General features: G+C 71.5%; 46 protein-coding genes and 1 pseudogene (2 of these 47 running past the window's edge). 20 read left to right on the top strand and 27 right to left on the bottom strand.

Annotated features, from left to right (window positions below; genetic code table 11):
- From CP973_RS12660 to CP973_RS12650, 3 genes are all read left to right on the top strand, one after another.
- Positions 1-498: the 3' portion of a sporulation protein gene (locus CP973_RS12660; protein WP_150240257.1), read on the top strand. The gene continues 285 nt to the left of window position 1, outside the view; 498 of the gene's 783 nt are visible here — the last part of the coding sequence; its start codon lies beyond the left edge, outside the window; it ends in the stop codon at positions 496-498.
- Positions 499-596: 98 nt separating this feature from the next.
- Positions 597-1,136, top strand: coding sequence for a YbhB/YbcL family Raf kinase inhibitor-like protein (locus tag CP973_RS12655; protein WP_030372180.1), 540 nt, complete (start codon positions 597-599; stop codon positions 1,134-1,136).
- Positions 1,137-1,676: 540 nt separating this feature from the next.
- Positions 1,677-2,180: an HNH endonuclease gene (locus CP973_RS12650; RefSeq protein WP_150240255.1), complete on the top strand. Its 504-nt coding sequence runs from the start codon at positions 1,677-1,679 to the stop codon at positions 2,178-2,180.
- A 37-nt stretch (positions 2,181-2,217) separates the two neighbouring features.
- On the opposite strand, the gene CP973_RS12645 is transcribed toward CP973_RS12650, so the two are convergent.
- From CP973_RS12645 to CP973_RS12630, 4 genes are all read right to left on the bottom strand, one after another.
- Positions 2,218-2,985 (bottom strand): sulfite exporter TauE/SafE family protein, encoded by a 768-nt coding sequence (locus tag CP973_RS12645; RefSeq protein WP_150240253.1) that lies wholly within the window; start codon positions 2,983-2,985, stop codon positions 2,218-2,220.
- 99 nt (positions 2,986-3,084) lie between these two features.
- The gene (locus tag CP973_RS12640; RefSeq protein ID WP_150240251.1) at positions 3,085-4,035 is read right to left on the bottom strand and encodes an SPFH domain-containing protein; all 951 of its coding nucleotides are present in this window, start codon (positions 4,033-4,035) and stop codon (positions 3,085-3,087) included.
- A gap of 139 nt (positions 4,036-4,174) precedes the next feature.
- Positions 4,175-4,585, bottom strand: coding sequence for an NfeD family protein (locus CP973_RS12635; protein ID WP_150243494.1), 411 nt, complete (start codon positions 4,583-4,585; stop codon positions 4,175-4,177).
- A gap of 79 nt (positions 4,586-4,664) precedes the next feature.
- Complete coding sequence (locus CP973_RS12630) at positions 4,665-5,474, bottom strand: ABC transporter ATP-binding protein (protein ID WP_150240249.1); 810 nt, start codon at positions 5,472-5,474, stop codon at positions 4,665-4,667.
- Positions 5,475-5,564: 90 nt separating this feature from the next.
- Between CP973_RS12630 and CP973_RS12625 the strand changes: the two genes are divergently transcribed.
- Positions 5,565-6,386, top strand: coding sequence for a hypothetical protein (locus tag CP973_RS12625; protein WP_150240247.1), 822 nt, complete (start codon positions 5,565-5,567; stop codon positions 6,384-6,386).
- A 177-nt stretch (positions 6,387-6,563) separates the two neighbouring features.
- Here the strand turns inward: CP973_RS12625 and CP973_RS12620 are convergent, their stop codons facing one another.
- The 4 genes from CP973_RS12620 to CP973_RS12605 form a co-directional block, all read right to left on the bottom strand.
- Positions 6,564-6,809 (bottom strand): chaplin, encoded by a 246-nt coding sequence (locus tag CP973_RS12620; RefSeq protein ID WP_150240245.1) that lies wholly within the window; start codon positions 6,807-6,809, stop codon positions 6,564-6,566.
- Positions 6,810-6,915: 106 nt separating this feature from the next.
- Positions 6,916-7,155, bottom strand: coding sequence for a chaplin (locus CP973_RS12615; protein WP_150240243.1), 240 nt, complete (start codon positions 7,153-7,155; stop codon positions 6,916-6,918).
- Positions 7,156-7,328: 173 nt separating this feature from the next.
- Positions 7,329-7,979 (bottom strand): response regulator, encoded by a 651-nt coding sequence (locus CP973_RS12610; protein ID WP_150243492.1) that lies wholly within the window; start codon positions 7,977-7,979, stop codon positions 7,329-7,331.
- Positions 7,980-7,998: 19 nt separating this feature from the next.
- Complete coding sequence (locus CP973_RS12605) at positions 7,999-9,174, bottom strand: GAF domain-containing sensor histidine kinase (protein WP_150240241.1); 1,176 nt, start codon at positions 9,172-9,174, stop codon at positions 7,999-8,001.
- A gap of 182 nt (positions 9,175-9,356) precedes the next feature.
- On the opposite strand from CP973_RS12605, the gene CP973_RS12600 reads away from it, so the two are divergent.
- The 4 genes from CP973_RS12600 (at position 9,357) to CP973_RS12585 (ending at position 13,063) form a co-directional block, all read left to right on the top strand.
- Entirely contained in the window at positions 9,357-10,136 is a 780-nt protein-coding gene (locus CP973_RS12600; RefSeq protein ID WP_150240239.1) for an SDR family NAD(P)-dependent oxidoreductase, read from the top strand.
- Positions 10,133-11,248, top strand: a complete 1,116-nt coding sequence (locus CP973_RS12595) for an S-adenosylmethionine:tRNA ribosyltransferase-isomerase (RefSeq protein WP_150240237.1) — start codon at positions 10,133-10,135, stop codon at positions 11,246-11,248. Before CP973_RS12600 ends, CP973_RS12595 begins: the two co-directional genes overlap by 4 nt.
- Before the next feature lie 16 nt (positions 11,249-11,264).
- Positions 11,265-11,966: a nitroreductase family protein gene (locus tag CP973_RS12590; RefSeq protein WP_208853172.1), complete on the top strand. Its 702-nt coding sequence runs from the start codon at positions 11,265-11,267 to the stop codon at positions 11,964-11,966.
- A gap of 362 nt (positions 11,967-12,328) precedes the next feature.
- Positions 12,329-13,063, top strand: coding sequence for a transglycosylase SLT domain-containing protein (locus CP973_RS12585; protein ID WP_150240235.1), 735 nt, complete (start codon positions 12,329-12,331; stop codon positions 13,061-13,063).
- A 73-nt stretch (positions 13,064-13,136) separates the two neighbouring features.
- On the opposite strand, the gene CP973_RS12580 is transcribed toward CP973_RS12585, so the two are convergent.
- A complete protein-coding gene (locus CP973_RS12580; protein WP_150240233.1) occupies positions 13,137-15,734 on the bottom strand; it encodes an ABC transporter ATP-binding protein/permease in 2,598 nt (865 codons plus the stop codon).
- Between the two features lie 229 nt (positions 15,735-15,963).
- On the opposite strand from CP973_RS12580, the gene CP973_RS12575 reads away from it, so the two are divergent.
- Both CP973_RS12575 and serB read left to right on the top strand, forming a co-directional pair.
- Positions 15,964-18,045, top strand: coding sequence for a streptophobe family protein (locus tag CP973_RS12575; protein WP_150240231.1), 2,082 nt, complete (start codon positions 15,964-15,966; stop codon positions 18,043-18,045).
- A gap of 103 nt (positions 18,046-18,148) precedes the next feature.
- Entirely contained in the window at positions 18,149-19,396 is a 1,248-nt protein-coding gene (serB, locus tag CP973_RS12570) for a phosphoserine phosphatase SerB (RefSeq protein ID WP_150240229.1), read from the top strand.
- 200 nt (positions 19,397-19,596) lie between these two features.
- Here serB and CP973_RS12565 read toward each other — a convergent pair whose 3' ends face one another.
- The 4 genes from CP973_RS12565 to CP973_RS12555 all read right to left on the bottom strand — a co-directional run bounded on the left by CP973_RS12565 (position 19,597) and on the right by CP973_RS12555 (position 22,113).
- Entirely contained in the window at positions 19,597-20,115 is a 519-nt protein-coding gene (locus CP973_RS12565; protein WP_150240227.1) for a SixA phosphatase family protein, read from the bottom strand.
- Positions 20,116-20,214: 99 nt separating this feature from the next.
- The gene (locus CP973_RS12560; protein ID WP_150240225.1) at positions 20,215-20,424 is read right to left on the bottom strand and encodes a hypothetical protein; all 210 of its coding nucleotides are present in this window, start codon (positions 20,422-20,424) and stop codon (positions 20,215-20,217) included.
- A 200-nt stretch (positions 20,425-20,624) separates the two neighbouring features.
- Positions 20,625-20,741 (bottom strand): SGM_5486 family transporter-associated protein, encoded by a 117-nt coding sequence (locus CP973_RS41390; protein ID WP_254379843.1) that lies wholly within the window; start codon positions 20,739-20,741, stop codon positions 20,625-20,627.
- Positions 20,742-20,745: 4 nt separating this feature from the next.
- Positions 20,746-22,113 (bottom strand): CynX/NimT family MFS transporter, encoded by a 1,368-nt coding sequence (locus CP973_RS12555; protein WP_150240223.1) that lies wholly within the window; start codon positions 22,111-22,113, stop codon positions 20,746-20,748.
- Between the two features lie 193 nt (positions 22,114-22,306).
- Here CP973_RS12555 and CP973_RS12550 point away from each other — a divergent pair, with 193 nt between their 5' ends.
- A complete protein-coding gene (locus CP973_RS12550) occupies positions 22,307-22,990 on the top strand; it encodes a FadR/GntR family transcriptional regulator (protein WP_150240221.1) in 684 nt (227 codons plus the stop codon).
- Positions 22,991-23,117: 127 nt separating this feature from the next.
- Here CP973_RS12550 and fabI read toward each other — a convergent pair whose 3' ends face one another.
- Positions 23,118-23,888 carry an enoyl-ACP reductase FabI gene (fabI, locus tag CP973_RS12545; RefSeq protein ID WP_150240219.1) on the bottom strand — a complete coding sequence of 257 codons (771 nt, stop codon included), beginning with the start codon at positions 23,886-23,888 and terminating at the stop codon, positions 23,118-23,120.
- 5 nt (positions 23,889-23,893) lie between these two features.
- Positions 23,894-24,598, bottom strand: coding sequence for a 3-oxoacyl-[acyl-carrier-protein] reductase (gene fabG / locus CP973_RS12540; RefSeq protein ID WP_003985790.1), 705 nt, complete (start codon positions 24,596-24,598; stop codon positions 23,894-23,896).
- 216 nt (positions 24,599-24,814) lie between these two features.
- On the opposite strand from fabG, the gene CP973_RS12535 reads away from it, so the two are divergent.
- The gene (locus CP973_RS12535) at positions 24,815-26,341 is read left to right on the top strand and encodes a TldD/PmbA family protein (protein WP_150240217.1); all 1,527 of its coding nucleotides are present in this window, start codon (positions 24,815-24,817) and stop codon (positions 26,339-26,341) included.
- Positions 26,342-28,177: 1,836 nt separating this feature from the next.
- Here CP973_RS12535 and CP973_RS12530 read toward each other — a convergent pair.
- The 4 genes from CP973_RS12530 to CP973_RS12515 form a co-directional block, all read right to left on the bottom strand.
- The gene (locus tag CP973_RS12530; protein ID WP_150240215.1) at positions 28,178-28,450 is read right to left on the bottom strand and encodes a hypothetical protein; all 273 of its coding nucleotides are present in this window, start codon (positions 28,448-28,450) and stop codon (positions 28,178-28,180) included.
- 562 nt (positions 28,451-29,012) lie between these two features.
- Positions 29,013-29,249 carry a DUF7848 domain-containing protein gene (locus tag CP973_RS12525; RefSeq protein ID WP_150240213.1) on the bottom strand — a complete coding sequence of 79 codons (237 nt, stop codon included), beginning with the start codon at positions 29,247-29,249 and terminating at the stop codon, positions 29,013-29,015.
- A complete protein-coding gene (locus tag CP973_RS12520; protein WP_150240211.1) occupies positions 29,249-29,452 on the bottom strand; it encodes a hypothetical protein in 204 nt (67 codons plus the stop codon). The genes CP973_RS12525 and CP973_RS12520 overlap by 1 nt, the downstream gene beginning before the upstream one ends.
- Positions 29,453-29,457: 5 nt before the next feature.
- Positions 29,458-29,913, bottom strand: a complete 456-nt coding sequence (locus CP973_RS12515; protein ID WP_244409426.1) for an ATP-binding protein — start codon at positions 29,911-29,913, stop codon at positions 29,458-29,460.
- 79 nt (positions 29,914-29,992) lie between these two features.
- Between CP973_RS12515 and CP973_RS12510 the strand changes: the two genes are divergently transcribed.
- The 5 genes and pseudogenes from CP973_RS12510 (at position 29,993) to tyrS (ending at position 35,431) form a co-directional block, all read left to right on the top strand.
- Positions 29,993-31,291, top strand: coding sequence for an NsdA family TPR-like regulatory protein (locus tag CP973_RS12510; protein ID WP_167538320.1), 1,299 nt, complete (start codon positions 29,993-29,995; stop codon positions 31,289-31,291).
- A gap of 32 nt (positions 31,292-31,323) precedes the next feature.
- Entirely contained in the window at positions 31,324-32,058 is a 735-nt protein-coding gene (locus CP973_RS12505) for a creatininase family protein (RefSeq protein WP_150240207.1), read from the top strand.
- 184 nt (positions 32,059-32,242) lie between these two features.
- A pseudogene (locus tag CP973_RS12500) lies at positions 32,243-32,509 on the top strand (TldD/PmbA family protein); the annotation flags it as partial.
- Positions 32,506-33,906, top strand: a complete 1,401-nt coding sequence (locus tag CP973_RS12495) for a metallopeptidase TldD-related protein (protein ID WP_150240205.1) — start codon at positions 32,506-32,508, stop codon at positions 33,904-33,906. The pseudogene CP973_RS12500 and the gene CP973_RS12495, both read left to right, overlap by 4 nt.
- Positions 33,907-34,027: 121 nt before the next feature.
- Positions 34,028-35,431: a tyrosine--tRNA ligase gene (tyrS, locus tag CP973_RS12490; protein ID WP_150240203.1), complete on the top strand. Its 1,404-nt coding sequence runs from the start codon at positions 34,028-34,030 to the stop codon at positions 35,429-35,431.
- A gap of 100 nt (positions 35,432-35,531) precedes the next feature.
- Here the strand turns inward: tyrS and CP973_RS12485 are convergent, their stop codons facing one another.
- Complete coding sequence (locus CP973_RS12485) at positions 35,532-35,810, bottom strand: GlsB/YeaQ/YmgE family stress response membrane protein (RefSeq protein ID WP_030596753.1); 279 nt, start codon at positions 35,808-35,810, stop codon at positions 35,532-35,534.
- A 217-nt stretch (positions 35,811-36,027) separates the two neighbouring features.
- Here CP973_RS12485 and CP973_RS12480 point away from each other — a divergent pair, with 217 nt between their 5' ends.
- Both CP973_RS12480 and CP973_RS12475 read left to right on the top strand, forming a co-directional pair.
- Entirely contained in the window at positions 36,028-36,402 is a 375-nt protein-coding gene (locus tag CP973_RS12480) for a DUF3099 domain-containing protein (RefSeq protein WP_150240201.1), read from the top strand.
- A gap of 290 nt (positions 36,403-36,692) precedes the next feature.
- A complete protein-coding gene (locus CP973_RS12475; RefSeq protein ID WP_150243486.1) occupies positions 36,693-36,947 on the top strand; it encodes a hypothetical protein in 255 nt (84 codons plus the stop codon).
- Between the two features lie 363 nt (positions 36,948-37,310).
- Here the strand turns inward: CP973_RS12475 and moaA are convergent, their stop codons facing one another.
- From moaA to CP973_RS12460, 3 genes are all read right to left on the bottom strand, one after another.
- A complete protein-coding gene (gene moaA, locus CP973_RS12470) occupies positions 37,311-38,300 on the bottom strand; it encodes a GTP 3',8-cyclase MoaA (protein WP_150240199.1) in 990 nt (329 codons plus the stop codon).
- Positions 38,301-38,494: 194 nt separating this feature from the next.
- Entirely contained in the window at positions 38,495-40,159 is a 1,665-nt protein-coding gene (locus tag CP973_RS12465) for a solute symporter family protein (protein ID WP_150240197.1), read from the bottom strand.
- A complete protein-coding gene (locus tag CP973_RS12460) occupies positions 40,156-40,503 on the bottom strand; it encodes a DUF485 domain-containing protein (protein ID WP_150240195.1) in 348 nt (115 codons plus the stop codon). The genes CP973_RS12465 and CP973_RS12460 overlap by 4 nt, the downstream gene beginning before the upstream one ends.
- A gap of 510 nt (positions 40,504-41,013) precedes the next feature.
- Between CP973_RS12460 and CP973_RS12455 the strand changes: the two genes are divergently transcribed.
- Positions 41,014-42,537 carry a S8 family peptidase gene (locus CP973_RS12455; protein ID WP_150240193.1) on the top strand — a complete coding sequence of 508 codons (1,524 nt, stop codon included), beginning with the start codon at positions 41,014-41,016 and terminating at the stop codon, positions 42,535-42,537.
- Positions 42,538-42,657: 120 nt separating this feature from the next.
- Here CP973_RS12455 and CP973_RS12450 read toward each other — a convergent pair whose 3' ends face one another.
- The 4 genes in view from CP973_RS12450 to CP973_RS12435 are tightly spaced (at most 59 nt apart) and all read right to left on the bottom strand, a layout consistent with a single transcriptional unit that may run on beyond the window.
- Entirely contained in the window at positions 42,658-44,205 is a 1,548-nt protein-coding gene (locus CP973_RS12450; protein ID WP_244409423.1) for a TIGR03086 family metal-binding protein, read from the bottom strand.
- A gap of 59 nt (positions 44,206-44,264) precedes the next feature.
- Positions 44,265-45,311 carry a zinc-dependent alcohol dehydrogenase family protein gene (locus tag CP973_RS12445; RefSeq protein ID WP_150240189.1) on the bottom strand — a complete coding sequence of 349 codons (1,047 nt, stop codon included), beginning with the start codon at positions 45,309-45,311 and terminating at the stop codon, positions 44,265-44,267.
- Between the two features lie 18 nt (positions 45,312-45,329).
- Positions 45,330-46,037 (bottom strand): lysoplasmalogenase, encoded by a 708-nt coding sequence (locus CP973_RS12440; protein ID WP_150240187.1) that lies wholly within the window; start codon positions 46,035-46,037, stop codon positions 45,330-45,332.
- Positions 46,034-46,893 carry the 3' portion of a sterol desaturase family protein gene (locus tag CP973_RS12435; protein ID WP_150240185.1) on the bottom strand. It continues 127 nt past the right edge of the window, so the window shows 860 of its 987 coding nt (coding positions 128-987); its start codon lies beyond the right edge, outside the window; it ends in the stop codon at positions 46,034-46,036. The genes CP973_RS12440 and CP973_RS12435 overlap by 4 nt, the downstream gene beginning before the upstream one ends.

Genomic DNA, 46,893 nt, shown 5'->3' with positions numbered 1-46,893 from the left:
CTGGAGATCCCGTGGGAGACGCCGGTGACGACGTTCCTGGGCCAGCAGCTGCACGGCATGCACGTCGGGGTGACGACGGAGCTGGCGATCGCCCGCGCGGTGGACTCCGGTGACCTCGATCCGGTCAACGTCCATCCGCTGCCGGCGCAGCAGGCCATCCTGGACGCCTTCGGCCGGCTCGGGTTCCGGTTCAAGAGCGCGGACCTGGAGCAGGGGCACATCCGGGACACCCGGCAGCGGCTGCCGTTCTACCAGGAGATCGAGTTCTACGCGCCGCAGCAGTACCGGGGCCTGAACCAGGTCGAGCTGTCCTTCGTCGCGGACGACCGCGAGATGGACGTGGTGCTGGAGATGGACAAGAAGCCGGGGCTCTTCAGCGAGGGCAGCGACACGTACCGCTCGTTCGTGGTGCCGCTGGACGGCTATCAGGCCACCGACTGGGCGGCGTACCTCAACCAGTGGCTGGCCGAGGTCGGCGGCAAGCGGAACTGGTTCTGAGGGGCGGCACCGCCTCCGGCCGGGCGCCCGGCCGGAGCTTCGGCACAGGCTCTAACCTGGCCCGACAGTTGTCCATTCGCGACTCAGGAGGTGCCCAGGTGTCCGAGCTCAAGCGCCGGCCGCTCCCGCACGATTTCCATCCGCCGGTGGCCGGGTTCACCGTGGTGAGCGACGGGCTGACCGACGGCGGCCCGCTTCCGTCGGCGCAGGTGCAGGCGGAGGGCAACACCTCGCCGCACCTGCGGTGGGAGGGCGCGCCCGAGGGGACCCGCAGTTACGCCGTCACCTGCTTCGACCCGGACGCGCCGACCGGCAGCGGCTTCTGGCACTGGTCGGTCTTCGACATCCCCGCCTCCGTCACCGAGCTGCCCGCGGGCGCCGGTACGGGTGACATGAAGGGGCTGCCGGAGGGGGCCGTCCACGTGCGCAACGACGCGGGTTCGCGGGACTTCACGGGCGCGGCGCCGCCGCCCGGTGACGGCCCGCACCGCTATGTCTTCACCGTGTACGCGGTGGACCAGGAGAAGCTCGGCCCGGACGCGGACGCGACGCCGGCCGTGGTCGGCTTCAACCTCCGCTTCCACACGATCGGCCGGGCGCAGCTGATCGGCGAGTACGAGGTGCCGGCCGGGAGCTGAGCGAGGGGCCGGTGCGGGTGCCGGCCGGGAGGTGAACCGTGGGCCGGTGTCCGGGCCGCGGCCGCGTGCGGCCGTGCGGGCACCGGCCCGCTTCGTGTGCGCACCGGCCCCGTTCGGACGGGAATCAGCCTTAATTCCGTTGCGTCCCGGCGCCCGTGCTCGCACAGTGGTGCATGACCGGCGAACGGCTCGCGGTTCGGCCGTCGGGCAGCCGGCACCGCAGTGGCGGAGGCGGCGGGGCGCAGGTGTGTCGCCGGCCGCCTGCCGGAGTCCGCGTCGTGTCGGACGTCCGCGTCGGCTGCCATACGCTCCGGGGTCCCGGTGTACGCACGGGGGCGGGGCCCCGGAGCGTGCCGCCGAGCGCTCCTTCGCGCCGCCGGGCGCTTCCCGTCGCCCCCTCCTGCGCATCCGTACCTTCACCTCCCCGTCACCTCCCATCTCCCTTGTGGCGTGCGGAAATTGCGTTGTCCAGGGGATCACTGGAGCTGCACAGTGGACCCGCTTCGCCGAGCGGCGAACGGGGACCGGGAGGTGGACGGGATGCGCGAGACGCTGGTGCTCAATGCCAGTTTCGAGCCGCTGGCGACGGTGTCGCTGCGGCGTGCGGTGGTGCTGGTGATGCAGGACAAGGCCGTGGTCGAGCAGGCGCATCCGGGGCTGCGGGTCCGGGCCGCCGCGGTGGAGGTGCCGGTGCCGCAGGTGATCCGGCTCAGCAGGTACGTACGGGTGCCGTTCCGAAGACAGGCGGCGTGGTCGCGGCGGGGCGTTCTCGTACGGGACCGGCACCGGTGCGCGTACTGCGGCCGGCGGGCGACGACCGTGGACCACATCGTGCCGCGCTCGCGCGGCGGCGGCGACAACTGGCTGAACACGGTCGCCTCCTGCGCCGAGGACAACCACCGCAAGGCGGATCGGACGCCGGAGCAGGCCGGGATGCGGCTGCTGACCCGGCCGTTCGAGCCGACGCCCGCGGACGCGCTGGTGGCGGCGCTGGCCGGGGCCGTGCGGGAGGAGCTGCCGGAGTGGCTGGGGCTGCCCGCGTAGCGCCGTGGCGTCCGTACGGGTCAAGTGCCCGTACGGGTCAGTCGAGCAGCAGCTGGGTGATCGCCGCGACGCCGACGGCGACGATCACCCCGCGCAGCACGGCGGGCGGCAGCCGGCGGCCGATCCGCGCGCCGATCAGGCCGCCGAGGGCCGAGCCGGCGGCGATGAGGACGACGGCGAGCCAGTCGATGTGCGCGGCGAAGAGGAAGAAGAGCGCGGCGACGCCGTTGACGAGCAGGGTCAGGACGTTCTTGACGGCGTTGAGGCGTTGCAGGTCCTCGCTGAGCAGCAGGCCCATCAGGGAGAGGTAGATGACTCCCTGGGCGGCGCCGAAGTAGCCGCCGTACATGCTCGCGCAGAGGATTCCGGTCAGCAGCAGGGCACCACCGTCCGCACGGGCGGTGGTGCCGTTGCGTTCGCGGCGGGCGCGCAGGCGGGCGGCGAGCCGGGGCTGGACGACGACGAGGACGAGGGCGACGGCGATCAGGACGGGCACGATCGCGTCGAAGGCGTCGGACGGCAGCATCAGGAGCAGGGCCGCGCCGATCAGCCCGCCGGCCAGGGCGGCGGCGCCGAAGCGCCGTATGCGGCGCCCCTGACCGGCCAGTTCGCGGCGGTAGCCGATGGCGCCGCTGAGCGAGCCGGGCACCAGGCCGAGGGTGTTGGAGACATTCGCGGTGACCGGCGGGAGGCCGATGGCCAGCAGGACCGGGAAGGTGATCAGGGTTCCGGAGCCGACGACGACGTTGATCGCGCCGGCGGCGCCGCCGGCCCCGAAGACGGCGAGCGCTTCCCAGATGGTCATGCGATCTCCCTCGTACATGATCGGTACGGACCGATCATGCATCAGGGCCCGTTCCCGTGACAGTGCTTTCGCCGGGGACGGGCCCTGAGGGGAGCCGGGTCAGTCGATGGGCGGCTGTTCGCGGTGCGGGGCGGGCTTGGTCATACCGGGGCCGGCGGACGGGGCGCCGCCGCCCGCGGGGTTGAAGCTGTTGATGGCGCCGCCGAGGCCCTTGAGGGCGTCGCCGATCTCGCTGGGCACGATCCAGAGCTTGTTGGCGTCGCCCTCGGCGATCTTCGGCAGCATCTGGAGGTACTGGTACGACAGCAGCTTCTGGTCCGGGTCGCCGGCGTGGATGGACTCGAAGACCACCCGGATGGCCTGGGCCTCGCCCTCGGCGCGCAGCGCGGCGGCCTTGGCCTCACCCTCGGCGCGCAGGATCGAGGACTGCTTCTCACCCTCGGCGGTCAGGATCTGGGACTGCCGGACACCTTCGGCCTGGAGGATCGCCGCGCGCTTGTCACGGTCGGCGCGCATCTGCTTCTCCATCGAGTCCTGGATGGAGGTCGGCGGCTCGATCGCCTTGAGCTCGACGCGGTTGACGCGGATGCCCCACTTGCCGGTGGCCTCGTCCAGGACGCCGCGCAGCGCCGCGTTGATCTCCTCGCGGGAGGTCAGGGTCCGCTCCAGGTCCATGCCGCCGATGATGTTGCGCAGGGTGGTGACGGTCAGTTGCTCGATGGCCTGGATGTAGCTGGCGACCTCGTACGTCGCGGCGCGCGCGTCGGTGACCTGGTAGTAGATGACGGTGTCGATGTTCACGACCAGGTTGTCCTGGGTGATCACCGGCTGCGGGGGGAACGGCACGACCTGTTCGCGCAGGTCGATGCGGTTGCGGATGGAGTCGATGAACGGCACGACGATGTTCAGGCCCGCGTTGAGGGTGCGGGTGTAGCGGCCGAAGCGCTCCACGATGGCGGCGCTGGCCTGTGGGATGACCTGGATCGTCTTGATGAGTGCGATGAACACGAGCACCACCAGGATGATCAGGACGATGATGATCGGTTCCACTGCGGCTCCCGGTACCCCTCGGTGACTGACTGCGGCGGCCGGTGCCGGCCTTCCGCTTGATCGAGTCTTTCAGAGCGAACGGCCGTCACGCAGGCGGTTCGGCTCATCGGTGCGCTCGTACGACGACGGGCTCGGCCTCTTACATGACGACCGCCGTGGCGCCTTCGATCTCCACCACGTCCACCTTCTGGCCCGGTTCGTAGACCTGGTCCGAGTCCAGCGCGCGGGCCGACCAGACCTCGCCGCCGAGCTTGACCCGGCCGCCGGAGGCGTCGACCCGTTCCAGGACGGTCGCGGAGCGGCCCTTGAGGGCGTCGATGCCCGAGGCCAGCCGCGGCCGTTGGTTCCGGTGGCGGTTGGCGATCGGGCGGACCACCGCGATCAGCGCGACGGAGACGGCGGCGAAGACGATGAACTGCGTGACCAGGCCGCCGCCGAGCCCCGCGGTCACGGCACCGGCCACGGCGCCGACCGCGAGCATCCCGAACTCGGGCATCGCGGTCACGACGAGCGGAATGCCCAGTCCCACGGCGGCGACGAGCCACCACACCCATGGATCCACGCCTTCATGGTAGATCCGCCGGACGGCCCGGGACAGGGGCCGTCCGGTCAAGGAGTGACCCGAAAGGTCAGGAAAGCGGCAGGCCCTGGGCGGTCCATCGGTCGCCGTTGCGCTCGACGATCAGCGGCAGCCCGAAGCAGTGCGAAAGGTTGCTGGAGGTCAGCTCCAGGTCGAGCGGGCCCGCGGTCAGGACCTTGCCCTGGCGGATCATCAGCACGTGGGTGAAGCCCGGCGGGATCTCCTCGACGTGGTGGGTGACCATGACCATGGAGGGGGCGTACGGGTCGCGGGCGAGCCGGCCGAGGCGGCGTACGAGGTCCTCGCGGCCACCGAGGTCGAGGCCGGCCGCGGGCTCGTCCAGGAGGAGCAGTTCGGGGTCGGTCATCATCGCGCGGGCGATGAGGGTGCGCTTGCGCTCGCCCTCGGAGAGCGTGCCGAACTTCCGGTCGAGGTACTCGTTCATGCCGAGGCGGTCGAGGAAGGCGCGGGCGCGCTGCTCGTCGATGTCCTCGTACTTCTCGCGCCAGCCGGCGGTCATGCCGTACGCGGCGGTGAGCACGGTCTGCAGGACGGTCTGGCTGCGCGGCAGCTTGTCGGCGAGCGCGATGCCGGCCACGCCGATGCGCGGGCGCAGGTCGAAGACGTCGACCTTGCCGAGGGTCTCACCGAGGATCGTGGTGGTCCCGGTGCTCGGGTAGAGGTAGCTGGAGGCGACGTTGAGCAGGGTGGTCTTGCCGGCGCCGTTGGGGCCGAGGATGACCCAGCGCTCGCCTTCCTTGACCGACCAGGAGACCTGGTCCACCAGAGCCCGTCCGTCGCGGACCACGGATACGTCCACCAGCTCCAGCACATCGCTCATGAGCGCGTTGTCTCCCATTGCATCTCGGTCTTCTCGTGCGCCTGTGGGCGCATCCCCCCTGCAAACCTACGCCACTCGCTGTCGGTGCCTGTCCTTAGGCTGGGGAGCATGCTCGATGAACCTCGTTCGGGACGCCTGGCCGCGTGGGGAAATGCCCTTTTGGCCGGGCTTGTCTCACCTGATGAAGCCGTGCAGCACATCGCGGACGACGACGCCGTGCACCGCGTGCACGGCCTGCCCGGGGAGCCGGGCCCGGTCGGGCTGACGCTCGCGCTGGGACGGCTGCGGGCGCTGGGCGCGACGGGCCTGCGGGTGGCGCTGCCGGTGCCGGGACACCCGCTGGGGCTGAGCGGCCCGCCGGAGTTCAACGCGCGGGCGCTGGACGCCGGGGAAGCGGTGCTGGCGACCGGGGCCGCGCTGGGTCTCGTGCCGGAGGTGTTCGAGTCCGGCCCGGAGGGGGCGTCGGTGCCGCGCGCCGACGTGCATGTCGAGGTGGTCTGGCACTGCCTCCCCATACGGGACGCGCCGCCCGCCGACGTCCCCTCGCTCGGTGAGGCGGAGCGGGAGCTGGCGGAGGCCCTGCGGGAGGCGACGGAGGTGCTCTCCCGGCTGGATGTGGCCGGCTCCGGCCCGGTCGCCCAGGCGGCGCTGGAGGCGTACCGCGCGCGGGCCGAGGCGGGCCGGCAGGTGCTGGCGCCCGGCTATCCGCCGCGGGCGGTGCGGGTGCTGGAGCTGGCGCAGCGGGTCGGCGCGCTCATGGACATCGCGCAGGGCGCCGGCGGGGACGGGCAGGAGCACGGCGGTGCGGTGAGCGCCTCCGAGATGGCGGCGCGGTCCGCGGCCCTGCGCCCGGTGGAGCGCACGGCCCGGCGGGCGCAGGTCGCGGCGTACAACGCGTCGGTGGAGGAGGCGGAGCGGCGCCGGAGGTGACGGAGTGGCGGCCCACGCCCCCGTACGGAAGGCCTCTGCGTGCGGAGAATTCTCCGGCCTACGGGGAAGTCCTGCCGCACAGCACCCCGCCGTACGGCGAAGGCCCCGCCGGACCGGGGTCGGTCGGGCGGGGCCTTCGGCAGGATGCGGTGCGGCCGCGGTCCGGAGCGTCGTGGCTCAGCGGTTCGCGGCGGCGTTGTGGTGGGCCGGGTTCAGCACGCCCACGACGTTGATGGTGTTGCCGGAGACGTTCACGGGCACGTCCACGGGGATCTGGACGAGGTTGCCCGACAGCACGCCCGGGGACTTGGTGACCGCGCCGTTGGCGTGCGCGTGACCGGTCGCGGCGGCGGAGCCGGCGGCGGCACCGGCGGCCAGGCCGGCGGTGGCGAGGACGAGAGCGGCCTTCTTGGCGGTGTTCATGGTGGTGTTCCTCACGTGTCGGCGCGGGGCCGGGATGGTGGTGGAGTGCTCGCTGCGGCCGGGCCGCCGGGCGGTGGGTGCCGGGCGGCCGGCCGTGCTGCGGCCGTCAGGAGTTGTGGCTACGGTTCCCGAAGGCCGGGTTCAGGGCGCCGATGACGGTGACGGTGTTGCCGGTGACGTTCACCGGGACGTGCACCGGGACCTGGAGCAGGTTGCCGGAAAGGACACCGGGGGAGTTGACGGCGTGGCCCTGGGCGATGCCTTGCGCGCAGGCGGCACCGGCACCGGCGAAGGCGAGCCCACCCGTGGCGATCGTGACGGCCACGGCCTTCTTGATGTTCTTCACTTCTTCTGACCTCTCCTGACGACGGCCGCGGTCGGGTCCCGCGGCACGCCATGGAGAACGTCCCCGCACAGGACGGGTTGCGCCACACGGGTGACGTCCACCCGACGGTATGAATCTCGGATGGGATGCGCGCGGACCGGCCCGCGCCCTGATAGTCGGACCGGAGGCCGGCTTCAGGCGCCGATGCCGTGCCGGACCGCCCAGAGGGCCGCCTGTGTCCGGTCCGCCAGGTCCAGCTTCATCAGGATGTTCGACACATGGGTCTTGACGGTCTTCTCGGACAGCACCAGCGTCCGGGCGATCTCGCGGTTGGAGCGGCCGTCCGCGATCAGGGCCAGCACCTCGCGCTCCCGGTCGGTCAGCGACGTACCGCGGCCCTGGCCGTTGCCGCCCTCGTCCTGGGCGAGCAGCGCGCCGGCCACCTCGGGCTGGAGCAGGACGTGCCCGGCGTGCACGGAACGGATGGCGCCGGCCAGCGCCTCCGGGTCCACGTCCTTGTAGACGTAGCCCGCCGCGCCCGCGCGGAGCGCCGGGACGACGGTGCGCTGTTCGGTGAAGCTGGTGACGACCAGCACGCGCGCCGGATTGTCCAGTTCGCGCAGCTTGCGCAGCGCCTCGATGCCGTCCGTGCCCGGCATCTTGACGTCCATCAGGATGACGTGCGGGCGCAGTCGCTCGGCGGCGGCGATGCCCTCGTCGCCGTCGGACGCCTCCCCCACCACCTCGATGTCGTCCTGGACCTCCAGGAACGTGCGCAGCCCGCGCCGTACGACCTGGTGGTCGTCGACCAGCAGCACCCGGATCGCCCGTCCGCCGTCCGCCATCGCGCCGCCCCTGTCCTTGTCACCCACCGGGTACCTCCATCTCCACAGCGGTGCCCTTGCCGGGCTCCGATTGCACGGTGAGCCGGCCGCCGACGCCGCTCGCCCGGTCGCGCATCGACACCAGGCCCAGGTGCCGCCCGGCGCGGCGCACCGCGCGGGTGTCGAAGCCGCGGCCGTCGTCGGCGACGCGCAGCAGGGCGCCCTGGCCGTGCCGTACGAGGGTCACCTCGACCCGGTCGGCGCGGGCGTGCCGCAGGGCGTTGTGCAGGGCTTCCTGGGCGACGCGCAGCAGCGCCTCTTCCTGGGCGGCCGGCAGGGCCCGTACGCCGCGGGAGTCGAAGGTGACGCGGGCGTGGTGGGCGCGGTCCAGGACCTGGGTCTGGGAGCGCAGGGTGGCGACGAGGCCGTCCTCGTCCAGGGCGGCGGGCCGCAACTCGACGACTGCGGCGCGCAGTTCGTCGGCGGCCTCCGCGGCGAGCGCGGCGACCTGCTGCAACTCGCCCTTGGCACGCGCCGGGTCGCGGTCCACGAGGGCGGTGGCGGCCTGCGCGGTCAGCCGCAGCGAGAAGAGCTTCTGGGCGACGGCGTCGTGCAGTTCGTGGGCGAGGCGGGCGCGCTCCCCCGCGATGGTCAGTTCGCGGCTGCGCTCGTACAGCCGGGCGTTGGTCAGGGCGATGGCGGCGTGCTGGGCGAGTATGCCGAGCAGCCGCTCGTCCTCGGCGGTGAAGCCGCAGCCGCCCGCGGGCTTGGGGCACCGCTTGTTGGCGAGGAAGAGCGCGCCGAGGATCTCGTCGCCGTCGGCGACCGGCAGGCCGATGAAGTCGGACATGTCGGGGTGGGCCGCGGGCCAGCCGCCGAAGCGCGGGTCGGCGCGGACGTCGGCGAGCCGCTCGGGGGTGGCGTTGTGCAGCATCGCGGCGAGGATGCCGTGCTGGCGCGGCAGCGGGCCGATGGCCTTCCACTGCTCCTCGCTGACGCCGTCGACCACGAACTGCGCGAAGCCGCCGTGGTCGTCGGGCACGCCGAGCGCGGCGTATTCGGCGTCGAGCAGTTCGCGGGCGGAGGCGACGATCGTCTTGAGGACGTCGCGCACCTCCAGGTGCCGGCTCATGGCGAGGATCGCGCTGCTCACGGCGGGGATCCCGGCGCCCGGCCCGTCTCCCGGCCCGTGTCCGTCTCCCGGTCCGTTGGTCATGGCATCACCGTACCGGCGGGCACCGACAGCCGTATCCGACCACCGTCGGCCTCCGCTTACGCCGTCGGGACTAGGCCGAAGTGCCCTGGTCCGGCCCGTCCGCTGCCCGAGGTGGCCCGGGACGTCCCGTTCCTAGCGTGACGGTACGGACGCGAATCGAGACGGAGAGGCGGGCCGGGATCATGCCGGTGGCAGTCATTACGGGGGCATCGAAGGGGCTGGGGCGCGCGCTGGGCGCGGCGCTGGCCCGGCGCGGCTGGGACCTGGTGGTGGACGCCAGGTCGGCCGGGCCGCTGGAGGAGGCGGCGCGGGAGCTGCGCCGGGGCGGGGCGCGGGTGGTGGCGCTGCCCGGGGACGTGGCGGACGCCGCGCACCGGGCGGAGATGGTGGCGGCGGCGCGGGGGCTGGGCGGGCTGGACCTGCTGGTGAACAACGCGAGCGTGCTGGGCGCGGAGCCGCTGGTGCGGCTGGAGGAGCATGCGCTCGACGGGCTGCGGGCGGCGCTGGAAGTGAACACGGTGGCGCCGCTGGGACTCGTACAGGAGGCGCTGCCGCTGTTGCGGGCGTCGTCGCTCTTCGGGACGTCCGTCTCTTCTCCTTATATAGGTGACGACGACCCCCACATAGGGACAGAAGCGCCCAGGAGTGCGGGCGGGGCCGTGCTGAACATCAGCTCCGACGCGGCGGCCGAGGCGTACGAGACCTGGGGCGGTTACGGGGCGGCGAAGGCGGCGCTCGACCAGCTCTCGGCGGTGCTGGCGGTCGAGGAGCCGGGGCTGCGGGTGTGGTGGGTGGATCCGGGCGACATGCGGACGGACCTGTACGCGGCGGCCGTGCCCGGCGACGACGGCTCCGGCCGCCCGCTGCCCGAGACGGTCGTCCCGGCGCTGCTGCGGCTGCTGGACGCGGGCGCGGCCAGCGGCCGGTACGCGGCGCCCGGCCTGCTGGACGGTGCCCGGTGACCGCCGAGGTGCTGCGGGTGCCGCCGGAGCTGTCGGCGCGGGAGCCGGCCGAGCAGCGGGCGCCCGGCCGGGGCCGGGACGCGGTGCGCCTGCTGGTCAGCCGGGGTACGGCGGAGCCCGCGCACCACGCGTTCCGGGAGCTGCCGCGGCTGCTGTCGGCCGGGGACGTCCTGGTGGTGAACACCTCGCGGACCCTGCCGGCGGCGCTGGACGGCCGGCTCGGGGACGGGCGGGGCCGCGGTGAGCCGGTGGTGGTGCACTTCTCGACGCGCGCCGACCGGCAGCATCCACGGCCGGAGGCGGCGGCCGGGGACTGGGCGGTGGAGCTGCGGACGCCGGACGGCCGCGGCAGCACCCGGCAGCGGGCGGGCGGCCCGGCCGGCACGGTGGTGCGGCTGCCGGACGGGGCGCGGCTGGAGCTGCGCGCGCCGGTGGACCGCGGGGGCGTACGGCTGTGGTGGGCGCGGACGTCCGGGGCGCCGGTCGCGGATCTGCTGCGCCGGTACGGGCGGCCGATCCGTTACGGCTATACGGACCGGGACCAGCCGCTGGACGCGTACCAGACGGTCTTCGCGGTGGACTCGCCGGACGGCGGCGGCAGCGCGGAGATGCCGAGCGCGGCCCGGCCGTTCACCGCGTCCCTGGTGGCGCGGCTGGTCAGCAGGGGTGTGCAGATCGCGCCGGTGACGCTGCACACGGGGGTGGCGTCGGCGGAGGCGTACGAGCCGCCGTACCCGGAGCGCTTCGCGGTGCCGCCGTCGACGGCGTGGCAGATCAACGCGGCACGGGCGGGCGGCGGCCGGGTGGTGGCGGTGGGGACGACGGCCGTACGGGCGCTGGAGACCGCCGCCGACGCGGCCGGGCGGATCCGCCCGGCGTCCGGGTGGACGGAGCTGGTCGTCACCCCGGAGCGCGGGGTGCGGGCGGTGGACGGGCTGCTGACCGGGCTGCACGAGCCGCAGGCGTCGCACCTGCTGATGCTGGAGGCGGTCGGGCGGGCGGCGGCCGGCGCGGATTTCGGGGACTCGCTGTGCCGGGCGTACGCGGAGGCCGTCCACCGCCGCTACCTGTGGCACGAGTTCGGGGATCTCCACCTCATCCTGCCGTCCTGAACCCCACACTCGGAGCATGTCGACACCAACGAGGAACTGGGCACCGACCCACGGCGATCCCTACCGGTCGGTGCCGTACCACCCCGAGCGGATGCCGGCCGGCGAATCCCTGGCCCGCGCCGCCGAGCTGCGGGAGCGGATGGACCGGCGGCGCACCGTCCGGCAGTTCTCCCCCGACCCGGTGCCGGAACAGGCGGTGAAGGACGCCATCGCCTGCGCGGCCACCGCGCCCTCCGGCGCGCACCAGCAGCCCTGGACATTCGTCCTGGTCAAGGACCCGGAAGTGCGGCGGCGCATCCGGGAGGCGGCGGAGGCGGAGGAACGTCTCTCCTACGCCGGGCGGCTCGGCGAGGAGTGGCTGGCCGCGCTGCGCCCGCTGGGTACGGACGAGGTCAAGCCGCACCTGACCGAAGCGCCCCACCTGATCGTGGTCTTCCAGCAGCGGTACTGGCTGGGCGCGGACGGCACGAAGCACAAGCACTACTACGTGGACGAGTCGGTGGGCATCGCGGTCGGCATGCTGCTGTCCGCGCTGCACCTGTCGGGCCTGGCGGCCCTGGTGCACACACCGAGTCCGATGCGCTTCCTCCAGGAGGTGCTGGGGCGGCCCGCGAACGAGAAGGCGTTCGCGGTGATTCCGGTGGGATATCCGGCCGAGGACTGCCGGGTACCGGATCTGGTCCGTAAGTCCCTGGACCAGGTGCTGGTGGAGATCTAATTCACTGACACGCTGTGCGAATGCAATCACACCGGGCAACTAAACCCCTTGCCCGGTGTGACGCCGCGCATAGGACCTACGTCACTTACGAATGGCATTAGTGGCTTTGCGGGACACGTACGACTTTTGGACGATGCGGGGTGTACCTGGGGTGGACCCGGACCTGACGCCGGGATGAGCCGACCGTGACGCGAGATCCGCAGCACGGGTTCCACTAAGCGGGATCGTAATTCGGCTCTTTGCTCGGCGAATTTCCGGCCGCTAACAATGACTGCCGTCGCTCGGCGCCGTGGACAGAACTCGGCGTTCACCGCCTTTCCCGGCCACAGCGGCGCACCCCATTGGAAGAGGTCTGATCCCGCATGCCCAAGCACGCCATTCCCGGCTACGCCCGCCTGAACCGGACGCACAAGCTCTCGGCCGCCGGCGTCGCCGCGGCCGGTGCCGCCGCGCTGGTCTTCGCCCTCGTCCCGGGTTCGGCGGACGCCGGACAGAACGACAAGACCGCGGGCCGGAACATCAAGCCGGTGGCCTTCAGCGCGGTCGACCACGCCGCCAAGACCCAGCTGGAGACCCTCGGCAAGCAGGCGGACGCCTCCGCCCAGCAGGCCGAGAAGGACGCCGCCGAGGCCAGGAAGAAGGCCGAGGACGAGGCCAAGGCCAAGGAGGAGGCCGACGCCAAGGCCAAGGCCGAGCAGGAGCGCAAGGACCAGGAGGCCGCGAGCCGGTCCGCCGACCGCGCCGCCGCCCCGGCCCCGGAGCCGGCCAAGACGTACAGCAACGACCTGGACGGCTGGATCCGCGAGTCGCTGGACATCATGCAGAAGCACGGCATCCCCGGCTCGTACGACGGTCTCTACCGCAACATCATGCGCGAGTCGACCGGCAACCCGCAGGCCGTCAACGGCTACGACTCCAACGCGCAGCAGGGCACCCCGTCCAAGGGCCTGCTCCAGGTGATCGACCCGACCTTCCAGGCGTACCACGTCGAGGGCACCTCCTGGGACATCTTCGACCCGGTCGCCAACATCGTCGCCGCCTGCAACTACGCGGCCGCGACCTACGGCTCGATGGACAACGTGAACTCCGCGTACTGAGCCGGACCAGCACGCGCCGAGGGGCGGCACCCACTGTGGGTGCCGCCCCTCGGCGCGTTTCCGGTGTACCGCGCTACTTGCGCATGACCTCTGGCTCGTGGCGGCGCAGCAGCCGGGCCACCGCGAAGGCCAGCGCGACGCCGAGCGCGAGGAGGATGATCAGGTCCATCGCGTAGACGCTCGCCTCGTGCTTCCACAGCGGGTCGGGGTTGCCCGCCTCCCACGGCAGCAGCGTGTTCATGTCGGCGGTCGCGCCCATCGCGGCCACCGCCCAGCGCGACGGCATCAGCCAGGCCACCTGGGCGACGCCGACCGTATCGAAGAGCTGGAAGAGCACGCCGGTGAAGACAACCTGGACGATGGCGAACATGACCAGCAGCGGCATGGTCTTCTCGGCGGTCTTGACCAGCGACGAGATGATCAGGCCGAACATCATCGAGGTGAAGCCCAGGGCGATGACCGCCAGCGCCATCTCGACGGCGGGCAGGTCCTTGAACAGCACGCCCTCGGTGGGCATCTTGCGCGGGGTGAAGCCGATCGCCGCGATGATCACGCCCTGGATGGCGGTGACCACCCCGAGGACGATCACCTTGGACATCAGGTACGCGGACCGGGACAGGCCGGTGGCCCGTTCCCGCTCGTAGATCACCCGTTCCTTGATCAGCTCACGGACCGAGTTGGCGGCGCCCGAGAAGCACATGCCGACCGCGAGGATCAGCATGATCGTGCTGGCGTCGCGGTTGGGGCCCTTGGGGCCGTAGCCCAGACCGTGCTGGCTGGGGATGAGGATGGAGACCACGCCGAGCACCGCGGGCAGGATCAGCATCAGACCGAGGAAGCCGCGGTCGGAGGCGAGCACGGAGACATAGCGCCGCATCAGGGTCCACAGCTGCGAGCCCCAGCTCTGCGACTTCTGCATCCGGGCCGGGGGCGCCTGGACCGACACCGACTGCGGGGCGACCGCGTCGATGTCCGCGGCGTACATCTGGTAGTGCGGGGAGCCGCGCCAGCGGCCCATCCAGTCGTAGTCGCGGTAGTTCTCGAAGGCGGAGAAGACATCCGCCCAGGAGTCGTACTGGAAGAAGTTCAGCGCCTCCTCGGGCGGGCCGAAGTAGGCGACGCCGCCGCCCGGCGCCATCACCAGCAGCTTGTCGCACAGGGCCAGCTCGGCGACGGAGTGGGTGACCACCAGGACCGTACGGCCGTCGTCGGCCAGGCCGCGCAGCAGCTGCATGACGTCGCGGTCCATGCCCGGGTCCAGGCCGGAGGTCGGCTCGTCCAGGAATATCAGGGACGGCTTGGTCAGCAGCTCCAGGGCGACCGAGACGCGCTTGCGCTGGCCGCCGGACAGGGAGGTGACCTTCTTGTCCTTGTGGACGTCGAGCTTGAGCTCGCGCAGCACCTCGTCGATCCGCGCCGTGCGCTCGGCCTCGGCGGTGTCGCCGGGGAAGCGCAGCTTGGCCGCGTACTTCAGGGCCTTCTGGACGGTCAGCTCCTTGTGCAGGATGTCGTCCTGCGGGACCAGACCGATGCGCTGGCGCAGCTCGGCGAACTGCTTGTACAGGTTGCGGTTGTCGTAGAGCACGTCGCCCTGGTCGGCGGGCCGGTAGCCGGTCAGCGCCTTGAGCAGGGTGGACTTGCCGGACCCGGACGGGCCGATGACCGCGACCAGGGACTTCTCCGGGACGCCGAAGGAGACGTCCTTGAGGATCTGCTTGCCGCCGTCGACGGTGACGGTCAGGTGGCGGGCCGAGAAGGAGACCTCGCCGGTGTCGACGAACTCCTCCAGCCGGTCGCCGACCAGCCGGAAGGTGGAGTGGCCGACGCCGATGATGTCGTTCGGGCCGACCGGGGCCTTGCCCGACTTGGGGACGGGCTGGCCGTTGATGTACGTGCCGTTGTGGCTGCCGAGGTCGTGGATCTCGAAGCGGCCGTCCGGCGTGGCCCGGAACTCGGCGTGGTGCCGGGAGACCTGGAGGTCGGAGACGACCAGTTCGTTCTCCAGCGCGCGGCCGATGCGCATGACACGGCCGAGGTCGAGGCGGTGGAACGTGGTCGGGCTGCGGTCGCCGTAGACCGGCGGGGCGGTGGCGCCGGACCGGTCGGCAGGGGGCTGCGCCACGGGGGGCTGCTGCGCCATCGGAGGCCGGCTCTGCGGCGGCGGCTGCTGGGCGTACGGGGCCTGCGGCTGCTGGTTCCAGCCCTGCTGCTGCGGGATCTGGTGGGCCGGGGCCTGGTGGTGGACGGGTGCATGGTGGACCGGCGGCTGCTGCTGGACCTGCGGCGGCGCGGCCCAGCCGGGCCCGGCCTGGACCTGCGGCTGCGCCATCGCGGTCTGCGCACTGTGCACACCGGCGGCCGGCGCGGCGCTGCCCGACAGGGTCAGCCGCGGGCCGTCGGTGGCGTTGCCGAGGTGCACCGCGGAGCCGGGGCCTATCTCCAGCTGGTGGATCCGCCGGCCCTGGACGTACGTGCCGTTGGTGCTGCCCTGGTCTTCGATGACCCAACTGTGCCCGCCCCAGCGCACGATGGCGTGCCGCCAGGAGACCCTGGCGTCGTCCAGCACCATGTCGCCCTGTGGATCACGGCCCAGGCTGTAGGACCGGGACGGGTCGAGCGTCCAGGTCCGTCCGTTCAATTCGAGTACGAGTTCAGGCACTCCATGCCCCATTACATAGTCCCCCGAGTGACGCCCTGTATGGGAAGTCTAGGGATGGCGAACATCGTGAGGAACTATTTCAGGCACGGTGCCCGGAGCCAAAAAACGGGCCCGGCAAGGTCGTCGGCCGGCCGCGTTGACGGCGGCGAAACGCCCACGGAGAGTGGTAAGCACCCACGGATGCGTACGGATCATGGCATCGTGCGCGTTCGGGACGGCTCGGCTCGGATCGGGGGCTCGGATGACCACCGGCAAGACCGCACGGATCCGCTGGGGCGACGCCGTCCTGTCCGCCGTCGCCGCCGTCAGCTGGGCGTTCCTGGCGATGGCCGGGGTGGCGGCGCTGGGGCTGCACCTGCTGGGCGCCGACTCCGCCGCGTCGCTGGGGCCGCTGACCGCCGCGGCGGTGGTGCTGGCCGTGGGCGGCTCCGTGACGCCGTCGGGCGATGTGAGCGCCTTCGGGCTGGAGGGACAGGCGGCCGAAACCGCCGTTGACATCGCACCTTTGGGTGTGGGTCTGGTGGGCGCCCTGGTGCTGGGGTGGGTGTTCGCGCGGTCGCTGCGCCGGATCGGGGCGACCGTCGGCTGGGGTGAACTGGCCGCCCGCGCCGGGGTGTTGGCGGGCCTGTTCGTCGCGCTGCTGGCCTTCCTGGCGTGGGCCGGACACGACTCCGTAACGATCGACGGCAAGACGCTGGCCGGGCTGGGCGGACTCGTCGGCGGCGGGGGCGGTGGCTCCGGAGGCGGCGGGGGCGACGGGCTGCTCGACCGGCTGCGGGACGGCCTGGGCGGGCTCGGCATCGGGGACGGCGACGGCGGCGGGCTGCCGGAACGGATCGCCGACCTCATCGGCGCCGAGGCGTCGGTCGGGTTCGCGGTGGATACGGGCGCCTCCCTCCTCGGCGGCGCGGTGTGGGTACTGGGGGTGCTGGTGATCACGGTGCTGGCGGCCCGGCGGGCGCCGCTGCCCCGGGCGCTCACGGCGGCCCACCGCTTCGTGCGGCCCGCGGCGTCGGCGCTGGTCACGGTGGCGCTCGTGGCGGTGGCGGCGGGCCTGGCGGCGGCCGGGTACGCGGCGATCGGCGACGACCACCCGCGGCGGGTGCTGGGCGCGGCGCTGCTCGCCGCCCCGAACGGGGTGTGGCTCGGCATCCCGCTCGGCCTCTTCGTCCCCTGGCACGGCAGCGCCTCCGGCGTGCTCACCCGGTTCCTCCCCGACCCCGTGGACCGGCTGCTCGGCGGGCGGAACGAGGCGCAGCTGACCATCGGACGGCTCGCCGAGCTGGACGGGCGGGTGTGGCTGCTGCCGGTGGCCGCCGTCCTGATGATGGTGCTCGCGGGCGTGCTCACGGCGGTCCGCACGCCGCGGGACGGTGCCCGGACGCTGCCGTTCGCGCTGCGCTGCGCGGCCGGGCTGGGCGCGCTGGCGGCGCTCGCGCTGCCGCTGCTGGTGCACCTGACCGGCGTCTCGGCGAACGCGAGCCTGTCCGTCTTCGGCTTCGACGCCTTCGGCGCGGGCCTGGAGCTGCGCGGGAGCGTGCCGGCGGCGTTCGCGCTGGGGGCGGTGTGGGGCGCGGGGGCGGGCCTGGCGGGCGGCCTGCTGGCGTGCGCCACGGGGGCGGCCGGGCGGCGGGCCGTACGGCTTCCGGAGCGCGCGGGGCCGGAGCCGGAGGACGTACGGGGGTACGGGCAGGGCTCCGCGGCCCATACGCAGGGGTATGGCCAGGGGCCCGATGTGCGCGCGCAGAGGTACGGGCAGGGGGCCGATGCCCACGCGCAGACGTACGGCAACGGCTCCGATGCCCACACGCAGAGGTACGGGCAGGACCACGCGGCTTCCGCGCAGGGGTACGGAGGTCCGGGTTACCCCGACGCCGCCTACGGGCCCGGCCCGTACAGCCCCTCCCCCGTATATCGGCCTCCGAATGCCGATACGAATCCGTACATGCGCCGCCCGGAGGGGCACAAGCCTCCGCCGCCGCCTCCCGGACAACCGCCCCGCCCCCAGAACTGGCCGACGCCGCCGGCAGGCCCCCCGCCGGAGACCCAGACCTGGCCGCCGCCCCCCGAACAGCCCCCGCACACCCGCGACTGGGGCCCGCCGCCCGCCGGGCACGCGGCGCCGACGGCGCGCCGCCCCGGGAGCAGGCCGCCGGAGGCTCCCCCGCCGCCGGAGTCCCGCCCCACGGTGGGCGGCGGCCACCAGCCGCCCCCTCCCCCTCGTCCCCCGGTGCCGCCCAAGCCGCACGGCACGCCCCGGAAGCGCCGCGAGGACCCGCCCGACGGCCCGCCGCCGCCCGGACGGCCCGGAGAGGGCCGCTGACAGCCCGCGCGCGAACGCCGGGAGAACGCCGCTGAACAGCGGAGCGTCCGGACCACGGACACCTGTACGGGAGCCGGCGCGGTCCGGTTACCGTAAGAGCACCATGAGCGCATCGCAGATCCCGCCTGCCACCGCCGTACCGGGCGATGACGTACCGACCCTCCTCGTCAAGATCTTCGGGAAGGACCGGCCGGGCATCACCGCCGGACTCTTCGACACCCTCGCCGCCTACTCCGTCGACGTCGTCGACATCGAACAGGTGGTGACCCGGGGGCGCATCGTGCTGTGCGTCCTGATCACCTCACCCGTGCCGACCGACGGCTCGTCCGGCGTCTCCGAGGGCGACCTGCGCGCCACCGTGCACAGCTGGGCCGAGTCGCTGAACCTCCAGGCCGAGATCATCTCCGGCACCGGTGACAACCGGCCGCGCGGCACCGGCCGCTCGCACGTCACCGTGCTCGGCCACCCGCTGACCGCCGAGTGCACCGCCGCCATCGCCGCCGCGATCACCGGCACCGGCGCCAACATCGACCGCATCTTCCGACTGGCCAAGTACCCCGTCACCGCCGTGGAGTTCGCGGTCTCCGGCACCGCGACGGAGACCCTGCGCACCACCCTCGCCATAGAGGCCGCCGCACTCGAAGTGGACATCGCGGTGGTCTCCTCCGGCCTCCAGCGCCGCGCCCAGCGCCTGGTCGTCATGGACGTCGACTCCACCCTCATCCAGGACGAGGTCATCGAGCTGTTCGCGCGGCACGCGGGCTGCGAGGAGGAGGTCGCCGCGGTCACCACGGCGGCGATGCGCGGCGAGCTGGACTTCGAGGAGTCGCTGCACGCCCGCGTCGCGCTCCTGAAGGGGCTCGACGCGTCCGTGGTGGACCTGGTGCGCAAGGAGGTACGGCTGACCCCCGGCGCCCGGACGCTGGTCCGCACCCTCAAGCACCTCGGCTACCAAGTCGGCGTCGTGTCGGGCGGGTTCACCCAGGTCACCGACGCTCTCCAGGAGGAGCTGGGCCTGGACTTCGCGTCCGCCAACACCCTGGAGATCGTCGACGGCAAGCTCACCGGCAAGGTGACCGGCGAGATCGTCGACCGCGCGGGCAAGGCGCGGCTGCTGCGCCGCTTCGCCCACGAGGCGGGCGTGCCGCTCGCGCAGACCGTGGCGATCGGCGACGGCGCCAACGACCTGGACATGCTCAACGCCGCGGGCCTGGGCGTGGCGTTCAACGCCAAGCCGCTGGTCCGCCAGGCCGCGCACACGGCGGTGAACGTGCCGTTCCTGGACACCGTGCTGTACCTGCTCGGCATCACCCGTGAAGAGGTCGAGGCGGCGGACACCCACGACGACTGAGCCGCGGGCTCGGGAACCGTACGGAACGGCCGCGGGCTCCGGAACCGCATGGAACGGCCGCGGCTTCCGGACCGTACGGAACGGCCGCGGTTTCCGGACCATACGGAACGGCCGCGGCTTCCGGACCGTACGGAACGGCGGAGGGCTCCGACGCGCGCGGCGTCGGAGCCCTCGTCCGTACGGCGGTACCGGTCTTCCCGTCAGGCGTGCGGCGCCCAGAACGCGGCCAGGCGGCCGACGCCGTGCTCGACCGACTTCCAGGAGCCGGTGAAGGTCAGCACGGCGATCGAGGAGGTGGGGAAGCCGCTGCGGTTCATCCGGGACAGCAGGTCGCCCTCCGCCTCGCCCGCCAGCGCGTCGGCGAGCCCGTGCATGCCCGGGTTGTGGCCGACCAGCATCAGGTCCTCGACATCGTCGGAGGTCTCGTTCAGCAGCGCGATCAGTTCGCCGAGGGAGGCTTCGTACAGCCGCTCCTCGTAGACGGTCCGGGGCCGCTGCGGCAGCTCGCCCACGACGAGCTTCCAGGTCTCGCGGGTACGCAGGGCGGTCGAGCACAGGGTCAGGTCGGGGGTGATCCCGGCTCCGGCCAGCCAGTGACCGGCGGCCGGGGCGTCCTTGCGGCCGCGCTCCGCGAGGGGACGCTCATGGTCGCTCTCCTGCGACCAGTCGGCCTTGGCATGGCGAAGAAGGACAATCCGGCGAGGTGTTTCGGCGCTCATGTGTCCCAGCTTCGCATGAAACCCGGCGCGGGGCGCGAGGTGTTGGGGCGCTCCCCCCGCAGGGTGAACGCGCCGTGCGCGGCCCCCGGCCACCGGCCCTCAGACGCCGATGCCGACGACCCGGGCGAGGAACTCCAGCAGCGGTGCCAGGCCCTGGGACGCGCTCACCGCGTGCGCCGGGGACGGCGCGGTCATGACGACGAGCAGCGTGACGAAGGAGACGACGGCCAGCGCCACGGCCCACCACGGCAGGCCCGTGCGGGCACCCGGGCTGCGGGGGACGGACGGCCGGCTGGACACGGCGGACATCGGTGGCCTCCGGGGGCGTTGGCGGGGACGACGCGGCCGCGTGGTGCGGCCGCGCCCACCGCAGCGGCACGGTGTGCTGCGAATCTACGGTCCGGCGGCGGCCGTTCCCATCCGGTACGCCACCCACTTGCCCCTGAGCCCGGCCCCCTAGGGGACGGTGGGGTTACCCCCACCACCTCCCGGCCGAGCCGCCCCGTGCCTCAGGGTGAGGCGATGCTCGCGATGACGCCGATGACGACGGTCACCGCCAGCATCGCCCCCAGCACGATGAGCAGCTTCTTCTGTCCGCCCTGCGGATTCGGTTCGAGCACTGGCATGGCTTCAGTGTCGCACCCGGGCCTCGTCCTCCATCCGGCGGTCCCGGCCCGCCAGCATCCCGACCGCCATCTGGGGCACCATCAGCCCGGCCATCAGCCCGAGCGGCAGCCCCCAGCCGCCGCTGTGCTGGTAGAGCGTGGCCACCAGGAACGGCCCCGGCAGGGAGATCAGGTAGCCGACGCTCTGGGCGAAGGCGGACAGCCGTACGACGCCCTCGGCGGACCGCGCACGCATCCCGATCATCGTCAGGGCCAGCGGGAAGGCACAGTTCGAGAGGCCCATGAGCAGCGTCCAGGCCCAGGCCCCGCCGGCCGGGGCCAGCCACAGGCCGGCGTAGGCGGCCAGCCCGCACAGGCCCAGGCCGACGGCGAGCGGACCCTGGTTGCGCATCCGGGCGGCCACCCGGGGGAGCACGAAGGACAGCGGTACGCCGATCGCCATGGTGACCGCGAGCAGCACGCCCGCGGTACCCGCCGGGACCCCGGCGTCGCGGAAGATCTGCGGCATCCAGCCCATGGTGACGTAGGCGGCGGTGGCCTGGAGGCCGAAGTAGACGGCCAGCGCCCAGGCGGTCGGTGACGTGCCGACCCGCAGGGCGGGCGGCGCGGCGGGCTTCGCGGCGGCCGTCCCGCGCTCGGCCCTGCGGCCGCGTACGACGGTCAGCCAGGGCAGGACGGCGAGCGCGGCGATCAGCGCCCACACCGCGAGACCGGCCTGCCAGCTGCCGCTGAGCACGCTCGTGACCGGGACGGTCAGCGCCGCGGCGACGGCGCTGCCCAGCGCCAGCGCCATGGAGTACAGGCCGGTCAGCGGGCCGACGCGGTCCGGGTACCAGGTCTTGATGACGACCGGGAGCAGCACGTTGCTGACCGCGATGCCCGCGAGGGCCAGTGCGGTGGCGGCGAGGAAGCCGGCGGTGCTGCCCGTGTAGGGCCGTACGACGATGCCCGCGGCGATGGCGGCCATGCCCGCGCAGACGACCGCGCCGGGGCCGAAGCGCCGGGCCAGCCGCGGGGCCGCGACGCCGAAGACCGCGAAGCACAGGGCCGGTACGGAGGTGAGCAGGCCGGCGACGGTCGCGCTCATGCCCAGGCCGGACCGAACCTCCTCCATGAGCGGGCCGAGGCTGGTGATGGCCGGGCGGAGGTTGAGGGCGGCCAGGAACAGGCCGAGGATCATGACGATCGGCACGGCGCGGCCGGGAACCGGGGGGTGGTGGTGCGGTCCCGGTGCGGCTTCCGGCCGGACCGGGGCGCGCGTGAGCCGGTCCGGTGCGCGCGTGAGCCGGTCCGGTGCGCTCGTGTGCCGGTCCGGTGGCGGGCCGGAGGACCCGGCACCGGGGCCGAGCGTCGCGAGGGAGTCGTCTGCCATGCGGCTCATCATAGAATCATGGGATGAATGGTTGTCCAGGGATTTCGGGGCGCGCACCGGGGACGCCCGGAGGCGCCCGGCGTGCGTCCTGCCCGGCCACGCGGGCCGTCGGCCCGGTGTCGGCGACCGGCTCGCTATCCTCTCGCGGTGCCTACCGTCGGGCCCCCGGCCCTTGTCCCACTGGAGCGCTGACATGCCACTGACCTCGCCCCGGCGCTCCGCGCTGGCGGACCAGGTGATCACGCAGCTGCGGGCGCAGATCACTTCCGGCGAATGGCCGGTGGGCTCCCGCATCCCGACCGAACCGGAGCTGGTCGAACAGCTCGGCGTGGCCCGCAACACCGTCCGCGAGGCCGTACGGGCACTGGCGCACAACGGTCTGCTGGACATCCGCCAGGGCTCCGGTACGTACGTGGCGGCGACCAGCGAGCTGGCCGGGGTGATGAACCGACGCTTCGCGGACGCCGACCCGGAGCACGTGGCGGAGCTGCGCAGCGCGCTGGAGGCCGCGGCGGCCAAGCTGGCCGCGCGCCGCCGTACCGACCACGACCTGCGGCAGCTCGACACCGCGCTGGAGCGGCGCGAGCGGGCCTGGGAGTCCGGCGCGGCGACCGCGTTCGTGGAGGCCGACGCGACCCTGCACATGGCGGTCGTCGCGGCCGCCCACAACGAGGTGCTGGCCGAGCTGTACGCCGACCTCGGCGGCGTACTGCGGGAGTTCCTGCGCGCCGACGTGGGCGACGTACTGCGGCCCGAGGCGCATGTGGACCACGCGCGGCTGGTGGCGGCGATCCGCGCGGGCGACGACGAACGCGCCGCGGCGGAGGCGAGCACCCACCCGTTCGGGTGCCGGCTCGGCGCTCGGCGCACCGGCTGATCCCACGGCGGGCGAGGCCCGTACGACGCGACGCTGCCCGCCCCGGCGGACCGGGGCGGGCAGCGTCGCGTCATTGCAGTCGCCGACGGGCGTCAGGCACCCCTGATGCCGCCGTACGTCACGGGCGTCAGGCGCCCATCATGTGCACGCCGCCGTCGACGTGCACGATCTCGCCGGTGGTGTTCGGGAAGAAGTCCGACAGCAGGGCGACGACACCGCGGCCGGCCGGCTCCGGGTCGGTCAGGTCCCAGCCGATCGGAGCGCGGTGGTTCCACACGTCCGCCAGCTCCTCGAAGCCCGGGATGGACTTGGCGGCCATCGACTTGATCGGGCCGGCCGAGACCAGGTTGCTGCGGATGCCCCGCGGGCCCAGGTCGCGGGCCAGGTAACGGCTGGTGCCCTCCAGGGCCGCCTTGGCCACGCCCATCCAGTCGTACTTCGGCCAGGCGGTCTGGGCGTCGAAGGTGAGGCCGACGACCGAGGAGCCGCGGCCCATCAGGGGCAGGCAGGCCATGGTCAGCGACTTCAGCGAGTACGCCGAGACGTGCACCGCGGTGGACACGTCCTCCCAGCTCGCCTCCAGGAAGTTGAAGGCGCCCTGCGGGCCGAAGGCGATGGAGTGCACGATGCCGTCGATCCGGGCGTCGTCGCCCTGGTGCGCACGGATCTTGTCCGCCAGCCCGTCCAGGTGCTCCTGGTTGGTCACGTCCAGCTCGATGACCGGCGCTTCCTTGGGCAGCCGCTTGGCGATCCGCTCCACCAGCGACAGCCGGCCGAAGCCGGTCAGGATGACCTCGGCGCCCTCGTTCTGGGCCACCTTGGCGGTCTGGAAGGCGATCGAGGCTTCGGTCAGTACGCCCGTGACGAGGATGCGCTTGCCTGCGAGGATTCCACTCATGCTGATCAGTGACCCATGCCCAATCCGCCGTCGACGGGAATGACGGCTCCGGTGATGTACGCGGCCTCGTCGGAGGCCAGGAAGCGGACCGAGGCGGCGATCTCCTCGGGCTGCGCGTAGCGCGCGAGCGGCACCTGCTTCACGATGCCCTCCCGCTGCTCGTCGGTGAGCGCACGGGTCATGTCGGTGTCGACGAAACCGGGCGCGACGACGTTGACGGTGATGTTACGGCTGCCCAGCTCACGGGCGAGCGACCGGGCGAAGCCCACCAGGCCCGCCTTGGAGGCGGCGTAGTTCGCCTGGCCCGCGGAGCCCAGCAGGCCCACGACGGAGGAGATCAGCACGACACGGCCCTTGCGCGCCCGCAGCATCCCGCGGTTGGCGCGCTTGACCACCCGGAACGTACCGGTGAGGTTGGTGTCGAGGACCGACGCGAAGTCCTCCTCGGACATCCGCATCAGCAGCTGGTCGCGGGTGACGCCGGCGTTGGCCACCAGCACCTCTACCGCGCCCTGCTTCTCCTCGATCTCCTTGTAGGCCTGCTCGACCTGCTCGGCGTCCGTGATGTCGCACTTCACGGCCAAAAATCCCTCGGGCGGCTCCCCCGAGCGGTAGGTGATGGCGACCTTGTCGCCTGCCTCGGCGAAGGCCCGGGCGATGGCGAGGCCAATGCCGCGGTTGCCTCCGGTGACCAGAACCGAGCGGCTCAAGAGATCACCCTTTCCGTGTCCTGTCCGACCTGCGTTCGCTACGAAACTATCGGTCACCGGCCTCGTACGGAGAATCGAGCCCGGACAGGCGCGCACGCCGGTCACTGTCGGGTCCCTACAGAAGATGCCGCCGTCCGGGTCCCCCTCGGGGTGGGCCGGACGCCCCGGGCAGGGCATGATTCATGGCGCCGACCACGGGAGGACGCCTTGCCTGTCATGCCTCGTTCGATCGACGAGACCTTCCTCGCCCTGCCCCTGCGCGCACTGGCCGACGCCGCGTTGGCGCGGGCCCGCGCGCTGGGCGCCGAGCACGCGGACTTCCGCCTGGAGCGGCTGCGCAGCGCGTCCTGGCGGCTGCGGGACGCCCGCCCTTCGGAGGCTTCCGACACCACGGACCTGGGCTACGCCGTGCGCGTGGTGCACAACGGCGCCTGGGGCTTCGCCGCCGGCGTCGACCTGACGATGGACGCCGCGGCGAGGGTGGCCGGCCAGGCGGTGGCCATGGCCAAGCTCTCCGCCAAGGTGACCGAGGCAGCCGGCTCCACGGAGCGTGTCGAGCTGGCGGACGAACCCGCCTACCCCGACCGCACCTGGATCTCCTCCTACGAGATCAACCCGTTCGACGTACCGGACGCGGACAAAACCGGCCTGCTGGCCGAGTGGAGCGCCCGCCTGCTGGCCGCGAAGGGCGTCGCGCACGCGGACGCCACCCTGATGACCGTCCAGGAGAACAAGTTCTACGCCGACACGGCGGGCACCAGCACCACCCAGCAACGCGTACGCCTCCACCCGGAGCTGACCGCGGTCGCCGTGGACCCGACGAGCGGCGAGTTCGACTCCATGCGCACCCTGGCCCCGCCGGCGGGCCGAGGGTGGGAGTACCTCACCGGCGGCCACTGGGACTGGGACGCGGAACTGGCCGAGATCCCGGCCCACCTGGCCGAGAAACTCCGCGCCCCCGGCGTCACCCCCGGCCGCTACGACCTGGTCGTGGACCCCTCCAACCTCTGGCTGACCATCCACGAGTCGATCGGCCACGCCACCGAACTGGACCGCGCCCTCGGCTACGAAGCCGCGTACGCGGGCACCTCCTTCGCCACCTTCGACCAGCTCGGCGAACTCGCCTACGGCTCCGAAATCATGAACGTCACCGGCGACCGCACCGCCGAACACGGCCTGGCGACGATCGGCTGGGACGACGAGGGCGTGGCCGCCCAGTCCTGGGACCTCATCAAGAACGGCACCCTCGTCGGCTACCAACTCGACCGCCGCATGGCCAAACTCACCGGCTCCCCCCGCTCCAACGGCTGCGCCTACGCCGACTCCCCCGCCCACGTCCCCGTCCAGCGCATGGCGAACGTGTCGTTGCAGCCCGCCCCGCAGGGCCCCGGCACGGAGGAGCTGATCTCCGGGGTGGAGCGGGGGATTTATGTGGTGGGGGACCGGTCTTGGTCGATTGATATGCAGCGGTACAACTTCCAGTTCACACAGCAGAGGGCATATCTCATCCGGGACGGCCGGCTTTGCGGGCAGCTCCGGGATGTTGCCTATCAGGGAAGTACCACGCAGTTCTGGGGCTCCATGGCAGCTATCGGAGGCCCGCAGACGTACGTCCTCGGAGGGGCCTTCAACTGCGGAAAGGCGCAGCCAGGGCAGATTGCGGCGGTGTCGCACGGGTGCCCGTCGGCGCTGTTTAGGAACGTGAACATCCTGAACACCTCCAGCGAGTCCGGCCGCTCGTAGCAAGATCGCTTAGGAGGGCCGAAGTCAGCACCAGGTCGACACGACGCCACGGGAAACCACCTTCGGAGAACCGCCTGCGACCGCCTACGCGACGTCGTCCCAGTCGTCGCCCATGTCGCCCTCCTCCGGTGTCAGCCGGGGCGGGGCGATGAGCCCCTTGAAGGGGGCCAGGTTCAGTCCCAAGCGGTTGTGCATGGTCCGGGCACCTCGTTCCATCGCCCTGCGGACGAGGTGCCCGTACACCAGCTCCGTCGTCCTGGTGGTCCGATGCCCCACCCAAGCCGCGACCTCGAAGAGCGGGATGTCCGCGTGGATGGCCTCCGAGACGAAGAAGCGCCGGAAGCTCTTGGGCGTGTACCGGGGAGTCCCCGCGGCCCTGGCCGCTGCCTTGAACTGGTCCAGGAACCAGTCGTACGAGGGATGGCGGCTCGCTCCGCTCCCCGTGCGCGGCCCGGTTCCCGACCGGACCTGCGCTCGTGTCTCCGCCCCATCCCAGCCCGGCCGGCGCCCGCCCGCATGTTTGACGAGAACCGGCCGGGGTGTGGTGTGCCTAGGGGAGTTACTGTTTTGCCCCGCCATCTCAGGCAAAGCAAGCAGACGTGGCGCCTAATCTACGAAAAGTCCCCCTATCAAGCCTCCTAGACGGAAACGATAATATTGCTCGCGGTAGCGAGATTACTTCGCCAACACGGCTCGACTATCCCACCAGTTTAATATACACCCACGCGCTATATACCCGAACATATGCAGATGCATAGGCAATGGTTCGGCACCCTTGACGGAGGCAGCCCCCCTTTCGACCAACGCGGAGGGAACTTCCGCAGCAACGATTGGGGCTTCCTTTGGCGCATTGCACATCAGTTTCGGAAACGGCCTGGCTTCATGTAGCCTCTTCGACCTATACGAGTAAACCTGTCCCACTCTTTTTCGGATCTCACCCCATGGCAACCTCACCGAATCGAGAGGTCTGAGTTTTGGCGGATCGGGGCAGAAGGAGTCTACGAAGTTCAAAAATCGACTCGTTGCTTTAACGATGGGAACCAATTCGGCGGCAACCACCCGCAACAGGTCAGCTCCGCCCGCCATCTCAACATTGTGAGCAAGTGCTGACATTTCCTTCGTCAGCATGTCGGACGGATCCATTCCCCGCGGGATGGCGTGTCGCGATGCTGGCGCCTCCAGTGCTGATACCAGGAGCAGCCAGCACAGCTCGGGGTCGGTCTCGGACACCCACAACGCGTCTCTTACCTGCCGCGCGGATCTTATAAGCACGACAGCGTCATCACGCCCCAACTTTTCATATTTTTGCATCCATTTCGCAACATTAGTGATGTCTGCACCGCGAGCGCTCGGGTAAAGCCTCTTGCCAGGAAAACGCGGGGACGACCAGTCAGGAGGCCTGTGAGCGAAATAGTTCGGCACGCCCAACGGGTCGCCATCGGGTTCAAAGACTCTGACTATCCCGCCCGACCGCATCCGAGCCCCGGTTATTAGCGATAGCAGGCAGGCCACCTCATCATCAATCTCTAGGTTGGCAACTCCGTCTATGTCGATCGGAAAAAGTGTCCCACTGTCACCCCGCGGCAAGTGAGAGTCGATACGCAAAGATAGGCAGGGCATCAGGCTACCGCTAAGGTGATTGGCATGCAGCCCATTGATGACCGAATGTAGAAACATAGGGCCGAAAGTTGAGGTACTTGACTCCCCTAAGATGGCATCAGAGTAAATAAGGTACTCCAACGAACCACGCCAAGGAGAACCGTTGATCTGAGCCTTCCACGCCAGCCAGCTAAGCGGGGCATTGGGGCCTTCATCCCGCCTTCTATAATTACTCAATCAAGTCACTCCACGTCGCAAAGTAATTACCTTCGGTGTCGAGGATCCGGGCGCGATTGCTCTCGTCGCCTCGCCCTGCCCCGCCGCGACGCAACCTGCAAGCGCCTTGAGACTCATCACGTCGATTTTCGCTTCCGCCAAAGCCTCCATCGGGGCCGCGCCGACTTCCCGAGCCTGGCGCCAACCGGTCACGTAGTCCACACCCCGGACCCACACCGTCTCGTCAGGGTCGAACCCGTGGGCCGCCAACCCCTCGCCGCCGAAGGCGTCCATCGACTCAAGTCCCTTCCCTGCTCACCGGATCACTGATCAAGCAGGGCAACCGCACATGCACACCACGGCAACCCCACCCGGGCCACCCCGGAAGCTGTCCAGGCGAGGGGTGGTCCGGTCTTGCATCTTGGGTTGTCGATCACGGTCCGGCCCTGAAGGGGAGCCGACAGAGCCGGACCGCCGCCCCCAGTGACGCGACCGTTCGCGTTCACGACCCTGCGGAGCGGACAGAGTCGGAAGTCGTACGGCCTGTGATCACCAAGGGAGTTCGGGGGGAGGCGCTGGCCGGGCTCGGCCAGCAGCCCCGACCAGGGTTACGCCAGAGGCCAGCCCCGCTCCTTCTTGACTAGGACCGTTCCTGGGGCTGGGCACTGCTGCGCGCAGCGCCGGCAACCGCGTGGGCTCCTTGCGGTCAGCCGGGCGCGCTCGCGGTCGAAGAGGCGGAACAACCTTCGGTCGGTCACGTGCCGCCACCACTGCTCTTGCGCTCGGAGGGTCGCCTCGTCAGCTATCCCCGCGGCCCATCGGAGCCCCCGGCGCGCGTTCCTCCAGCCCCGGCGCATCACCGGGTCTCCCCTACCGCCGTCGCTCGGAAGTACGAGAGGTTCACGGCCTGGAAGAGGGTGTGACCCTCGCGGCCCGCGTGCTTCAGCGCCCAGTTCTGAGCTGGCGCCGGGTCCTCGAAGGCACCGGAGGCCGCGTCGCACTTCATGCACTTCATTTCGAAGATCGGCGGGCTGCCCGACGTGTCGAGCTGCAACACCCAGTCCACGAACCGGTAGATCGCCTTGACCACCATCAGCGCGACCTCTTCCGGTCGCGTCCCCAGAGCCAGGTGTCGGCGGTGAACCGCTCCGACGGGTGCCCCTTGAAGACCAGGACCACCGTGGGGCGCCTGGACGACGCCCGGTCGGGGCGGACCGCCTTCACTTCCTGCAACCGGCCCCGCAGCCGTACTTGGTCTCCCCGCCGTACCCGAGAGGCCATCAGTCGGTCATCCATCACGCTCAGCTTCCCTCAGGGGCCGTCACCACGGCCCATACGGATTTCCCGGCCCCGGCGCGTTCGTCCACGCCCCAGCGGGCGGACAGTTCGCCGACGAGGCGCAGGCCCCAACCACCCGTATCGCTCGGTACGCGGATCACCGGGCGTTCGTCCGCCCAGTCGCGCACCTCGATCCGGACGCCATCCGGTACGCGGAGATACCGCGTTTCGATCTCGCGCTCGGCAGTCGCGCGCCCGTGCCTGACCGCATTGGTGACCATCTCGGAGAGCACCAGCAGCGCTTCGTCAACCACCGTGCTCAGGTCCCATTTGATCAACAGGTCACTCAACTCGGCGCGAGCCAGGCCGACGCTGCGAGCGCTGAGGGGCCATCGGCTCTCTGCCGAGTCCCCATTGCTCACCGTCGCATCGGACTTCATACGCAGCAGGATCAGGGCCAGTTGTTCCGGAATCGACATCAGCGTGATTACCCACGGTGGGTAACATCGCGAGGGAAGCGTCACAGCGATCCAGGCTGAGTCCATCGGAGCATCGCTCATGCCCAAGTCCGAACCGCCGCAAGACCTCCCCGCGCGCATCTTGAACGACGCCGAAATGATCAAAGCGTGCTACGAACGCGACTTTTCGCGCATTTTTAAGATCGTTAAGCGGGCAGGTCTCTACCCGGCTCTCATCGCGCGGCGCTGTGACCTGACACCGAGCCGGGTCGGTGAGGTCATCCAGGGGCAGCGGATCATCAAGGACATGGCCGTTGTCGAGCGTGTGGCCGATGGGCTCCGCATCCCCGGGCACATGCTCGGCCTCATGCGCCGGGACTGGGAGGAGGGCGCGGAGGTGCCGGCGGAGGCCGTTCTGCTGACGCCGCCCGAGCCAGCCATCGACTCCGAGCCGACTGATGATCTGTGGGTTGCGACGTCTGGCGAGGACCTGGCCGATCCGGAATTCACCGCGACTCTCATTGAGAGTCAGCTACCCCAGCGCTACAAGAGTGCGAATTACTTCGGGGCGAGACAACCGCTGGCCACGGTCAATCATGACGCGAAGACCATCGCCCGTCTTTTGGACACTGCCAATGGTCCGGTGCGGCGCAGGCTGTTGCATGTGGGCAGCCAGACCGCGGAATTCCTCGGGTGGTTGTATCAAGATCTGGGTGACTTCACGGCAGCGGCGTACTGGTCTGACCGTTCGATGGAATGGGCACAGGAAGCCGCCGACCATCACATGCAGTCATACCTGCTGTTCCGCAAGAGCCACCAGGCCGCTGCTCAAGGAAGCCCGGCGCGGGCCGTCGGCCTGGCTCAGGCAGCCCAGTACGTACCGAACAGGACGCCTCAGCTCTCCGCACTCGCGGCGCTGCAAGAGGCCGCCGGCCACGCTCTCCAAGGAGACCCGCAGGCCGCTCTGAGCAAGTTCGACGAGGCTCACGAGCTGGCGTCACGGACGTGCGAGGCCGATCCGAAGGCCCTTCTCGATACGTCGTACTGCACCCCGACCTACGTGGAGATCCAGCGCGCCAATTGCTGGATCGATCTTGGTGATCCGTCACGCGCCATCCGTCTCTTCGAGGAGGAGATCGCAGCCCTCCCCCAGGTCTTCCGGAACGACCGCAGCGTCTACCTCGCACGCCTCGCCCGTGCCTACGCCAAGGCCGGTGAACCCGAGCCGTGCGCGGAAGCCGCCGGGAAGGCTCTTGCCATCGTCGCGCAGACCGGTTCGGCCCGGACCCTGGCTGAGCTGACAGCCGTGGCTCGCGCCGTCCCGCCACGTCAAAAGGTTCCTGCCGTAGCGGCCTTCACCGAGCGCCTTCAGATCGTTCGCGACCGACTTACGACCTAGTTCGGCCGGAAACCATGAGGGATGCTAAGGACATGGACGATCTGATCACCCAGGCCACGTCCGAGGACGAGCGCCGCAAGGGTCCGACCATCGCCGTACTGCCTGTGGGGAGCTTCGAGCAGCATGGCGCCCACCTGCCTCTGACGACGGACACCGCCATTGCGTGCATGATCGCCAAGCGGATCGCCGACGATCACGGCCTCTTCCTCCTGCCGCCCATCACCGTCTCCTGCTCCCACGAGCACGCAGGCGTGGCAGGCATGGCAGGCACCGTGAGCATCAGCGCCGCGACCCTGTACGCCGTCGTCAACGACATCTGGCGGTCGCTGAAGGCGTCCGGCGTGCCGGGGCTGATGATCGTCAACGGGCATGGTGGCAACTACGTGCTGTCCAACGTCGCCCAGGAGGCCAACGTAGACGGCCCCCGCGTAGCCCTCTTCCCCGTCAGCGAGGATCGGACCCGCGCCCGCCAGGAAGCCGGCCTGGAGAGCAGTAGCCCCGGCGACATGCACGGCGGAGAGTTCGAGGTGTCTCTGCTCCTGCACGGCGCTCCGCACCTCGTACACGACGGCATCGAGCAGGATGATCACTCAGCTCCCACCCGTCCGCATCTGTTGACACTGGGCATGGCCGGGTACACCACCAACGGCATCATCGGGCAGCCTTCCCTCGCTACAGCGGCCAAGGGGAAGGCTCTGCTGGACAGCCTCTCCCAGTCCGCTCGTGCTCATCTCGCCGTTCTGGCCGGGGACCACCCTGCCCCGTAGGCCCGGCGTCTACGATCAGCATCGAAGATCCGCAGCACCCCGCCAAAAGTCGGCACCAAGCCGTCACCACACCCCGTACAGTCCGGTTTCAACCGGTATCAACACGGATCGAGGGTGGACCGTGAAACACCGTCTGACCTGCACAGACGCTGATCGGAGAGGTATGCCCTCCGCTCCCCCGGTGAACTTCCAGTTCACCGGCCAACGCTTCTTCCGCATCGAAAACGGCCGCCTCGCCGGACAACTGCGCGACGTCGCCTACCAGGCGACCACCACCGACTTCTGGGGGTCGATGGCCGCGGTCGGCGGGCCGAGTACGTATGTCCTGGGCGGGGCCTTCAACTGTGGGAAGGCGCAGCCGGGGCAGATCGCGGCGGTTTCGCATGGGTGTCCGGCCGCTTTGTTCACCGACGTCAGCATTTTGAATACGGCACAGGAGGCGGGTCGATGAGCCGTAACCCGCGGGCGGGTGCGCCCCATGAGATGGTCGAGCGGGCCCTGGAACTGTCCCGGGCCGACGGGTGTGTGGTCATCGCGAATGAGCGGTCGAGTGCCAATGTGCGGTGGGCCGGTAATGCGCTGACCACCAATGGGGTCACCCGTGGGCGGTCGCTGACGGTGATCGCCACCGTGGACGGCGCGCAGGGCACCGCCTCCGGTGTGGTTTCCCGGTCCGCGGTGACCTCGGCCGACCTGGAACCGCTGGTGCGGGAGGCGGAGGCGGCCGCGCGTGCGGCGGGGCCCGCCGAGGACGCCGGGCCGCTGGTCTCCGGTGCCGCGCCGTCGCCGGATTTCACCGATGCCCCGGCCGAGACCTCCTCCGCGGTTTTCGACTCCTTCGCGCCCGCGCTGGGCGAATCGTTCAAGCAGGCCGGGGACGGGGGGCGTGAGCTGTACGGGTTCGCCTTCCACGAGGTCGTGTCGTCCTATCTCGGCTCTTCCACGGGGCTGCGGCTGCGGCACGACCAGCCCACCGGGACGCTGGAGCTGAACGCCAAGTCCCCGGACCGCAGCCGGTCCGCCTGGGCGGGGCTGTCCACCCGGGACTTCCGTGACGCGGACCCGCTGGCCATGGACGCGGCGCTGGCGACCCGGCTCGGCTGGGCCGAGCGGCGCGTCGAGCTGCCGGCCGGGCGGTACGAGACCCTGCTGCCGCCGACCGCCGTCGCCGACCTGCTCGTGTACCAGCAGTGGTCGGCGACGGCCCGGGACGCGGCCGAGGGCCGTACGGTCTTCTCCCGGCCCGGCGGCGGCACCCGTGTCGGCAGCAAGGTCGCCGGGCTGCCTCTGACGCTGCGCAGCGACCCGCGCGCCCCGGGCCTGGAGTGCGCGCCGTTCGTCCTGGCCCACGCCTCCGGCGACGACGCCTCCGTGTTCGACAACGGGCTGGCGCTGGAACCGACCGACTGGATCCGCGAGGGCGAGCTGCGGCGGCTGGTGACCACCCGGCACAGCGCCGCGCTGACCGGGCTGCCGGTGGCGCCGGGCATCGGCAACCTGATCCTGGACGGCGGCGGCACCCGGTCGCTGGAGGAGATGGTGGCGGGCACCGAGCGGGGGCTGCTGCTGACCTGCCTGTGGTACATCCGCGAGGTGGACCCGGCGACGCTGCTGCTCACCGGGCTGACCCGGGACGGTGTCTATCTGGTCGAGAACGGCGAGGTGGTGGGCGAGGTGAACAACTTCCGCTTCAACGAGTCGCCGGTGGACCTGCTGGGGCGGGCGGCGGAGGCGGGCCGTACGGAGCGGACGCTGCCGCGGGAGTGGAGCGACTACTTCACGCGCGCCGCGATGCCGCCCCTGCGGATCCCGGACTTCAATATGAGTTCGGTCAGTCCCGGAGTGTGACGCCGCGGGTGCGCAGGGAGGGCTGTAGGGAGGGCTGTGGCCGGTCCCGGCAGGGCCGGCCGCCTCGAATAGACTCTTCCCTCGTCCTCCCGTACGGGAAAACCGACCGATCAGGAACGCCATGACACGCCTCGGCGAATCCGTCGCCCGCGCCAGCTCGCTGCTCTCCGCAGACCTCTCCGCCGACTCCACCGTCGCGGAGCTGCTCAAGGAGACGGGCGCCCGGCGCTATCTGGACCTGACGGACCTGCCCGCCAAGGAGCAGGCCGAGCTGATCGCCTCCCGTACCGTCGAGGTGCTGCCGGGCGTGGACCAGCTCGCCGAGCGCATCGAGGAGCGCCGGGCGGCGGGCAAGGGCCTGCACATCAAGCTGGGCATCGACCCGACCGCCACCGACGTCCACCTCGGGCACGCGGTGCCGCTGATCATCCTGAGCCGGTTCCAGCGGCTCGGACACGACGTGACGCTGATCATCGGTGACTTCACCGCCAAGATCGGCGACCCGTCGGGCCGTACGGCCGAGCGCCCGCCGCTGACCGACGAGGACATCGCCGCCAACCTGGCCAGCTACCGCGACCAGGTCCGGCCGTTCTTCGACTTCGAGAAGGTCAGCTTCCGGCAGAACAGCGAGTGGCTGGCGCCGTACACCTTCCCCGAGCTGCTGGGGCTGCTCTCCCAGGTGCCGGTCTCGCAGCTGCTCCAGCGCGAGGACTTCCGCAACCGCCTCGCCGCGGGCTCCGGCCTGACGATGACGGAGCTGCTGTACCCGATCGCGCAGGGCCTGGACTCGGTGGCGCTGGAGTGCGACGTGGAGCTGGGCGGCGCCGACCAGCTGCTCAACCTCCAGATGGGCCGCAAGCTGATGGAGCTGCGCGGGCAGCGGCCGCAGCTGGTCGTCACCATGCCGCTGATCGAGGGCACGGACGGCACCGGCGCCAAGATGTCCAAGTCCAAGGGCAACTACGTGGGGCTCAGCGCGCCCGCCGACGATGTCTTCGGCAAGATCATGTCGGTGCCGGACCGGCTGATGGAGCCGTACCTGAAGGCCTGGACCGAGTGGACCGACGAGGAGATCGCGGTCGTGCTGGCCCGGGTGGCGGACAAGTCGCTGCACCCGATGGATCTGAAGAAGGTGCTGGCCGGCGAGGTCGTGACGGCGCTGTACGGCCTGGAGGCGGCGATGGCCGCGCGTGCCGGGTTCGTGGCGCAGTTCTCCAAGAAGTCCTTCGCCGACGTGAGCACGTTGCCGGTGGTGGACGTCGCCGAGCACGGCGCGGAGACGGTGGCCACGGTCCTGACCAAGGTGCTGGAGTTCACGCCGAGCGCCTCGGCTGCCCGGCGGCTGGCCAAGCAGAACGCGCTGCGCCTGGTCGTGGAGGCCCCGGAGGGGCAGCAGACGCTGGTGCTGGCCGAGGCCGAGGCGATCCGGCCGCTGGGCGAGGTGCTGGCCGAGAAGCTGGCCGAGGTGCCCGGTACGGCGTACCTGAAGGCGGGCCGCAAGCTGGCCCAGCTCGACGGCCGCTAGGCGCCACGAACGCAGGAACGGCCGGCGCGCACATCGTGCGCGCCGGCCGGTGTGTGTTCCCGCCTGTTGCCGTCAGGCCGGCTGTCTCACGCCTTCCGTCTCAGGTCGTCTCTCTGTGGCGGCCCCGTACGGCGGCCCAGAGCCGGTCACCGACGGCGACCACGATGACGGCGCCCACCAGCTGCAGCACGTGCCGTGTCCAGTCGACGCCCTTGGTGTCGTTCACTCCGATGCCGGTGGCGAGCCAGTTGCCCAGGACGCTGCCGAGCATGCCGCAGATCACGGTCAGCCAGAGCGGGATCGCCTGCTTGCCGGGAAGGATCGCCTTGGCGATCAGGCCCAGGACCAGGCCCACGATGATTGCCCACAACCAAGTCATGTCGCCTCCTCAAGCGGCGCGCGCACGCAATCGTGCACCGTCAGTTTCGCTCCGGACGGGCTACGCCGCACGCCGGAGCGGCCGTACGCGTGCGGGCGGTACGGACCCGGCCCGCCCGTATCGCGCCCCGGTCTCGAAGGCGGCGCAGGCGCGGCGTAACGTGGAATCGGTGCGGAACCGGGGAGAATCCGGCACGACAAGCAGGTGGTGGAACGTGATGCGGAAGCAGACCGGCGCCCAGGCCTTCCGGATCACGGGAGCGCGACGGGGCCTGACCGAGGATGTGCGGGGCCGGCAGCGGCGCTATGTGATCTCGATGTCGGTACGGACCGTGGCCGTGGTGCTCACGGCCGTGCTCTGGAACATCGAGCGTCACGTGGCCATCGCCACCCTGGTGCTGGGGGTCGTCCTGCCGTACGTCGCGGTGGTGATCGCCAACGCCGGGCGGGAAAACGTACGTTCACTGCCGTCCACCTTCATACCGGCGCCCACGCGGCCGATGCTGGGCCCCGGGGGCACCGCCGGCCCGGCGGAACCGGTCCCGGAAGCGGCCGGGCCGGATGCGGACGGGCCGCGGCGGGAACGGAGTTGACCCGTCCGCGATCTGCAAAGCTCAGAAAAAGCTCAGATCAATCATGCGGTTCCGGTGCACCCGGCCCACTCCCGCGTGACATACTGCGTACGCGCTCCGCATCCCCCGTCGGAGCGACGGACCGACGCCGGGCGGCTCCCCCCGTGGCTGCCCGGCGTCGCCATGTCCGCTGCCGCGGGCGACGTAGGGTTGAGGCCGTGAACTCCCCTGACGCCCCCCTCCCCGACTCCGCCGGCTCCGCCGGAAACTCCGCGTCGTCGCAGGTCCCCGGCTTGCCGGGACTGCCCGGGCTGCCCGGCTCGGCGCCGGAACCCGCCTCGGACACGCCCGTCTGTTCGGCCAAGGGCTGCCGCGCCGACGCCGTGTGGGTCCTCGCGTGGAACAACCCGAAGCTGCACACGCCGGAGCGCCGCAAGACCTGGCTCGCGTGCGACGAGCACCGCGAACACCTGTCCAACTTCCTTAACTTGCGCGGGTTCTTGAAGGACGTCGTGACGCTGGCGGAGTGGGAGAAGGGCGCCGCGGACCGCCCGGCGGGCGACTGACCCCACCGGCGGGCGGTCGGCCGCCGACGGCCCGCCGCCATTGGTCCGGCCACTGAAGGCGGTACGAGGGGCCGCGCCCCGGCCGCGGCAGTCGTACCGCAGGACCACGTCCCAGCCACGGCGGTCGTACGGCAGGACCGCACCCCGGCCACTGAAGGCGGTACGAGGGGCCGCGCCCCGGCCGCGGCAGTTGTACGGCAGGACCACGTCCCGGACACGACAGCTGTACGGCAGGACCACGCCCCGGACACGGCAGTCGTACGGCAGGACCACCCGGCCGCGGCAGTCGTACAACAGAACCGCACCCCGGCCACGGCAGCCGTGCGGCAGGACCGCATCCCGCCCCGGGGCAGACGCCCGTGCCTATCCGCCGATCGCCGACATGGGCCGCTCCGGCTGGAGGAACGCCGGGTCGTCGAGACCCGACCCGGCCTTCTTGCCCCACATCGCCTGCTTCCACAGGCGGGCTATCTCCGCGTCCGGCGCGGTGGAGCGCAGGGCCGCGCGCAAGTCGGTTTCCTCGGTGGCGAACAGGCACGTACGGACCTGGCCGTCGGCGGTCAGGCGCGTACGGTCGCAGGCGCGGCAGAAGGGGCGGGTGACCGAGGCGATGACGCCGACGCGGTGCGGGCCGCCGTCGACGAGCCAGCGCTCGGCCGGGGCGGAGCCGCGCTCCTCCCGGCCCTCGGGGGTGAGGGTGAAGCGGGTGCGCAGCGAGGCCAGGATGTCACCGGCGGTGATCATGCCTTCGCGCTTCCAGCCGTGCTGGGCGTCAAGCGGCATCTGCTCGATGAACCGCAGCTCGTAGTCGTGGGCGACGGCCCAGGCCAGCAGGTCGGGGGCCTCGTCGTCGTTGAGTCCGGGCATCAGGACGCTGTTGACCTTGACCGGGGTGAGGCCGGCGGCGCGGGCGGCCTCCAGGCCGCGCAGCACGTCCTCGTGGCGCTTGCGGCGGGTCAGGGCGCGGAAGACGTCCGGGCGCAGCGTGTCGAGGGAGACGTTGACGCGGTCCAGGCCGGCGGCGCGCAGGGCGGTGGCGGTGCGCTCCAGGCCGATGCCGTTGGTGGTCAGCGAGAGCTGCGGGCGGGGCTCCAGGGCGGCCACGCGCTCGACGATGCCGACCAGGCCGGGGCGCAGCAGGGGCTCCCCGCCCGTGAAGCGGACCTCCTCGACGCCGAGGTCGGTGACCGCGATACGGATCAGGCGGACGATCTCGTCGTCGGTGAGCAGGTCCGGCTTGGCGAGCCACTGCAGGCCCTCCTCGGGCATGCAGTACGTGCAGCGCAGGTTGCACCGGTCGGTCAGCGAGACGCGCAGGTCGGTGGCCACGCGACCGTAAGTGTCGATGAGCACTGCTGCCCCCTGCCCGAGAGCACCGCTGCCCCCTGCCCGAGTCCGATCAGTTCGTCTTCGAGCCTACGCGATGGGTCTGACAGCCGGCACGGGTGAGATATCACGAGGCGGGCGGGGTGGCGTCGTAGAGATCTACGACGCCACCCCGCCCGCGGGTGGTGCGGAGGCACGGCGGCCCCGGGGCAGTGCCCCTGTCAGTGCGCCCCGGTGCCGGTCAGCGAGCGGACCTCCAGTTCGGCGTACTTCTTGACGTCCGGCTCCTCCTTGGACAGCAGCGAGCCCAGCCAGCCCAGCAGGAAGCCGAGCGGAATGGAGATCAGGCCCGGGTTCTCCAGCGGGAAGAAGTAGAAGTCCACGCCGGGGAACATCGAGGTCGGCTTGCCGGAGACGACGGGTGAGAAGAGCACGAGCAGGACGGAGGAGGCCAGGCCGCCGTAGATGGACCACAGCGCGCCCTGGGTGGTGAACCGCTTCCAGAACAGGCTGTAGAGGATCGTCGGCAGGTTGGCGGAGGCCGCGACGGCGAAGGCGAGGGCCACCAGGCCCGCGACGTTCAGGCCGCGCGCGAAGACGCCGAGGACGATGGCGACGGCGCCGATGCCCACGGTCGCCCAGCGGGCCGCGGCCACCTCCTCCTTCTCGGTGGCCTTGCCCTTGCGGAAGACGTTCACGTACAGGTCGTGCGCGAAGGACGAGGACGAGGCGAGGGTGAGCCCGGCGACGACCGCGAGGATGGTCGCGAAGGCCACCGCGGAGATCACCGCGAGCAGGATCGCGCCGCCGGTGGAGTCGGCGCCGCCGCCGATCTCCTGGGCGAGCAGCGGCGCGGCCGTGTTGCCCGCCTTGTTGGACGCGATGATCGTGGCGGGCTCTATCAGGGCGGCGGCGCCGAAGCCGAGCGCGATGGTCATCAGGTAGAAGACGCCGATGATGCCGATCGCCCAGTTCACGGACTTCCGGGCGGCCTTGGCCGTGGGCACGGTGTAGAAGCGGATGAGGATGTGCGGCAGGCCCGCGGTGCCCAGGACCAGCGCGATGCCCAGGGAGATGAAGTCGATCTTCGAGGTGGCGGTCACGCCGTACTTCAGACCGGGCTCCAGGAAGGCGGCGCCCTTGCCGCTCTGTTCGGCGGCCCTGCCCAGCAGGGTGGAGATGTTGAAGTTGAACTTGAGCATCACCAGGAACGTGATGAGCAGGGTGCCCGCGATCAGCAGGACGGCCTTGACCATCTGGACCCAGGTGGTGCCCTTCATGCCGCCGATGGACACGTACAGGATCATCACGATGCCGACCAGGACGACGACCAGGATCTTGCCGGTCTCGCTGGTGATCCCGAGCAGCAGGGTGACCAGGGCGCCCGCGCCCGCCATCTGGGCGAGCAGGTAGAAGATCGAGACGATGATCGTGGAGACGCCGGCGGCGGTGCGCACCGGGCGCTGGCGCATCCGGTACGCGAGCACGTCGCCCATCGTGAACCGCCCGGAGTTGCGCAGCGGTTCGGCCACCAGCAGGAGCGCCACCAGCCAGGCGACGAGGAAGCCGATGGAGTACAGGAAGCCGTCGTAGCCGAAGAGGGCGATGGCGCCGGCGATGCCCAGGAAGGACGCGGCGGACATGTAGTCGCCGGAGATCGCCAGGCCGTTCTGGAAGCCGCTGAACTGGCGGCCGCCCGCGTAGAAGTCCTCCGCGCCCCGGGTCTGCCGGCCGGCCCAGACGGTGATGCCCAGGGTCGCGGCGACGAAGACCGCGAACAGGGTGATGATCAGCGCCCGGTGCTCGCCGGCGTCGCCGGCCGCGAGCTGTCCGGCGCCGTCGGCGAGCTGCCGCGCGCCGGTGGTGATCCGTTCGGTCGGGCTCATGCGTCACCCTCCAGGCGGGCCTTGATCGACTCGGCCTTCGGGTCGAGCTTGGCCGCGGCGTGCCGGGAGTACCACCAGGCGATGAGGAAGGTGGTCACGAACTGCGCGATGCCGAGCACGAAGGCGACGTTGACGTTGCCGAAGACCTTGGTGCCCATGAAGCCGCCCGCGTAGCTGGAGAGCAGCACGTACAGCAGGTACCAGAGGATGAAGGCGACGGTGAGCGGAAAGGCGAACGAGCGGTACGAGCGGCGCAGTTCGCCGAATTCCGGGCCTGCCTGGACCTCGGTGAAGTCCGGCGGCCCGGGCGGCCCCGGGTCGGTGGGCGGCGGTGCGGTGCTCACGGGCTCTCCTGGGTGCGTAGGGGCGGACGACGGAATCCGGTGATAAAGCGTGCGTAAGTGATCCGGATCACGCATCGTAGAGGTGCGGCATGCGTTGCGACAGAGGTTGGTTGGTTGAATTCGACAGGAAGCGGGAACACCGGCCGCCGCGGCAGGGCCCGTCCGCCGGGCCGGGCGCGAGGTCCATTGCCGCGGTGCCGCGGCGGGATATCCGAGGCCGCGCCCCGCCCGGGCGTCCGGGCGCGCTCCCGGCCCGGCCGTACGACCGCGCCCCCGGTCCGGGCGGGCAGGCGCCCCGTGACTCGTCCGTGACCGTGGCGCCCGCGCCTGACGGCGGGTCAATCCGCGGCTCTTGGCAGGTTTTCTCCGTGATCCATTGATGTTCCGTGGTCGACACGGATAACTTCTCGGGGACTTGCCGCACACGGGGGCCGTTCCCCCGTTCGGCGGTATCCACCTGCCCGTACGCGACCCGTGTACGGGCGGTCTCACGGATGATGTGGAGTACCCATGGCGCATCCCCGATCCAGACGGGTGCGGGCGCTGGCCGTACCGCTCGGACTGGCCCTGACGGCATCCCTCGGCTTCCTGCCGGGCGCGGCCACCGCCGCCCCGCAGGCCGCGGCCCCGGCGGCCGCCGTCAAGACCGACGGCCCGCTGCTCTCGTACGTCGTGAACGCCACCCCGGGCCAGGCCTCGGTCAAGCGCGTCACGAAGGCGATAACCCAGGCCGGCGGGAAGGTGATCATCGCCCACGAGAAGATAGGCGTGATCGTCGTCCACTCGGCCAACCCGCAGTTCGCCGCGACGATACGCAAGACGCCCGGCGTGCAGTCCGCCGGCGCCACCCGTACGGCGCCGCTGAAGGCGTCCGGCACCACGGACGTCGGCAAGCCCCAGAAGGTCGAGCGGCTGACCGCCGACAAGGCGGCCAAGGCGGCCCGCGCGGCCAACGCCGCGGGCGACGACAAGGAGCCGCTGGAGCCGCTCCAGTGGGACATCCCCGCCATCAAGGCGGACCAGGCGGCGAAGATCGACGAGGGCAGCAAGAAGGTCACCGTCGCCGTCATCGACACCGGTGTGGACGACACCCACCCGGACCTGAAGGCCAACTTCGCCCCGAAGCAGTCGGCGAACTGCGTGGGCGGCGTGGCGGACACCTCCCCCGGCGCCTGGCGTCCGTACGACCCGGCCGAGGACTACCACGGCACGCACGTCGCGGGCACCATCGCCGCCGCGCGCAACGGTGTCGGCGTGGCCGGTGTGGCGCCGGGCGTCAAGCTCTCCGCCATCAAGGTCAGCGAGCCCAAGACGAGCCTGTTCTACGCCGAGAGCGTGGTGTGCGCCTTCGTCTTCGCGGCCGACCACGGCGCCAAGGTCACGAACAACAGCTACTACGTCGACCCGTGGATGTTCAACTGCAAGGACGACCTGGACCAGGGCGCCATCGTGGACGCCGTCGGCCGGGCCGCCAAGTACGCCGAGGGCAAGGGCGTGGTGAACGTCGCCGCGGCCGGCAACTCCAACATGGACCTGGCGGCGGCGCAGCTGACCGACACCTCCAGCCCGAACGACTCCACGCCGGTCTCGCGCACCATCGACCCGAAGAAGTGCTGGGACGTGCCGACCCAGCTGCCGGGCACCGTCACGGTGGCCTCGACGGGCGTCAAGGGCCTGAAGTCGTACTTCTCGAACTACGGCAACGGCGTGATCGACGTGGCGGCGCCGGGCGGCGACAACCGCCAGATCCCGGAGCTGCCCGCCAAGCACGGCGGCATCCTGTCGACCATGCCCGGCGGTGACTACGGCTACCTCCAGGGCACCTCGATGGCCAGCCCGCACGTCGCCGGTGTCGTGGCGCTCCTGAAGAGCACCCACCCGAAGTCCAGCCCGCAGGAGATCCAGTGGCTCCTGAAGATGCAGGCGGACAACCCGGGCTGCCCGACCGCCGACAAGACGTGCACCGGTACGCAGCACGTCAACGGCCACTACGGCTACGGCATCGTGGACGCGCTGGACGCGGTCCGGGACTGATGCCGCCGAGGGACCGGTGACGGTTCCGAGGCAGGGGCCGGGCGGTACGCCGCCCGGCCCCGCCGCCGTATCACCTGCCCGGCCCCACCGCGGTCTCACCTGCCCGAGCAGGCGGCCGGTTCACCTGCCCAGGTAGGCGGCCAGCCGGTCCGCTCCCCCGGCCGCCGCCGGCGCCGGCCGCTCCGGCGCGAAGGAGCCGCCCTCCGTACGCGGCGCCGCCCCGTAGATGCCGCGCGCCGCTTCCAGCACCTCGTCGGCGACCTTCGGCGCCAGGTCCGTGCTCGCGCCGAGCGCGCGGGCCAGGTCCCAGCCGTGCGCGAGGAGTTCGACGGCGGCCTGCTGCGCGAACAGGGCGCCAGGGGCTTCGTACGGGCCGTATGTACGCTCCAGCATCCCGGTGCCGGTGAACGCCGCGAGCAGTGCGTCCACCGACGCCTGGAAGGCGGCGGTGTGGTCGTCGCCCAGGTGGCCGGCGTCCGGGTCGGTGCGCGGCGCGTCCCGGGCGATCGAGGTGATCATGAGGTTTTCCCACGTCATGTGGTCGATGAGCTGCCGGACGGTCCAGTCGTCGCACGGCGTGGGCCGCTCCAGCGCTTCCTCCGGTACGGCGTCGACCAGCGCGGTGACATGCGCGGCCACCCGCTCATACACGTACAGCGCGCGCTGCGGGTCCGGCGCGGGCGGCAGGACGAGGCCGGGGCCGGGCTCGGGGTGGGCGCGCAGCGCGCTGGCGGTCCAGGCGCCCACCGCATCCCAACGGGGCGGCTGCGGGCGGCCGGTGGCCATGCACATCAGCTGCCAGTAGCGCTCGATGTGCGGCTCGGCGGCGGCCTCCAGCTGCTCCAGCAGCCTGGCGCGCGCGTGGGCGTCGTCCCGCTGCGGCGGGTCGGCCGTGTCCGTCTGGGTGGGCAGCCAGGCGGCGACCAGTTCCGCCACGACGGGCTCCGCCGCCGGGGAGTCGGCGGCGACACCGGCCGCGAGGGCCGCCTCCGCGCGCTCGCGCATCAGGCCGGCGACCCGCGCCGCGTCCTCGGCGGCCGTCGCGGACAGTTCGGCGGGGGTGGTACGGGCGCTGTACTCGGCCAGGCGGCGCAGCGCGGCCCGTACTTCGGGGCGCTGTACGTGGTCGGCCAGGTCGAGCCAGGCGGCGAGCTGGTCGGGCGCCGGGTCCTCGGGCAGGTCCGGGGCGGCGGCCAGCAGTCCGGCGCGGTAGGCGGGGGCGGCCACGCCGTCCAGGGCGTCCGCGACGAACTCCTCGATGACACGGCGGCGTTCGGCGGCGGTCAGGCGGGCGAGTCGGTGCACGTCGGGTAGCTCCTCGGCTGCGGTGCCCCGCGCGGCCACCGCCCGCAGCACGGCGCGCCGCAGCCGCAGCGTGCGGATCTGCGCGTCCAGGGCGTCCGCCCAGCACCCGGCCGCGTCGGCGACCGTGCGTTCGCTGCGCAGCACGGCGCGGATCTCCGCGACGCCGATGCCGAGTTCGCGCAGCGTGCGCACGATCTCCAGGCGGGCGGGCGCGTCCGGGCCGTACAGCCGGTAGCCCGCGGGGGTGCGGGCGGCGGGCGGCAGCAGGCCTTCGTCGGACCAGCGCCGGACCGTCTTCACCGGCACTCCGGTGCGCCGGGCCAGCGCGCCGATCGTCAGCAGGCCGTCGCCGTCCTCGTTCACGCCGTCCACTGTCGGGTCTCCCCCGGCGGGAGACTCAAGCCCGCGGCCGTCCTCGCCGGTCAGGGCTTGACCAGGGCCTTCAGCGCGGTGCGCTCGTCCATGGCGCGGTAGCCGTCCGGGACGCCGTCGAGGTCCACGGTCAGGTCGAAGACCGGCGACGGGTCGAGGGTGCCGTCCAGGACGTCGGGCAGCAGGTCGGGGATGTACGTACGGACGGGGGCGACACCGCCGCGTACCGCGATGTTGTTCTGGAACAGCGTCTCCATGTCCAGGCCGTTGCCGCTGCCGTGCGGGACACCGACCCAGCCGACGGCGCCGCCGGGCCGGGTGATGCCGACAGCGGTGGCCATGGACTGCTCGGTGCCGACGGCCTCGATGACGGCGTGCGCGCCCCGGCCGCCGGTCAGCTCGCGCACCGCCGCCACGGCCGCGTCGCCGCGCTCGGCGACCACGTCGGTGGCGCCGAAGGCACGGGCGAGGTCCGTACGGGCGGTGTGCCGGCCGAGCGCGATGATCCGCTCGGCGCCCAGCCGCCTGGCGGCGAGCACCCCGCACAGCCCGACCGCGCCGTCCCCGACGACCGCGACCGTCGCGCCGGGCCGCACACCCGCGCCGAGCGCCGCGTGGTGGCCGGTGCCGAGCACGTCGGAGAGCGTCAGCAGCGCGGTCAGCAGCCGGTCGTCGCCGGCCGCGTCGGCGGGCAGCGTGACCAGGGTGCCGTCGGCGTACGGGACGCGGACGGCCTCGGCCTGGCCGCCGTCCGAGCCGGGCGTACCGCCCCAGAACCCGCCGTGCTCGCAGGAGGTCGTCAGGCCCTCGGCGCAGAACTCGCACACGCCGTCGGACCAGGTGAAGGGCGCGACGACGAGGTCGCCGGGCCGGACGCCGGACACCTCGGAGCCGGTCTCCTCGACCACGCCGAGGAACTCGTGGCCGATCCGCTGCCCGCGCTCGCGCGGGATCTCGCCCCGGTAGGCCCACAGGTCGCTGCCGCATATACAGGCCCGCAGCACCCGCACCACCGCGTCCCCCGGTTCCCGGACCGCGGCGTCCGGGACCTCTTCGACGCGGATGTCGCGGGGTGCGTGGAGGGTGGTGGCGCGCATGACGTACGTTCCTTGCGGTCAGACGGTTGTACTACGCACCTCACCGTACGCCCGGGTGGGTCCGGTGCCCCGGGTCCGTTCGCGTCCCGCGTACGCCCTCCGTACGCCGTCGGCCAGCGCGTACTGGGCCGCCGTGTACGTCAGCATCACCCAGAACTGGGCGGCGGGCGGCTGCCGCCAGTGGGCGAGACCAGTGGCGAGCAGCGCGTCGGACAGCAGGAAGAGCAGGCCGCCGAGCGCCGCCCGCGGGCCGAGCCGCAGGGCGGCGAAGGCCGTCGCGGTGAGCAGCAGGCTGTACGCGGCGACCGGCAGCCGCAGGTCTGCGTCCAGGTCCGGCCACAGCAGCGCGACGAAGCCGAGCCAGGCGGCCGCGTACACCGCCGCGAGCGGCCCGGAGCGCCGCGGCCCGCCCGGGAAGGCGCCGCGCCGGGCGAAGAGGACCAGGTAGCAGATGTGTCCGGCGGCGAAGGAGCCCATACCGGCCAGGAACAGCGCGTCGTCGCCGGTCTGGAGGAGGGTGTCGCCGCCGCAGCCGAAGAGCAGCGCGACGGCGAGCAGCCGGGGCGCGCCGGCGGCCAGCACGTACCCGGCCAGCACCGGCATCAGCGCGGGCTTGGTCAGGTGCGCGACGGTGGTCGCGCCGGTGAGCAGGGCGGCGAGGTGGACGAGGGTCAATCCGGCGAGGGCACCGAGCAGGACCCGCGCCGTGCGCGCGGCGGTCGTCACGCGACGCGCTCCTTGGCGGGGTCGGGGGTGGTGGAGGCGGTGGAGCTTTGGGAAGTCTTGGGGGCGTCGGCGGCCTCGGCCTTCCCGGACACCCCGGCCTTCCCGGACACCCCGGCCTTCTCGGCCTTCCCGGCCGCCTTCCCTGCCGCGAGCCGCGCCGGCTGCCACCCCGGTCCGCGGAAGACCCGCCCGGCCCGTTCGCTCCAGCTCTCCGCCGCCCGTATGTCGCGGGCGATGGCCGCGTACTCGTGGGTGGCGACGCGCAGCGGGTTGAAGGTGTTGATGTTCTTGGTGAGCCCGTAGACCGGCCGTTCCGTCTCCGGGACGAACGAGCCGAACATCCGGTCCCAAATGATGAGGATGCCGCCGAAGTTGCGGTCCAGGTAGCCGCCCTGCGAGGCGTGGTGCACCCGGTGGTGCGAGGGCGTGTTCAGTACGTACTCGAAGGGCCCGGGGAGCTTGCCGACCCGCTCGGTGTGCACCCAGAACTGGTAGACGAGGTTGGCCGACGAGCAGAACGCGACCGCGGCCGGGTGCACGCCGAGGGCGACCATCGGCACGTAGAACGGCCAGACCGTCCAGCTGGTCCACGGCTGCCGCAGCGCGGTGGTGAAGTTGAACTTCTGACTGGAGTGGTGCACCACGTGGCACGCCCACAGGATGCGGATGACGTGGTGGCCGCGGTGCGACCAGTAGTAGAAGAAGTCCTGCGCGAGCAGCATCAGCGGCAGCGTCCACCACAGGACGGGCACCCGCAGCGGGGTGAGCGTATAGACGGCCGAGTAGATCGCCACGATCGGGATCTTCCACAGCGCGTCGAAGACCAGGCTGCCCAGTCCCATCCCCACGCTCGTCG

The organism is Streptomyces albofaciens JCM 4342 (assembly GCF_008634025.1).
In the GTDB taxonomy this organism is placed as follows: Bacteria; Actinomycetota; Actinomycetes; order Streptomycetales; family Streptomycetaceae; genus Streptomyces; species Streptomyces albofaciens.
Note: the sequence above shows the minus strand (reverse complement) of the source record. Positions and strands in the feature narration are given on the sequence as shown.

What these genes read in the sequence shown, in the direction of transcription:
- CP973_RS12650 (WP_150240255.1), top strand. Translation starts at nt 1,677, where the DNA reads ATGCGCGAGACGCTGGTGCTCAATGCCAGTTTCGAGCCGCTGGCGACG.
- CP973_RS12645 (WP_150240253.1), bottom strand. Translation starts at nt 2,985, where the DNA reads ATGACCATCTGGGAAGCGCTCGCCGTCTTCGGGGCCGGCGGCGCCGCC.
- CP973_RS12630 (WP_150240249.1), bottom strand. Translation starts at nt 5,474, where the DNA reads ATGGGAGACAACGCGCTCATGAGCGATGTGCTGGAGCTGGTGGACGTA.
- CP973_RS12625 (WP_150240247.1), top strand. Translation starts at nt 5,565, where the DNA reads ATGCTCGATGAACCTCGTTCGGGACGCCTGGCCGCGTGGGGAAATGCC.
- CP973_RS12620 (WP_150240245.1), bottom strand. Translation starts at nt 6,809, where the DNA reads ATGAACACCGCCAAGAAGGCCGCTCTCGTCCTCGCCACCGCCGGCCTG.
- CP973_RS12610 (WP_150243492.1), bottom strand. Translation starts at nt 7,979, where the DNA reads ATGGCGGACGGCGGACGGGCGATCCGGGTGCTGCTGGTCGACGACCAC.
- CP973_RS12605 (WP_150240241.1), bottom strand. Translation starts at nt 9,174, where the DNA reads ATGACCAACGGACCGGGAGACGGACACGGGCCGGGAGACGGGCCGGGC.
- CP973_RS12600 (WP_150240239.1), top strand. Translation starts at nt 9,357, where the DNA reads ATGCCGGTGGCAGTCATTACGGGGGCATCGAAGGGGCTGGGGCGCGCG.
- CP973_RS12590 (WP_208853172.1), top strand. Translation starts at nt 11,265, where the DNA reads ATGTCGACACCAACGAGGAACTGGGCACCGACCCACGGCGATCCCTAC.
- CP973_RS12585 (WP_150240235.1), top strand. Translation starts at nt 12,329, where the DNA reads ATGCCCAAGCACGCCATTCCCGGCTACGCCCGCCTGAACCGGACGCAC.
- CP973_RS12580 (WP_150240233.1), bottom strand. Translation starts at nt 15,734, where the DNA reads ATGGGGCATGGAGTGCCTGAACTCGTACTCGAATTGAACGGACGGACC.
- CP973_RS12575 (WP_150240231.1), top strand. Translation starts at nt 15,964, where the DNA reads ATGACCACCGGCAAGACCGCACGGATCCGCTGGGGCGACGCCGTCCTG.
- serB (WP_150240229.1), top strand. Translation starts at nt 18,149, where the DNA reads ATGAGCGCATCGCAGATCCCGCCTGCCACCGCCGTACCGGGCGATGAC.
- CP973_RS12565 (WP_150240227.1), bottom strand. Translation starts at nt 20,115, where the DNA reads ATGAGCGCCGAAACACCTCGCCGGATTGTCCTTCTTCGCCATGCCAAG.
- CP973_RS12560 (WP_150240225.1), bottom strand. Translation starts at nt 20,424, where the DNA reads ATGTCCGCCGTGTCCAGCCGGCCGTCCGTCCCCCGCAGCCCGGGTGCC.
- CP973_RS41390 (WP_254379843.1), bottom strand. Translation starts at nt 20,741, where the DNA reads ATGCCAGTGCTCGAACCGAATCCGCAGGGCGGACAGAAGAAGCTGCTC.
- CP973_RS12555 (WP_150240223.1), bottom strand. Translation starts at nt 22,113, where the DNA reads ATGGCAGACGACTCCCTCGCGACGCTCGGCCCCGGTGCCGGGTCCTCC.
- CP973_RS12550 (WP_150240221.1), top strand. Translation starts at nt 22,307, where the DNA reads ATGCCACTGACCTCGCCCCGGCGCTCCGCGCTGGCGGACCAGGTGATC.
- fabI (WP_150240219.1), bottom strand. Translation starts at nt 23,888, where the DNA reads ATGAGTGGAATCCTCGCAGGCAAGCGCATCCTCGTCACGGGCGTACTG.
- CP973_RS12535 (WP_150240217.1), top strand. Translation starts at nt 24,815, where the DNA reads ATGCCTCGTTCGATCGACGAGACCTTCCTCGCCCTGCCCCTGCGCGCA.
- CP973_RS12530 (WP_150240215.1), bottom strand. Translation starts at nt 28,450, where the DNA reads ATGGACGCCTTCGGCGGCGAGGGGTTGGCGGCCCACGGGTTCGACCCT.
- CP973_RS12525 (WP_150240213.1), bottom strand. Translation starts at nt 29,249, where the DNA reads ATGGTGGTCAAGGCGATCTACCGGTTCGTGGACTGGGTGTTGCAGCTC.
- CP973_RS12520 (WP_150240211.1), bottom strand. Translation starts at nt 29,452, where the DNA reads ATGGATGACCGACTGATGGCCTCTCGGGTACGGCGGGGAGACCAAGTA.
- CP973_RS12515 (WP_244409426.1), bottom strand. Translation starts at nt 29,913, where the DNA reads ATGTCGATTCCGGAACAACTGGCCCTGATCCTGCTGCGTATGAAGTCC.
- CP973_RS12510 (WP_167538320.1), top strand. Translation starts at nt 29,993, where the DNA reads ATGCCCAAGTCCGAACCGCCGCAAGACCTCCCCGCGCGCATCTTGAAC.
- CP973_RS12505 (WP_150240207.1), top strand. Translation starts at nt 31,324, where the DNA reads ATGGACGATCTGATCACCCAGGCCACGTCCGAGGACGAGCGCCGCAAG.
- CP973_RS12495 (WP_150240205.1), top strand. Translation starts at nt 32,506, where the DNA reads ATGAGCCGTAACCCGCGGGCGGGTGCGCCCCATGAGATGGTCGAGCGG.
- tyrS (WP_150240203.1), top strand. Translation starts at nt 34,028, where the DNA reads ATGACACGCCTCGGCGAATCCGTCGCCCGCGCCAGCTCGCTGCTCTCC.
- CP973_RS12485 (WP_030596753.1), bottom strand. Translation starts at nt 35,810, where the DNA reads ATGACTTGGTTGTGGGCAATCATCGTGGGCCTGGTCCTGGGCCTGATC.
- CP973_RS12480 (WP_150240201.1), top strand. Translation starts at nt 36,028, where the DNA reads ATGCGGAAGCAGACCGGCGCCCAGGCCTTCCGGATCACGGGAGCGCGA.
- CP973_RS12465 (WP_150240197.1), bottom strand. Translation starts at nt 40,159, where the DNA reads ATGAGCCCGACCGAACGGATCACCACCGGCGCGCGGCAGCTCGCCGAC.
- CP973_RS12455 (WP_150240193.1), top strand. Translation starts at nt 41,014, where the DNA reads ATGGCGCATCCCCGATCCAGACGGGTGCGGGCGCTGGCCGTACCGCTC.
- CP973_RS12445 (WP_150240189.1), bottom strand. Translation starts at nt 45,311, where the DNA reads ATGCGCGCCACCACCCTCCACGCACCCCGCGACATCCGCGTCGAAGAG.